A 45945-nucleotide genomic window follows, 5' to 3' on the forward strand; every position below is an offset into this window, starting at 1 on the left:
GCCGACCTCGGCCACGCGCTCCGCACCCTTGGTCACGACGACGAACTGGATGACGACGAGGATGAGGAACACGACGGCGCCGATGATGAGCGAGCCGCCGACCGCGATGGCGCCGAAGGCCTCGATCACCTGCCCCGCATACGCCTCGCCGAGCACCAGACGGGTGGAGGCCACGTTGAGCCCCAGGCGGAACAGCGTCGCCACGAGCAGCAGCGAGGGGAAGACCGAGAAGTCGAGCGGCTTCTTCACGAACATCGACGTCAGCAGGATCACGAGCGCGAACATGATGTTCAGGATGATGAGGATGTCGAGCAGGAACGGCGGCACCGGCACGACGAGGAGCATGATGATGCCCACGACGCCGATCGGCACTCCGAGCTTGGGAAGCAGCTGTCTCATGCGGTCCTCCGGTAGGGAAGGGAGTGGATGCCGCGGGCGGCCCCGCGTCGTCGCAGCGAGTCGACGAACACGAGCACACGAGCCACGGCGTTGTACAGGTCTTCGGGGATCTCGTGCCCGAGCTCGCAGGCGGCGTGCAGAGCCCTGGCGAGGGTGATCTCGCGCACCAGTGGGACACCGGCGCGCACGGCCTCGTCGCGGATGCGCTCCGAGATCACGCCGCTGCCCTTCGCGACCACCTTGGGCGCGGCCCTGCCGGGTTCGTACCGCAGTGCCACGGCGATGTGGGTGGGATTGACCACCACCACATCGGAGCCGGCGACGGCCGCGATCATGCGGTTGCGGCTGACAGCGAGCTGCCGTGAACGGCGCTGCTGGCGGATGAGCGGATCGCCTTCGGAGTTCTTGCTCTCGTCGCGGATCTCGCGCTTGGTCATGCGCGTGTGCTTGCGGTTGCGTCGCATCACCACGAACATGTCGATCGCGGCGAGGGCCAGCCCCACGCCGATCGCGGTCTGCAGCAGGGCGGTCGTGCCTTCGCTCGCGGTGCCGAGCAGTCGGGTGACGGAGTGCGCCCCGCTCGCGGTCAGCACGGGCATCAGGCTCGCGATCACGAACCAGAGGGCGATGCCGATGGCGGCGGTCTTCATGAGGGCCTTGGCGCCCTCCCAGAGAGCCTGCATGCCGAACACGCGGCGCACGCCGTTGACGAGGTTGAACTGCTCGAAGCGGCCCGTCAGAGGGCGCAGGTGCACACCCCCCTGGATGACCGCGCCGATCAGCGTGACGATCGCGACGGCCGTCAGCATCACGGTGAGCGTCGGGAGCACGGAGGCCAGGCCGCGGCCGAGCGCTGCGAGCGCGGCCTCCGGCGTCGGCGCCGCGACCAGGGAGTCGAGCGTGAGCAGCTGCTCCGTCCCCGCCGATGCACCGAGCGCGATCGCGGCGGGCATCGTGACGGCCGCCGCGCCGATACCGAGCCAGGCCGTGAGGTCCTGACTGCGTGACAGGCGTCCCTTCTTCCTCGCTTCGCTGAGGTGCTTGTCCGTCGCCTTCTCGCTGCGTTCGCCGGTATCGGTCCCGCTCATCGGTGCACCCCCTGCATCATCCGCAGGGCGTTGGCGGCGAGGGCGTCGACGATGCCGGGGAGCACGGCGTACACGGCTCCGGCGAGCAGCAGAGTCAGGAGGATCTTCACCGGGAAGCCCATCGCGAACGCGTTCAGGGCAGGGGCGACACGGGTGATGAGCCCGAGCCCGACATCGGCGAGGAACAGCACGAGCACGAGCGGTCCGGCGATCTGCACGGCCGCCAGCACGAGCTGCGTCACCCCGTCGACGAGCAGTTCGGCAGGACCGGCCACCTGGAAGATACCGTTGACGGGCACGGCCTCGAAGCTCCGCGCGAGCCCGGCCAAAATCAGCTGGTACCCGCCCGAGGCGAACAGCAGCGTGAGCGCGGTGATGTGGAACAGCCGGGTGAACTGCGCGCCGTTGACCATCGAGTGGGGATCGAACGCCTGCGCGAGCTGGAACCCGCCGAAGACGTCGATCAGGCTCCCCGCGGCCTGGAGCGCGGAGAAGCACAGCAGCACCAGGAACCCCAGCAGGGCACCCGTGACGAGCTGCAGGACGAGCGCGCCGAGGAAGGGACCGGTGTCGAGGTTCTCGTACCCGGGGGCGACGGCGGTGCCGACGGCGAGGGAGAGCCCGATCGCGAGCATCGCCTTCACGCGCACCGGGATCGCCCCGTAGGAGAACGGCGGAGCGATCATGATGAAGGCCGTGATGCGCACCGCGGTGAGCATCGTGGCCTCCAGCCACGCGAAATCGATGGGGATGTACACGCCGTCATCCACTCAACAGCGAGGGGATACGGGCGAACATCTCGTTGGTGAAGGCGATCATCTCGGCGATCATCCAGTTGCCGGCGATCAACAGTGCGATGCCGACGGCGACGATCTTCGGGACGAACGACAGCGTCACCTCCTGCACCTGGGTGATGGACTGCAACAGCGAGATCGCGAAGCCGACGACGAGCGCGGTGACCAGGACGGGGGCGGCGAGCTTCGCCGCGATGATCAGTCCCTGCGTGCCGATGTCGATGACCGCCTCGGGGCTCATCCGACCCCTCCGTAACTCTCCAGGAGGGCTCTGATGATGAGCCCCCAGCCGTCGACGAGGATGAACAGCAGGATCTTGAACGGCAGCGAGATCATGACGGGCGGGAGCATCATCATGCCCATCGACATCAGCGCCGCTGCCACGACGAGGTCGATCACCAGGAACGGGATGAAGATCACGAAGCCGATGATGAACGCCGCGCGCAGCTCGGAGATCATGAACGCGGGGATGAGCGTGTACATCGGGACGCTCGAGGGGTCCTCGGGGTTGGGCTGGCCGGCCATCCGCGTCATGAGCGCGAGGTCCTCTTCGCGGGTGAAGCGGAGCATCCACTCCTGCAGGGGCAGCTGGCCCACGTCGATGGCCTGTGTGAACGAGAGCGAGCCGTCGATGTAGGGCTGCACCGCGACCGTGTTGATCTCGGTGAGCACCGGCCACATGATGAACAGCGACAGGAAGAGGGACAGCCCCGCCAGAACCTGGTTCGGGGGGATGGTCGGCAACGAGAGGGCGTTCCTGGTCATCGCCAGCACGACGAAGATCTTCGTGAACGACGACATCATCAGCAGCAACGCGGGGGCGACCGAGAGCAGCGTGATGCCCAGCAGGGTCAGGATCGACCCCGACGGACCGCCGTCGACGCCGTTGATGTCGATCGTGACGCCCTCGCCCTGATCGTCCGGGGTCACCTGTGCGTGGGCGGCCGTGCCCGCGATGAGGGTGAGGACCACGACGAGTGCGAGTGCCGCGGCGAGGATCAGCGCGATTCGTCGCAGTGCGCGCCCGTCGACGACCCCACGGGTGACGTTCATCGGGTGCGCCGGATGGCCTCGGCGGTCTGCCGCCACGTCTCGGGGGAGAGGATGGAGCCGCGCAGCGGATCGTTGCGGTGCCGCACGCGGCGCTGCGGCGCCGATGACTCCGGAGGGATGTCCGTCGATTCCGTCAGGGCCGCCGCGGCCAGGATCCGGTCGAACTCCGCGGCGTCGGACGCCGCTTCCGTGGTCGCCGGCGACCATGCCGGGCGGGGTCTCTCCTCCGAGGTGTCGGTCCGCTTGACCGGCAGCCGATCGACGACGTTCACGCCGTGCTCCGTGACGCCGAGCACGTATCGGGCGTCCTCGGTCTGGATCACGACGATCTGCGCCTTCGGGCCGACTCCCTGGCGTCCGAGCACCGTGATCGCCTCACTGTCGCGACGACGGGCCTGCGTGCGCGCGACACGGCGCTGCAGGAACCACAGCACTCCGAGTACTGCGGCGAGCGAGAGCACGACCCGCAGGCCGAGCAGGAGGTCGTCCAGGGTCAGGCCTCGACGTTCTCGAGGATGCGGGTGATGCGCACCGCGTAGTCCTGATCGACCACGACGACCTCGCCATGGGCGATGACGCGTCCGTTGAGCTTGATGTCGGCGGGGGCGCCGGCGGAGCGGTCGAGCTCGACGATGCGTCCGGGTTCCAGGTCCAGCACGTCGCGCACCGCCATCCTGGTGCGGCCGATCTCGACGGTGAGCTCCATCTCGACGCCGGCGATGCGGTGCAGCCGGCGGGACGGGTTCGCGGCTCCTGCCGGCGCGCGGGTGACGACGACGGCCAGGCGTCCGACCGTGTGATCGGCGTCGTCCTGCAGATCGAACAGCTGCACAGCCGGGTCCGCGAAGAGGGCGGAGGCATCGCCCACGGCGGCCTCGCCGAGAGCGCCGGAGCCCAGTGCGCTGGTCGCGGTCTCGAGGGCATCGCGCAACCGATCGGTGAGCGGTGTGCCGCCGAGCCCGTCGACCAGGATCTCCGGCTCGAAGAGCTGCACGGCGAGCTGGGCGCTGGCCTCGCCGACGAACTGCACGATCACGGCGTCGCCGGTGTCGCCCGAGACCTGGGAGGCGCGTGCGATGAGCGGGGAGGGCGTCGGGAGCGATGCGGCGAAGGCGGCGGCGACGGCGGACTCGTAGGTGGTGGTGCTGCTCACGCGGACTCCTCGGCGGATGCGGGATCGGGGACGGTGGTGGTGACGACACAGGCCAGCCGCGCGCCCGCGCTGCCAACGGCAGCGGTCGCGATGGTCTGATCACCGACGGTGAGGACCATCGGACGGTCGGCGGAGTGCGGGAAGGCGATGATGTCGCCCACAGCGAGATCGAGCACCTCGCGCGGCAGAACCGTTCGGGGTGCGAGCCGCAAAGCCACCTCGACCGGTGCCACCTCGACCTGGCGGCGGATCCGGTCGGGTGCGGCAGTGCGCTCGAGGTCGGGGGGACGCACGGTGAATCCGGCGAGCACCGAGGCGGGCAGCATCACGCTCGTCGGCACCGTGCGACCAGCCAGACGCATCGAGAACCGCGCGACGATGACGGGCTCACCGGCAGCCGCGACCTGCGCGAACTGCGAGCTGTACTGGATGCCGCTGAACGAGACGCCGACGGGGAGCAGACCATCGAGCGCCCCGGTGAGGTGGTCGATCGCGTCGACGATCAACGAGCGGATCAGGGCCTGCTCGATCGGGGTGAAGGTGCGGTCCTCCGAGGCGGTCGATGCCCGGCCGCCGACCATCTGCACGATCCACGCCGTCGCGGCGGAGGTGGGCAGCTGCACGATGAGGCGCTCTTCGGATTCGGGGAGCGCGCACACGATCATGGTGGTCGTGGTGGGGAGGGACTGGGCGTACTCGCCGTAGGTCATCATCCCGACGTGCTCGACCGCGATCGTGGCCCGCACGTGGATCTTCGCCGACAGCTGCGCCGACCACTGCCGCGAGAACGTCTCGAAGGCGAGTTCCAGGGCGCGGGTGTGCTCGCGGGAGAGGGTCGCGGAACGGCCGAAGTCGTACACCTCGACTTCGGGGGCCTTCGCCGTCGTCCCCGCGCGCACTTCGGAGCGCACGCTGTTATCGATCACCACGAACCGGACTATCGGGCGGTGATCGGCGTGCGTTAGGAGGGAAGGGTGCTCAGGAGGCCGGCTTCCCCGCCTGGGCCTGGGGGATGAGGGCTCGCACCTCCTCGTTCGCATCGGACAGGACCACGATGTCGACCCTGCGATTCTGGGCCAGTGCGTCCGGTGCATCTCCGGCGGCGACAGGACGCGTGTCGCCGAAGCCGACCGACTTGAGATGGGCGGGGGGAAGACCCGAGGCCTCCACGAGGTGTCGCAGCACCTGCGTCGAGCGGCCGGCGGAGAGCTCCCAGTTCGTCGGGTACGGGGCGACCGACCCACGCACGTCGGCGTGGCCCTCGACCGAGATCTCGTTGGTGGTGGTGACCAGTACGGAGCCGAGCGCATCGAGGACCAGGAGCGCCTTGTCGCTGAGCGTCGTGCTGTTCGTGTCGAAGAACGTCTCCGCGCTCACCAGCCCGATCGTGAGGCCGCGCTCGTCGATCGTGAACGTGACATCCGCCTCGAGACCGTTGTCGGCGAGCACCTGGCGCAGACGCTCGCGAAGCGCCGAGAGCTCGTTGAACTCGGTCTGCGCGGCGGCCAGGTCGACGTCGGCGAAGTCCTCGCCCTTCTCGTCGACCAGCTCCGGGGGCACGACCACGCCCGTCGTGGCGTCGATCTCGTCGGACGGCTCCTGCCCGAAGCCCGTGGCGAGAGAAGCGCTCAGAGCCTCGAACTTCTCCTGGTCGACGGTCGACATGGCGAACAGCACGATGAACATGCACATCAGCACGGTCACCATGTCCATGTAGGACGCCATCCACCGCTCGTCCGGACCGCTGTGCTCCTCCTGCGGCACGCGGCGACGGGCACGGACGCTCATGACGCCTGCTCCGTCTCCTCGGCTGCTGAGGTGCGGGCCTTCCGGCCGGATCGGGCAGCGGGACGCTCGGACACCAGCGCTCGCAGACGCTCGTTCACGAACTGGGGCGGAGCGCCGGCCTGGACCGCGAGCATGCCCTCCATGAGCACCGTCATGCGCTCGACTTCGAGCTCGCCGAGCCGCTGCAGGCGACCGCCGATGGGCAGCCAGATGAAGTTTGCCGAGAGCAGACCCCACAGCGTCGCCACGAATGCTGTCGCGATCATCGGACCGAGGGTGTCCGGCTTGTCGAGCTTCTCGAGCACGTGCGTGAGGGAGACGACGGTGCCGATGATGCCGACCGTTGGCGCGAAGCCTCCGAGCGTCATGTAGAAGCGTGAGGCGGTGCGGTTGCGGGCGGCGGTCGAGGTGAGCTCGTCCTCCAGCAGCGTGCGCAGGTCTTCCGCGTCCGTGCCGTCGGCGATGCTCTGCAGTGCCTGGCGCAGGAACGGGTCCTTCTCGTCCTCGAGTCCCTGCTCGAGGGCGAGGAGCCCTTCGGCACGCGCCTTCTCGGCGTAGCCGACCACCGTGTCGATCATGCTCGACGCGGTGCGGCGCTCACCGCGGAACGCGCGGGGGAGCGATTTGACCGCATGCAGCGCATCGCGCATGGTGCCGCTCGCGATGCCGACGGCGATCGTGGCTCCGAAGACCAGCACCATCGGGGCGGGGATCAGCAGCGATCCGAGGGTCGCGCCCTCGAGGTTGATCATGGCGATCAGGGCGCCGAACGCGAGGATCAGTCCGAGGATGAGAGACGGATCCATCAGAGACCGACCTCAGAAGCGGGGGCCACGGAATCGGTTCCCGCTTCGGCGATCAGGGCGGCGGCGGTTGCCAGCACCCCGGCGCGGAACCGGGTGATCTGCGCGATCACGTCATCCATCGTCTCGGTGACGACGAAGGTCGCACCGTCGACCATGATGAGCGTCGTGTCCGGCGTTGCCTGGACACGTTCGATCAGGTCGGGATTCACCGCGAACCGCGAACGGTTCAGGCGCGTGAGGACGATCATGGGCTCCATCCTGGAAAGATCCGTCCGCGTTCCGAAGAGCACAGACCCGACGGCCCGTCCTGGGCTGTCGGGGGTGACTGTCGGCCGGACGGCGTTGCGCGTTAGGCGGGCTCGCCGTCGGTGATCGACGCCAGGATTCAGCGGACTCAGCGGTCGGCGAGCAGCTGGTCGCGCACTTGGCGCCGCAGCACCTTGCCGATGAGGGACCGGGGGAGGTCGTCGACGGCCGTGATCCGTCGCGGCACCTTGTAGGGCGTGAGCCGGGTGCGGCAGAAGTCGCGCAGCGCATCGACCTCGAGAGCAGCTCCGTCGCGGAGCACCACTGCCGCGACGACCTCTTCTCCACCGTGCGGCTTGGGGAGACCGACGACCGCTGCGGCCTCGACATCGGGGTGGGCGACGAGCGCATCCTCCACCTCGCTCGGCGACACGTTGAAGCCTCCCGTGATGATGAGTTCCTTGAGCCTGTCGACGATGGTCACGAAGCCGTCGGGAGAGACCTGGGCGATGTCGCCTGTGCGGAGCCACCCGTCGGGCAGCAGCGCGTCGGCCGTCTCACCCGGACGACGCCAGTACCCCTGGAACACCTGCGGGCCGCGCAGGAGCAGTTCCCCTGGATCACCGGCGGACAGGTCGACATCGGGGTCAGCGGGGTCCACGATCCGGATCTCCGTGCTCGGGAAGGGCACACCGACGGTGCCGGGGCGACGTGTCGGGCCCATCGGGTTGCCGAGCGCCACCGGCGAGCTCTCCGTCATGCCGTAGCCCTCGACGAGCAGGCCGCCGGTCGCCTCCTCCCAGCGTTTCACCGTCGCGACAGGGAGGCTCATCGCTCCGGAGATGGCGAAGCGCACGGTCGAGAGGTCGATGGTCCCTCGGGCGGCTGCGCGGGCGAGAGCGTCGTAGATCGGCGGCACGGCCGGAAGGAACGTGGGTGGCGTCGTCCGTGCCGCAGCCGTGACCAGGCCCAGGTCGAACGCGGGGAACAGGACCAGCCGCGCTCCGATGCTCATCGCGAAGGTCAGGCACAGAGTCATGCCGTACGCGTGGAACAGCGGCAGCACACCGTAGAAGGTCTCCTCGCCGTCGACGAGTCCGGGCACCCACGCCCGCCCCTGCATCGCATTGGCTCGGAGGTTGGAGTGGGTGAGGATCGCTCCCTTCGGGACGCCCGTCGTGCCGCTGGTGTACTGCAGGAGCGCGGTGTCGTCCAAGGTCGGCCCCGGCACTCGGCGTGAGATGCGTCGGTGCGCAGCGAGCTGCTTCCACTCGATCAGGTGCCGCGCTTTCGGGGTGCCGGTGAGCTTCGCGCGGGCCTCGCGGGCTTTGGGCAGAGGCAGACGGAGAGCGAGGCGCTTCGACAGCGGCATCGCCTCGGTGATGTCGACGCTCACGATGTGCTCGACCCTGACGTCGGCGGGGAATCCAGCGATCGTGTCGGCGGACTTGTCCCACACGACGGCGACCCGCGCCCCATGATCTTCGAACTGGTGGCGAAGCTCGCGTGCGGTGTACAGCGGGTTGTGCTCGACCACGATCGCCCCGAGCCGGAGGATCGCATAGAACGCCACGACGTGCTGCGGAGAGTTGGGCAGTGCCAGGGCCACCCTGTCGCCGGCGCCGACCCCGAGCCGACGCAATCCCTCGGCGGCCCGTTCGACCTGCTCGCCGAGGTCACGGTACGACGTGACGGCACCGAAGAAGTCCAGCGCCGGTCGCCGAGAGAACGCCTTGACACTCGCGGCGAGCATCTCGGGCAGCGTCTGCGATGGTTCCTCGATCTCGGCGGGAACGCCGTCCGCATAGGAGTCGAGCCAGGGACGTGCGGCGAGCGGCGATGCGGACATGTCTTCCATCCTGCCCGCGAACACTGTGCGCGGACTCCGTGCCTCAGCCGACGAACAGCAGGACGACGGAGAAGACGACCGCACAGCCTCCGACCGCGGCCAGAGTGATCCCGAGCACCTGGAAGGCATGGAGCAGCGGTCGTCGGGGCTCGAACCGCATCAGGCCGGGGTGACGCGCGCTGACGAACGCGTCGACTTCCTCACGTCCGCGCCAGTGGGCGGACTCGTCGGAGCGGAGCGGGCGTTCCCGGAAATCGCCGGCCGCGAACCAGCGGGCGCGCGCCCGGCCGTCCTGCTCCTCGACGATGACGACCTCCTGAGGCAGCCAGGAGCCGTCATGCATCTTCACCAGGAGCACGATGACGAGCAGGGGCAGGCCGATGCCGAGCCCGATCCAGGACAAGACCTCGGCGATGGTGCCGAATGCGTCGAGGGCGTTCATCTCCGGCTCCGTTCTTCCGGATACGACAGTACCGGGGGAGCGCGGGGTGTTCGGATCAGCTGGGACCGGGCGACGTGTTCGTCGTGCCGCAGGGCGTGGAGCACTGCCCGCGAGCCGACGAAGAAGTGCACGCCATCCTCTTCGAGCCGAAGGGGACCGTCAACACGGGGGACGCCGGCGGGGAGATGACCTCGGAGCTCCGCGAGCTCTGACGATCGAGGTGCTCAGACCGCGTGGAGAGCAGCGGCAGCCGCATCCATCGCGTCGACGTTCAGAGCGAAGTACGCCCACTTGCCGCGCTGTTCTCGCGTGACCAGTCCCGCTTCCGCGAGCAGTTTCATGTGGTGGGACACCGTGCCCTGCGAGAGTCCCACAGGCTCGGTCAGGTCGCAGATGCACGCTTCTCCGCCAGCTCCGGCGGCGATGAGCGACAACAGTCGGACGCGCGTGGGGTCGCCAAGCGCTTTGAAGACCCGGGCAACGCGTTCCGCATCCTCGACGGTCATCGAGGGTGCTATGGGCGGAACGCAGCAGGATGTCGCTTCGATTGTCGTTGACACGGTCACGGGTCTAGTCTGCCACGTATTGACAATCTTCGATAGGTGAGCGACAGTCTTCATATTGAACTTTGTCAATGTGAGGAGATGTCATGTCTGAGTTACCTGTCGTCATCGTCGGAGCGGGTCCGCAGGGCCTCGCCGCCGCGGCGCATCTCGTCGAACGCGACGAGAACGTGATGGTGATCGAGCGTGGTGAGGGGCCTGCTGCTGCGGTTTCCGAGTGGGGACACGTGCGCCTGTTCTCGGCCTGGCCGGAGCTCACTGACGCTGCAGCACGTCGTCTTCTTGAGGCGACCGGCTGGGCTGCACCGGTGTCGGGATATCCGACCGGCGCCGACTGGGTGGACGGCTACCTGGCGCCTCTGGCGAATGCCTTGGGTGAGCGGGTCCACTACGCGACGACCGTCACTGGAGTCGCTCGTCACGGCCGTGACAAAGTCGTCGAGGGCGGGCGCAGGGGCCAGCCCTTCGTTGTGCATACGGTCAGCGCGGACGGACAGGAGTCGCGAGTTCTCGCTCGCGCTGTCATCGACGCGAGCGGCACTTGGGCTCTTCCGAATCCGGCGGGAGCGGATGGATATCCCGCCCTCGGGGAGGCCGCAGCATCGGATCTGATCTCGTACCGCATCCCGGTCGATGTGTCAGAGCTCGCGGGGTCGCACGTCGTCGTCGTGGGAGCGGGGCACTCTGCCGCGCACGCCGTCCTGAGATTGAGCGAGCTGGCACGACGGGCCCCTGGCACCCGCGTCACCTGGATGCTCCGTAGGGGGGCGGCAACGAACGTCTTCGGAGGCGGCGCCGGAGATGAGCTTCCCGAACGGGCCGCGCTCGGCTCTCGCGCGCGCAAGATGGTCGACGCGGGTGTCGTGGAGCTGGTGACCGGATTCCGGGTCGCCGCGTTCCGGCAGACCGCTGACGGGCTGACCGTGGTCGCCGAAGACGGGCGCGAGGTGGAAGGCGTCGGTCGCGTGTTCGCACTCACGGGCTTTCGGCCGGACACTGAGATGCTGCGAGAGCTCCGGATCGATCTCGATCCCGCGCTCGAGGCGGTCGCTGGCATCGCGTCCGAGATCGACCCGAACATCCACTCCTGCGGATCCGTGGGGGCCACGGGAGCGCGAGAGCTCGCGCAGCCGGAGCAGGGGTTCTTCATCGTCGGCGCGAAGTCCTACGGCCGGGCGCCGACCTTCCTCGCGTTGACCGGCTTCGAGCAGGTGCGAAGTGTCGCCGCGCACCTGGTGGGAGATCATGAGGCCGCAGGGCGCAGCGAGCTCGTCCTCCCCGATACCGGCGTGTGTGGGGGATCCGGCGACTTCGACGACGACGCGGGCAGCTGCTGTGCGGCTCCCTCGGCTATCCGGATCGGCGCGCGGCCCGTCACTGTCGGCTGATTTCGGGTGGCGGAAGGGCGGGGCTCCTCAGAGGAGGCCCGCCCTTCCGTGTCCAATCGACGAGTCAGGTTGCCAGGGTGCCCGGCAGATGAACTCCCCGAGCAGCGATTGCGTTCTATATTTATGAATGTCAATATAGACGTATGTCGATACAAGAAGCTGAGCTCTTCGCATGAGCACCGCAACCGTGCCCACCACCGCCCCGGCCGCTCGGCGTCTGTCCACCTTGGATCGGTGGTTGCCGCTGTGGATCGGCCTGGCCATGGTCGGGGGTATCCTCGTCGGCCGCTTCATCCCGGGCGTCTCCGATCTCCTGGCCGGCCTCGAGCTCGGTGGGATCTCCGTTCCTATCGCGCTCGGCCTGCTCGTGATGATGTACCCGGTCCTCGCGAAGGTCCGCTACGACAAGGTCGCCGCCGTCACGGGTGACAAGAAGCTGCTCATCTCGTCGCTGGTGCTCAACTGGATCGTCGGCCCTGCGCTGATGTTCGTCCTCGCCTGGGCGTTCCTGCCCGATCTGCCCGAGTACCGCACAGGACTCATCATCGTCGGGCTCGCGCGCTGCATCGCCATGGTCGTCATCTGGAACGATCTCGCCTGCGGTGACCGCGAAGCGGCCGCAGTCCTCGTCGCCATCAACTCGGTCTTCCAGGTCGTCGCGTTCTCGCTGCTGGGCTGGTTCTACCTCACCGTGCTCCCCGGCTGGCTGGGGCTGGACTCGCAGGGGCTGGAGATCTCGGTCTGGCAGATCGCACTGAACGTGCTGATCTTCCTCGGCATCCCCCTCATCGCCGGCTTCGCCTCCCGCCTCATCGGAGAGCGTGCGAAGGGGCGCGACTGGTACGAAGACCGCTTCCTGCCGAAGATCGGTCCCTGGGCCCTCTACGGGCTGCTGTTCACCATCGTGCTGCTGTTCGCCCTCCAGGGGGAACAGGTCACCAGCCGCCCGTGGGACGTCGCCCGGATCGCGCTTCCTCTGTTGGCCTACTTCGCGGTCATGTGGTTCATCGGCCTGTTCACCGGGAAGACACTCGGACTCGGTTACGCCCGCTCCTCGACCCTGGCATTCACCGCGGCCGGCAACAACTTCGAGCTCGCCATCGCCGTCGCCATCGGCACGTTCGGAGCGACGTCCGGGCAGGCCCTCGCCGGCGTCGTCGGCCCGCTGATCGAGGTCCCGGTTCTCGTCGGGCTCGTGTACGTCTCCCTCTGGGCGGCCCGCCGCTGGTTCCACACCGACCCGTACACCGCTGAAAGGATGCCGTCATGAACGTCACCGTTGCGACCGACACTGACACCTGCAGTCCCGTCGCCACCCATGCCATCGGTCTGGAAGCAGCCTCCTCAGTGGCGGCCACCCTGAAGGCGCTGTCGGACCCGCTGCGCCTGCGGATGCTGTCGGCCATCGCCTCCGACCCGCGCGGCGAGTCCTGCGTGTGCGACCTCGCCGAGCTCGCCGATGTCTCGCAGCCGACGGTCTCCCATCACCTCAAGGTGCTCAAGGACGTCGATGTCCTCACCTCCGAACGACGCGGAACCTGGGTCTGGTACCGCATCAACCCGACCAGGCGCGGGGCCGTCACCGCATTGCTGGACTCCTTCGCCCCCGCCTCGGTCGCACCCGGAAGCATAGACGACGACGGTCCACTGCGACCGGACTTCGACGCACGGGTGACCCGTCTCGCCGAGGAGCTCGCAGCGGAAGTTCCCGAACTCGAAGCAGACGTCGTCCTCACGACCGTCCGCGAGTCCTACACCGCGCTCGCACGCACCGCACGCGTCACCTCAGCACTCGTTCCGCTGACTGAGCGCTTCGCCCGTCAACGGCTCGCGGACCTGACCCGCGACCGCGAGGCTGCAGCACCCCAGGTGCTCTTCGTCTGCGTCGCCAACGCGGGGCGCTCACAGCTCGCTGCCGCTCTCGTGAACCAGCTGGCTGCCGGAAAGGTCGTCGCACGCTCTGCGGGTTCCGCTCCCGCCGACGTCGTCCACCCGCACGTCCGCTCGCTTCTCGCAGAGATCGAAGGCGACCAGGCTGCAGAGCGCTTCCCGAAGCCGCTCACTGATGACGCCGTGCGTGCAGCCGACGTCGTCATCACCATGGGGTGTGGTGATGTCTGCCCCATCATCCCCGGCGTCCGCTATGACGACTGGGCGGTCGGAGATCCTGCCCTCGCGTCGCGCGAAGGCGTCGAAGCCATCCGCGACGACATCGCCGAACGCGTGCGTGCGCTCGTCGACGAACTCCTCAACTGACAAGACCTCTCACCTGGAGCAACCATGACTGACACGACCACCAAGCCCTCGGTCCTCTTCGTCTGCGTGCACAACGCCGGACGCTCCCAGATGGCGGCCGGTTTCCTCCGCGACATCGCAGGGGACCGCATCGACGTCCGCTCTGCCGGTTCCATGCCCGCCGACCAGATCAACCCGATCGCGGTCGAAGCTATGAGCGAGCTCGGCATAGACATCACCTCCGAGCAGCCCAAGGTGCTCACGACCGAAGCCGTGCAGGCATCCGACGTCGTCATCACGATGGGATGCGGCGACGCCTGCCCGTTCTTCCCGGGCAAGCGCTACGAGGACTGGAAGCTCGACGACCCGGCAGGCCAGGGCATCGACGCTGTCCGCCCCATCCGCGACGACATCCGCGCGCGCATCGAACAGTTGGTGAGCGAGCTCGTCTGACGTCGGGGGAGCCGCGGCGCGCTCGTGAGCATGCAGGCCGCCGCGGCTCCCCGACGGCTCAGCGCTTGAGGTTCGTCAGCTCCTGCAGCACCTCGTCGCTCGTGGTGATGATGCGGGCGTTGGCCTGGAAGCCGCGCTGCGCGACGATCAGGTTGGTGAACTCCTGCGACAGGTCGACGTTGGACATCTCGAGCGCGCCGCTGATGATGCCGCCGAGACCGTCGGAGCCCGCCTGACCGAGCGTCGGCTCTCCGGAGTTCCCGCTCGGCCGGTACTGCGAGGAGCCCGCCTTCTCGAGTCCGCCGGGGTTGACGAATCCGGCCAGCGCGACGCGGGCGAGTACCTCGGTGTCGCCGTTGCTGAACGTGCCGACCAGGCTGCCGTCGTTCATCAGCGCGTACGAGCTCAGGGTGCCGGCCGGCTTGCCGTTCTGCTCCTTGATCGCGACGTCGCTGACATCCGCGAAACCGGTGACCGCTGAGAGGTCCACCGTGACACCACCGGAGACGATGGACGAGGCTGCGCCCTGCTTGCCGTCCGTGAACGTGAGAGCGGTGTTCGTGCCGCCCGGTTCGGTGACGTTCCAGCCCGTGGCCGTGCGGGTGAAGGTGAGGCGCAGCGAGGTCGCCGTACCCTCGGCGTCGTAGGTCTTGATGTCGCGCACCAGCTGCTCGCCCACGGCGGCACCCGAGGGCAGGTTCCCCGTGACACGCGCCGTCGTGGTCGCCGCGGCGGGGCTGAGTGCGCCGACCGGAAGTCGGATGTCGCCGATGCCCTGACCGGGGACGATGACGCCGTTCTGCGCCGTCCAGCCCTGGACAAGGGCGCCGTCTGCCGAGACCAGCTTGCCGCTCGCGTCGAACGAGAATCCACCGTTGCGGGTGTAGAGGGTCTCGCCGCCCGAGCGCACGACGAAGAATCCGTCTCCGGCGATCATGAGGTTGGTCGGCACGCCCGTGGGCTGCGGTGCCCCGGAGGCGAAGTTGGTGCTGATGCCGGCCACCTGCACGCCGAGGCCGACCTGGGCGGGGTTCTGACCGCCGGCGGCCTGCTGCGGCATCATCGAGTTGCGCACGAGCTGGGAGAGCGAGTCCTGGAACTGCACGGCCGAGGCCTTGAAGCCGGTCGTGTTGACGTTGGCGATGTTGTTGCCCGTGACGTCGAGCATGGTCTGGTGAGAACGCAGACCCGAGATTCCGGCGAACAGAGAGCGGAGCATGGTGATGCCTTTCTGGATGGACTGGTCAGGACTGCGGACGGGGAGCGACGGAGACGCCGGAGACGGCGTCGAGGGGGATGGAGGCCTCGCCGATGGTGACCAGCGGCACGGCGCCGGCGTAGGACACCGATGTGACGATGCCCTTCTGGGTGACACCCTTCTCATCGACGTACTGCGCCTCGTGGCCGATCAATGCCGCAGCGGTCTGACGCATGCTGAGGGCGAAGCTCTCGGTCGAGGTCGCCGTGAGGGCGGTCAGCTGCTCCATGGAGGCCAACTGCGTGGTCTGCGAGATCATCTCGTTGGTGTTCATGGGCGAGCTGGGGTCCTGGTTGGTCAGCTGCGTCACCAGGAGCTTAAGGAAGACCTCGGAGTCGAGCGTCTTCTTGCGCTCGGACGCGGGTGTGGTGCTGCCGGTCTGCACTCCCGAGGGCGGGATGGTGCCGGAGATCGGTTCGACCATGGTCGTGGGTTCCTCTCGGATCAGGCGAAGATGTCGATGCCGCCGTGCGGCGAAGTCAGCGGGGAAGTCGGATCGACGGATAAAGGGTGATCCGCGGAAGGTGAGCCTCCCGGCACTGCGGTTCCGGTCGTCCCGTCACGGCCGTTCGGTGTTCCCGGTCCCGCCCGACCCTGGTCCGCACCCGCGGTGTGCGAAGACCCACCGGCTGCACCGCCGCCGCCGGAGCTCTGCGGGTTCGAAGCGGCGGGTCCGTCGTCCGAGGTCGACAGCAGGAGGGACGCATGGGGTGCCGCGGCGGCGAGGTCGCGACGGAGGTCGACGAGGATCGCGCGCAGCGCCTCCCTGCCGAGGTCGTTCGGCGCGTGCAGCTCGATGTGGATCGCGCCCCCGGAGATGTGGGCGCGCACCGTCACGGGACCGAGGTTCTCGGGCGACACGGTGAGCGTGAGGCTGTGGTCGCCGTCCGGTGCCTGCGCGAGCGAGACGATGGGGGTCGTGATCTGGGTGAACAGCGCGGGACGGGCCGTCGCGACGACGCTCGGAGCCGTCGCAGTGGACACGGGCGTCGCGGGGGTCGTGCCCCCGATCGCCGGAGTCGCGGTGGACGCGTCGCCGGTGGCATGGGGGACCGAATGCGCCGGGGTCGCCGACGGGCCGGTCGGCGCGACCGGGGCCGTGGACTCCGACACCGGATCCGACGGGACGATCGTCTGATCCTCTGCGCCCGCTGCTCCGCGGGCATCTGCTGCGGTGCTCCCGCCGGCGGGGAGGGCCGCGGTGGTCGAGAGCGCTGACGCGGCAGTGCCGGCGTTCCCCGCGCTGGAAGTCGATGTCGAAGCCGAGGTCGAGGTCGAGGTCGAGGTCGAGGTCGAGCTGAGCGCATCCGTCTCCGGAGCAGCCACCGTCGTCGCATCCGCCGACATCCTCATGGCCGCCGGTCCGCTGAGCGGCGGTGACGGCAATGCACCGCCGGTCGCGAGACCTGAGGCGGCGGCGACCGATCCCGCGGGGGACGGTGGCGACCCGATCTCGATCACGCCCGCTGCCCCTTCGCCCACGGCAGTGCCGCCGGACGCACCCGTCGAAGCGGCGCCTCCCGGGGCGTGAGCCGTCGGCGGTGTCCCCGTCGGAGCTCCGACGCCGAGCAGGGTCTCCTCCACGGGCGGAGCCGGGCTGGTCGGCACGGGGGTGGGCAGGGCGACGCTGGGCGGAATCGGACCGGATGGCACGGGTGAGGCCGTGGGGTCGGACGGCGCGGGGTGAACTGTCGCGAGATCGGGGGAAGAGTCGTCGGCGGGTGCGCTCGCCGACGTGTCAGCCGCCCGATCGTCGGTGGCACGCGAGGCATCGATGATGACATCGGCGAAGGCCACGGCTCCGGGGGTGGGCTGACGGGCGTCGGTGGGCGATCCCGCAGCACGGTTCATCCGCGGGGTGAGCATGTCGACGATGCCGAGAGACGTCATGCGTGGTCCTCCGTGGTCGTGCTGCTCGTGCGCGAACCGATCTCGTCGAGCTCCGTCTGCTCGGCGTGCAGCTCCGCGGTCCGCATCCGGAGGGCGTGCGCTTCGGCGAGCCGGTCGAGTCCGCGCATCGCCCTCCGCGCTTCGGCGTGCTCTGTCCTCGCCTCGTCCACCGTCCGCTTCTGCAGTTCGGACAGGGTCGTCAGGTCGACCAGCAGGGTCCGGCCGGCGACGCGAGCTGCCGCGAGCGCGGCGAGGGAGCGGACGTCGACGGCTTCGCTTCCGACCGCGGACAGGTGCGCGCGGAGGGATCGATCGCGCGCCTCCGTGTGCTGCGCGTCGATCACGGCGCGCGAGAGGCGCTGGGCCGCTGCGCGTTCCTGGATCTCCCTGACCCGCAGCAGACCGGCGAGCGAGAACGACCGCTTCATGACACTCCTCCGAACGATGCCACGAGGTCGTCCAGGCGACGCCAGGAATCCTCGATCTCACAGGTCTCGTCGAGGGGCTGCGTGAGGAACGCGCTGATCTCCTTCTCATGGGCGATCGCGGCGTCGATGCGGGCATCCGCTCCGGCTTGATATGCACCGATGTCGATGAGGTCGTTGGCGCGTCGGCGGGCGGCCAGCACGGCGCGGAGCGTCGCGGCGTGCGCCCGGCGCTCGGGGGTCGTGACCTTGCCGGCGACACGCGACACCGATCCGAGCACGTCGATCGCGGGGTGGTGGCCTGACAGTGCGAGCGCCCGGTCGAGCACGACATGGCCGTCGAGGATCGACCGCACCGTGTCGGCGATCGGCTCGTTGTGGTCGTCGCCGTCGACGAGCACCGTGTAGATGCCGGTGATGGAACCGCGCGTGTCCGTGCCTGCCCGCTCGAGCAGACCGGCGAGGAGGGAGAACGTGGAGGGCGGGTATCCGCGGGTGGCCGGAGGCTCCCCGGCCGAGAGCCCGATCTCGCGCTGCGCCATGGCGACGCGCGTGAGCGAGTCCATCATGAGGATGGCGTGTGCGCCGTCGTCGCGGAAGGCCTCGGCGATCCTGGTGGCGGTGTACGCGGCGCGGATGCGGGCCATGGCAGGTTGGTCCGAGGTCGAGACCACCACGACGGAGCGGGCGAGTCCTTCCGGCCCGAGGTCGTCTTCGATGAACTCGCGCACCTCGCGTCCGCGCTCGCCGACCAGCGCGATCACGGTGACCTCTGCTTCGGTGCCGCGCGCGATCATCGACAGCAGCGACGACTTCCCCACACCGGAACCCGCGAAGAGTCCGACGCGCTGACCGCGTCCGACGCTGACGAGTGTGTCGAGCGTCCGTACGCCGAGCGGAAGGGGCGAGTCGATCCGGTCGCGGCCCATGATGGAGGGCGGAGCATGGTCGAGGCTCACCGGCACAGCACCGGTCAGCGGACCCTTCCCGTCGATCGGGCGGCCCAGACCGTCGAGGACGCGTCCGAGGAGCGCTGCTCCTGTCGGCACCCGCAGTGCTCCTCCGCGAGCGCGCACAGGGGCTCCCACCGTGAGGCCGGCGACAGGGGCGAGTGGCATGCAGCGCAGTCCGCCCTCGCTGATCGCGACGACCTCGGCATCGACACCGTCCAGCGTCACGACGTCGCCGACGGCCCCGTCGAGGCCACGCACCTGCACGCTGAGGCCGCGCACCTGGGAGACCTCGCCGATGCGCTCGGGTCGAACCGCCTCGCGCACCGCGCCCCAGACGCTCACGGGGCGTGCTCCGCGAGGGCGCGACGGGCGCGCTCGAGCGCGCTTCCGATCCGGGCGTCGATGTGGCCGTGAGCCAGGGTGGCGACGGCATCTCCCCGGTGGAGCGCGTGGTCGGCGACGAGGGCGATGTCGCTCGGCTCCGCGGCGGACGTCTGCAGGGTCGCGAGGTCGTCCGGGTTCAGGCGCACCTCGCGGATCGCTTCGGGGCCCGCGCCGGTCATCGCGCGTCGGAGGGCGGCGGCCGCGGCCGCGCCCGGCCCGGAGAGCTCCGCGACCAGGATCAGTTCCGCGAGCTCGATCGCGCAGCGCAGCACCTGGTCCTCACCGGCGGCGGTGAGCTCCCGTTCCCGGTCTCCCAGGGACCGCGCTGCGGCGTGGAGCGCGGCGACCGCGGTCTCGATCCGCTGCGCCTCGGTCGCCTCGCTCGCTGCCCGCGCCTCGTCCGCCGCGCGCTGCTCCGACTCGGCCTCCGCGCGGCCGGCGCGGAACCCCTCCGCATGCCCGTCGGCGTAGCCGCGCGTGCGGGCGATCGCGTACTGCTCGCCGTTCTCGCGGCCGTCGAGACGCGGGAACAGCACCGGTGCGAAGGCCTCAGTAGACATACTCGTCCTCGTCGGCGCGCTGCACGGTGATGTCGCCGGCGGCCTCGAGTGCGCGGATCGTGCGCACGATCTCCGCTCTGGCCTCCTCGACCTGCGAGACGCGCACGGGGCCGAGCGTGCGGGCCTCCTCGTCGAGGTTCTCCCTGTTGCGCTCGGAGACGTTGCGACGGATGAGGTCGGCGATGGGCTGGTGCGCGCCCTTGAGAGCCAGGGCGAGCGAGCGGATGTCCATGCCTCGCAGCACGCGCTGGGTGTCGCGGTCGTCCAGCTTGACGATGTCGGCGAACGTGAACATGCGCGAGCGGATGTCCTCGGCCAACGCGCTGTCCCTGTCCTCGATGCTCGCCAGCAGCGCCTTCTCCACCGTGGCGCCGGAACGGGCGATGATCTCGACGAGGGGCTCGACGCCGCCGAGCACCTCAGGAGTGTCGCGCGCCGCGAAGGTGCCGGTCCGCGCCTTGAGGGCGTCCGCCACGATCGCGATCGCCTCCTGAGATGCGGTACCCATCGTCGCGATCGCGTGGGCGACGTCCGTGCGTGTGGGGTCGGGGAGCGTGGAGAGCACGGCGGCAGCACGGTCCGTGGGCAGATGGGCGAGCACCAGGGCGACGGTCTGAGGCAGTTCGCCGTCGAGCAGCGTCGCGAGTTGAGCCGGGTCTGCGGATCCGAGGAACTCGAAGGACGAGTTCATCGACGACGATCCGACTCTGCCCAGCACGGCGGCCGCGCGTTCGGCGCCGAACGTCGCCTCCAGGAGTCCCGCTGCGATGTCGCGCCCTCCGCGAGCGGGTGGCAGGTGGCCCGACGCGATGCGGTGGAACTGGCCGAGCGCCTGAGCGGTGGTCGCCGCGTCCAGGTTCTGCAGGTCGATGATCTCGGCTGCGACGGCCTCGGCCTCCGCTTCGGACAGATGCTTCATCACCTCGATCGCCTGGGCGCGATCGAGGTTCATCAGGACGACGGCCGCTGTCTGCCGATCGGTCAGTCCGGTCATACCTGCTGCCTGTCGTCGATGAGGGTCCGCAGCAGTTCGGCCGTGCGCTTCGGGTCCTGCCGCGTGAGGGAGTCGATCTCCGCGCGCCGGCGCTCGAGGCTCACCTGCGCGGGCTCGGGGTCGGGCTCCGGCTCGGGGTCCGGCGTCGTCTCGAGGAACGCCAACGGCGTGGTCGGCGCCTGATCGATCGCGGCGGTCGCGCCCGCGTCGAGGGCGGAGAGCGCGGGCGGACGGGCGCCGAAGAGCTCCTCGAACTCGGTGTCGGCCCCGCGGCGTCGGCGCGCACGCATGATGAGTGCGGCGAGACCGGCGAGCAGCGGGATGGCGATGGCGGCTGCGATGATGACGGTGTTCAGCAGCGCGGCCTGGCGCTCGGCGCCCTCGGCATCCTTCGCCGCCTGGAGTGCCGCCTGCGCCGCCTCGGAACTGGTCTGGTTGAAGGCGACGAGCTCGACGGCGATCGAGTCGCCACGGTCGGTGTCGATCCCTGCGGCGGTCTCGACGAGGTCGCTCAGCTGCGCGGTGCTCAGGTCGCCGCCCGCACCGGCGTCGACGGCCACGGACACCGACTGCCGCAGCAGCGAGCCGGCGGGTGTCGAGGTGCTCTGCGTGCTCTTGTTGACCGCGTTGGTCTTCGAGGTCTCCGTCGACTCGGAGGTACCGTCGCCCCCGGCCGAGGGGACCGCGATGTTGTCGGGGCCCAGCACGCCGGCGTTCGAGCTCGAGCCGTTCTGCGTGTCGGTCCTGGTCTGCTCTGTCAACGGGGGCGCGCCCTCGGCGGGCGTGTAGGTCTCCTCGACGCGCTCGTTCACGGAGTGGTCGATCTCGGCGACCACGGTCACCTTGGCGTTGCCGGGGCCGACGACCGTGTCGAGCATCTGCTGCACGTTCGCGGTCACCCGTGCTTCGTAGTCGCTGGCCTGCTGGTCGATGCCGCCGGTCGTGCCGACGCCGGCGGCCGAGAGGGTCTGGCCGCTCTGATCCACCACGGCCACGTTCTCCGGCTTCATGCCGCTGACCGCGGCCGAGGTCAGATGCACGATCGCCTCGACCTGCTTCGGGGAGAGCGTCGAGTTGCCCGAGGTCTCCACGAACACGGAAGCCGTGGGGTCGACGGTCTCGGAGACGAACACGCTCTCCTCGGGGATGGCGAGCTGCACCGACGCGGCCGTCACGCCCTTGATCGAGGAGATGGTGGCGGCGAGCTCGCCCTCGATCGCGCGCTTGAAGGTCACCGACTGCTGGAACTCGCTCGTCGTGACGCCCATCTTGTCCAACAGCGAGTACCCGCCGGAGCTCGCGCCGGGAAGACCGGCGGACGCTGCGGCCAGGCGCTGGTCGTACACGTCCTTCTCGGGCACGAGCACCGTCGCTCCGCCGTCCGCCAGTTCGTACGGCACCGACGACGAGCGCAGCTGCTCGACCACGGCGTTCGCATCGGAGGCGCTCATGCCCGAGAACAGCGGGGTGTAGGTGGGGCGGGTGAGCCAGCTGGAGAGCGCGACGATCCCGAGGGCGAGCACGGCGACGCCGATGATCGCGATCGTGCGCTGCGCGAGCGAGAAGCCTGCGATCACGCGCCCGATCCGCTGGAACACGTTGGTGACGGCCTGGGGCATCAGGCTTGCATCCGCATGATCTCGTTGAACGCGTCGACGCCCTTGTTGCGCACGGCGGCTACGAGCTCGAGGGTGACGGCGGCCCTCGACGACGCGATCATCGCCGAGTGGATGTCATCGAGGTCTCCGGTCACCGCGGCGACCTTGAGCTTGTCCGACTCCGACTGCAGCGTGCGCAGCTCGTCGATGGCGCCGGTGACACTGTTCGCGAACGCCGTGTCGTCGGTGGCCTTCGCGGGCGCGACGGCGGGAGGGGCGAGCGTGAAACTCGAGGAGATGGCTTCGATGCCGGGGAGTGCGGCCATCAGCTGCGTCCGATCTGCAGGGCGGATTCGTAGGAGTTGCGGGCGCGGTCGACGATGGCGGCGCTTGCCTGGTAGCCGCGCTGCGCGAGGATCAGCTGGCTCATCTGGTCGCCGAGGTCGATGTCCGGATAGCGCACGTAGCCGTCTGCGTCTGCGAGCGGGTGGTCGGGCTGGTGCACCAGACGTCCCTGTGCACTGCCCTGGGCGGTGCCGGCGACGTACACGCCGGGGGACTGGTCGCTCGTCTGGGCGAGGATGTACCGTGCGCGGAATGCCGCACCGTTGCTGGGAGCGGCGGTGTTGATGTTGGCGATGTTGTCGCTGATGGCGTCGAGCCACTTGCGGTGCACGGTCAGGCCGGTGCCGGCGATGCCGATCGCGTCGAAGGTCATGAGGTCCTCATCGCGGTGCGCATCGATGTGAACGAGCCGTTCACGGCCTGCGTGGCGAACTGGTAGCGCAGCATCGTGTCGATGCTGGAAAGGGTCTCGGTATCGAGGTTGACGTTGTTGCCGTTGAGGCGCGTGGGCTCGAGCGAGGTGCCGACCGTCGCCCCGACCCGTCCATCACCCGCATCGATCGACCGGGCGAGAGCCTGCTCGAACTGCACGCGCTTGGCGTGATAGTTCGGGGTGTTGATGTTGGCGATGTTGTCGGAGATCGCGCGCTGGCGCTGCGCGAGGCCGTCGAGCGCGCTCGTCAGCGCGTTCATGGTCACAGAATCGAACACGAAACCGGCTCCCCGTGTGTGGGTGGTATGGCCGATCCATGGCCGAGAATTGCGAGCCATCCGTGCTCTCCCTGCTCTATCGGCAGGGTTCGGCGCGACGTTAGGAAGCGAGCTCACCCATCGACGTCGAGGTAGGCAGGCTCCTCCGGGCGACGGGTGCTGGGGATGCGGCTCACGGCGCCGAGATGCCGACGCATGCCGTCGAGATCGGAGCGGGCACGGTCCATCGCTGAGCGCTGGAGGTCGATCACCCACCGGGCGCGGTCAGCGAGCTCGGCGGGAAGCGGCGTGCTCGGCGGCGTCCACGGGGCGAGGTCGGCGTCGGCGGCGGCACCGGGGGCGGCGTCGAGGATCTGCTCGGCCTCCTGTTCGAGCCGGTCGAGCAGCGCGGTCCACTCCTCCCCGCTCACGCCCGCGCCTCGGCGACGGTGCGAGCGGCCTCGTGCCAGGCGTCACGCAGCGGCGCGACGATCTCGTGGCACGCGTGCGTGCGCTCCGGGTCGCGGCCGATGTTGGCGCCGATGAGCGTCTGCGACAGGAAGACGTACAGCGAACGCAGGCCGGCGCTGCCGTTCCAGTCGTCGGTCAGCGAGGACGACAGCTCGGAGACGATCGCCTGGGCGTGCTGCAGCTGGGCGTTCGCCTCGGTCCAGTCCTCTGCGCGCTGAGCGATCTCCCCGCGCTCGATGTCGAGCAGGAGACGGTCGTAGAGCATGGTCACCAGACGCTCGGGCGGCGCCGACAGCACGGCGTCGTCACGGTAGCGCTGCTGGGCGCGGAGCGCGGCGTTCATGCTCACTTCCCCGAGTTGGAGCTCGAGCCCGGAAGGGCGGCGATCTGCGAGGTCAGGTACGAGGATTGCGACTGCAGTTGCGAGAGCATCACCTCGAGGCGTGCGTAGGTGCGCTCGAGAGTGGTCTTGCGCTGCGCGAGGCGGACATCCCAGCGCTCCATCTGCTCGCCGAGTCCCTTGACCTCGCTCTCCTGGCCCGTGATCCGCGTGGTGAGAAGCCCCTCGTACTTGTCCGAGTACACCTTCGCGGTGTCCTGCACCCGCGAGGCGATGTCGGAGAACAGTCCTGCGACGGCATCCGGGTCCTTCGCGAGGGCTTCGGCGAACTTCTCCTCGTCGAAGCTCATCACGCCGTACATGTCGCTCGAGATGCCGATGGACGAAGGGGAGACGCCGTTCACGGGGTGCTGCACCGCATCGGCGAGGGCCGTGCGCAGTCCCCGGACCGCGCTGTCGCCGGTGAAGACGCCCAGAGTGGTCTTGTCGCCCTGCTTGGCGGCGATGGTCGCTTTCGAGCCGTTGTCGATGCGGGTCAGGATGTCCTTGACGGCGGCGATGAACTCGGCGGAGGCCTTGGTGCGAGCAGCGGTGTCGACGGCGACGCCGATGGTCACGGGCGCCGCCGAGGCCGCGGAGACGGTCACGTCCACCCCGTCGAACAGGTCGGTGAAGGTGTTGCTCGACGAGGTCAGCACCTGCTCCGCGCTGGTGCCGGCCCACAGGCGCACCTGGGCGTCGGCACCGACGTCGATGACGGCCGCTCCTGCTTCGGTGGAGATGTCGGAGGCGGTGCCGGCCGCTACCGCAGCGGTGTCTCCGCGGTAGGCGCGGAACTGGCCGGCCTCTCCCGAGTCCGCGGCCCGCAACTGCAGGCGGTGCATCGGGTTGCCGTCGGCGTCACGTCCGGCGGGGACGGCCGCGGCGACGATGCCGAAGCCTGCTTCGTTCACCGCGCGGGCGACGTCCTGCATCGACGTGGAGTCTGCGGTGACCTGCACGCGTTCGCCCTTGGCGTTCTCGAGGGTGATCACCGGTGGGTCGACGGGCCACCCGGCGGAGGCTGCGGAGACGATCGTGTGGTTCTTGGCGACCTTGTCGACGACGATGTCGGCCGAGAGCGGCGCGGCACCATCGCGGGTGGCGACGGTGACCGTCGGCGAGGAGGACGAGGTGGTGAAGCGGGCGAGTCCGTCGCGGGTCGCGGCCTTCTCGGCTGCCGTGGCGAGGTTCTGCACCGCCGTGTTCAGGGTGCGCAGCTGGGTGACGATGCCGTTCTTGTCATCCATCTTCGCCTTGAGCAGTGAACGGGGGATGGAGGCGACATCCATCAGCGCCTTGATGACCTCGGTGGTCTTCAGGCCGGAGACGAGGCCGTCGAGCGAGAGGGACATGGTCGCCTTTCCTGTTGAGGAGCGGACAGGGTCCGGACGCCGGTGGGCGTCCGGACCCTATGACGTGGTTCAGCGCAGGAGCTGGAGCACGCCCTGGTTGGCCTGGTTGGCCTGTGCCAGCATCGCCGTACCTGCCTGGGACAGGATGTTCTTCGACGTGAACTTGACCATCTCGGACGCCATGTCGGTGTCGCGGATCCGGCTCTCGGCGGCGGAGAGGTTCTCCGCCGACACGTTGAGGCTGTTGATGGTCGACTCGAAGCGGTTCTGCAGCGCACCGTAGCCGGCGCGTGCGGTCGAGACCGCCTGGATCTGCGTGTCGATACCCGCCAGCGCGGCACCGTACGTCGCGGCGTCCGTCATGGTCGCCGCGAGCGTCTTGATGTCGGCACCGAGGGTGGCGAAGTCGGTCAGGGCGACCGAGATCTGGTCCTCGGCGGCGACGGAGCCCGCACCGACCTGGAACGTCAGCGTGTCGCCGCCCGAGAGCAGCTTGATGCCGTTGAAGTTCGTGCTGCCGGCGATCCGGGTGAGCTCATCACCGAGGGTGTTGATCTCCTTCTGGATCGCGTCGCGCGACTTCGTGTTGTTCGAGTCGTTCGCACCCTGAGCGGTCAGGTCGCGAACGCGCTGCAGGATCGAGTGGACCTCGGTCAGGGCGCCTTCAGCGGTCTGGATGACCGAGATGCCGTCCTGGGCGTTGCGTGCCGCGACGTTCAGGCCGTTGACCTGCGAACGCAGGCCCTCGGAGATCGCGAGGCCTGCAGCGTCGTCGGCCGCGCGGTTGATGCGGAAGCCGCTGGACAGCTTCTCGAGCGACTTCGACAGGTCGTTCTGCGTGTTGGACAGGTTGCGGTAGGCGTTGAGTGCCGACACGTTCGTGCTGATCTGCATACCCATAAGGGTTCTCCTCCGTGAATGGTGTTGTGCGGGAGACCATCCGTGGTCTCCCGGTCACACCTATCGGCGGAGGGTCCCGGCGCGTTAGCCGGGCCGGCGGGGAATCGGCTCAGGCAGTCGCCGATTCGCGGAAGACCCCGGCGATCCGGGAGCCGGCGGCGTCCGCGATCCTGGTGAAGTAGGCATCGCGGGCCGCGGGGGAGACCCGCGTCGTCGCTGCCGGCGTCGACCCCTCTGCGTAGTAGCGGTCCAGGGCGTCGCGCAGAAGCCGGATCGCTTCCGAGCGCTGCTGCGACACCGCGGAGTGCGTCACCCCGAGCTCCTCGGCGATCTCCTTGACGGGGCGTTCGTCGAAGTAGACCGCCTGCACGATCCGCCGCATGCGCTCCGGCAGGGCGATGACCGCCTGCTCGAGCACCTCGCGCCGTTCTCCCACCAGCGCCGATTCCTCGGGGAGGGGGATGTCGGCGGTGACGTCACGGGCGGCGGGGTCGTCGAGAGTGGTCAGCATCCTGGCGGCGTCGCCGAGTGCTTCGATCACGACGTCCTTTGCGACGCCCATCGCGGTGGCGACTTCGGCGACCGTCGCGGTGCGGCCGAGCCCGGCGGTCAGCGCCTCGCGGACGGCGACGGTCTCCTTGATGCGTTTGCGTATGCCGCGGGAGGCCCAGTCCATCGAGCGCATCTCGTCGGCGAAAGCGCCGAGGATGCGTCGGCGGGCGTAGGCCCCGAAGGGTACGCCGAGCTCCGGATCGAATGCTTCGGCGGCTGTCACGAGCGCGAGTGCTCCGACGGCCGCGAGCTCGTCGCGGGGGATGTGGGTGGCGCGGGCATGGGTCTCGGCGGCGAGGTATCCGACCAGGGGGAGGTTGCTCTCTATGAGCAGATTGCGCTCAGCGCGCGACGACATGGGGGATGATCCACCTCTCTGGATGCACTCCGAAAGATCCAAGGAGATGAACAGATGCACATATCACACGTTTTGTGATTTGTACATGGGGAGAACTATCCATCGCCGTTCCACATAGTAACGTTAGGCAGACGCTGGCCGATAGTGACCTTTGGCCGCGTTGTCAGGCGGGGCGATCACTGGGGAAAAGGGGATCATGGGAGCCAACGAACTATCGATACAGCTGTGGCGAGAGCGCGAGCTGCTCGAGATGCTGCTGTTCAAGCTCGATGAGCAGCAGCTGCTCCTCGCCGCCGGGCGATCCCAGTGGATCCAGTTTGCCGCACGGGAGATCGATCAGGTGCTCGATCGACTGCGCGGCGCAGGCCTCGCCCGCACCGTCGAGGTCGCCACCGTCGCCGAGGAGTGGGGAGCTCCCGAGGCGTCGACGATCCGCGAGCTGATCGAGCACGCGCCGGAAGGGGCATGGCAGGAGGTGTTCGCCGACCATCTGCGAGCGCTGTCGAAGCTCGCCGCCGAGGTCGAGCAGCTGCGCGACGCCAACGCCGAGCAGCTCAGCGGAGTGCTCCGCGCGACGCAGGAGACGATCGCCGCGCTCGGGCACGACACGGGCGAGTACACGACCAAGGGTGACCGCGCGCGCGACGACGCCGCGCGGATCATCGACACCGAGATGTGACCGAGAGGGGATCATGTCGACCTTCAGCGGATTGAACACGGCGGCCAGCGGACTGGCGGCTGCCCGACGCGGCATGGACGTGGTCGGGCAGAACATCGCCAATCAGAAGACGGAGGGGTACACGCGGCAGCGCGTGACCACCTCGGCCGTCGCGGCCATCGCGCAGACCGGACGGTTCAGCGTGGGCGCCCTCCCGGGGCACGGCGTCTCGATCGACGGCGTCGCACGCCTGGGTGACGCCCTTCTCGACGCCAGGGTGCGCGACGCCCTCGGCGCTTCGGGGTACTGGTCGACCAGGGCGGTGGCCGCGACCACGGTCGAGGCATCGCTGGCCGAGCCCACGGCGAACGGACTCGCCGCCCGGCTGTCCAAGTTCTGGTCCGGCTGGCAGGACCTCGCGAACACGCCGGACTCGGGGGCAGCGGCCTCGAGCATCCTGGAATCGGCGAAGGAGCTCGCCTCGCACATCGCCGGCGGGTACCGGAACGTCGCCACCCAGTGGAGCAATGCGCGCGACTCCGCCGACCGCACGGTCTCCCAGGTGAACGCCACCGCCGACCAGATCGCGGTCCTCAACGGAGAGATCCGCGATGCACTCGCTTCCGGCCGCTCGGCGAACGAGCTCATGGATCAGCGCAGCGTCCTCGCGCAGAACGTGGCCAGGATGTCCGGCGCGGCGGCGACCATCGAGAGCGACGGCACGATGACCGTGCGGCTGGGCGGTAACGCGCTGGTATCGGGTTCCGATTCACGCCACCTGGTGCTGACCGGGCCTGCCTCGATCGATTCGGGGCAGCGGTTCAGCCTCTCGTGGGCGTCTGCGCCCGATCTGCCCGTGTCGATCGACGGCGGCGAGCTCGGTGCCTCGCTGTCGGTGCTGGCCCCGGCCTCCGAAGGCGGCATGCTCGCCGGGCTCGCGGCGACGTACGACAAGGTCGCAACGACGCTGGCCGACGCCATGAACGCCCAGCACAGGGCAGGGGTGACCTCCACCGGCCAGGCCGGGGGAGACTTCTTCACCGTGCCGACGACGGGCTCCGCCGCACTGGGCCTGACCGTCGCCGTCGGCTCGGCCTCCGAGCTCGCGCTCGCGGCGCCCGGTGCCGGTGCCCTGGACGCGACCAACGCCGACCTGATCTCGCAGATCGGTCGGAGCGCTGGCTCCCCTGACGCCGTCTGGTCCGATCAGGTCACCCGGTTCGGGGTCGCGACCGCGGCCGACGTGCAGCGCGCGAAGCTCTCCGACTCCGCAGCGGTCGCCGCCGTCGGAGCCCAGCAGTCGGTCGCCGCTGTCGACGGCGACGAGGAGACCATCAGCCTGCTCACCTACCAGACCGCCTATCAGGCCGCCGCCCGTGTGATGACAGCGGTGGATGAGGCGCTCGACGTCCTGATCAACCGCACCGGCCTCGTCGGACGCTGAGCGAAGGAGCACCGTGATCTCTCGAGTGACGTCATCCGCCATGACGCAGACGGCCATGCGCCAGCTGCAGTCCAACCTCTCCGAGCTGGCGCGTCTGCAGGAGCAGGCGACATCCCAGCGTGCCTTCGCCGCACCGTCCGACGACCCGGCGGCCGCGGCCACGGCACTGGCGCTTCACGCCGAGCAGCGTCGCACCGAGCAGTATGCGCGCAACATCGACGACGGCCTCGCCTGGGTCACCGCTGCCGACACGGCCATCACGGCGAGCACCGCCCTGCTCGCGCGCGTGCGTGATCTGACGGCCCAGGGCGCGAACGACGGGGCGCTGGACGCGACGGCCAAGGAGGCGTTGGCGGTCGAGCTCGAAGGCATCCGCAAGGAGATGCTGTCCCAGGCGAACACGCGGCTGCTCGGCCGTTCCGTGTTCGCGGGCACGTCCGACACGGCCGCCTTCGCCGCCGACTACAGTCACAGCGGGGTGCCGGGAGCGGAAGTCACCCGTCGGGTCTCCGACGCCGCCTCGGTGCGCGTCGACACCGACGGCGCCGCGGTCTTCGGCACGGGAGACGACTCCGTCTTCGCGCTCGTGGACAAGATCGTGGCGGACCTCCGCTCCGGCACGAACGTCGGGCCCCGGCTCGGCGAGATCGACAGTCGACGCACCGCCATGCTCGGGGTGCAGGGCTCGGTGGGAACCAGGCAGTCCCAGATCGAACGCGCCAAGGAGGCGGCAGTGCAGAATTCCGTGTCCCTCGAGTCCCGCAGGACGGCGGTGGAGGACGTCGATTCGATCGAGGTGCTCGTGCGTCTGCAGGCGCAGGAGCTCGTGTACCGTTCGGCGCTCGCCGTCAACGCGCGTGTGCTGCAGCCGGCGCTCATGGACTTCCTGCGATGAGCGCCGTACTGACGTTCATCGCCCCGCCTCCGGGACTGGCTCCCCATGTGGACTTCGCACTCGCCCCCGTCGACGGGTCAGACGGGTTGTTCTCCCTGCGGGCGGTCGACGATGCGGAACTGCGCCTGTTCCTGGTCGATCCTCGGACGGTGCTGAGCGACTACGCGCCGACCCTCAGCGATGAGCAGGCGGACGGCCTCGCTCTCGGCTCTCCCGACGACGCGCTGGTGCTGGTGGTCGCCCACCCCTCGTCCGAGGGCGTGAGCGTGAACCTCCTCGCCCCCGTGATCGTGAACCAGACCACAGGAGCCGCCGCGCAGGTGATCCTGGAAGACCAGGACTACCCCCTGCGCGCGCCGCTCGGCTGACCCGGGGTGCGCGGCTCGGGTCGGCAGCCCTCCGCAGGGGACGGCGGCTAATCTGGAGTCGTGATCCTTGCCGTCGATACCTCCCTGGGCACTGCCGTCGCCCTCATCGATGCCGACGGGGAACGACGTGCCGAAGCGGCTGCCGTCGACCCGCTCGGCCATGCCGAGGTCATCGGAGACCTGCTCGTGCAAGTTCTCAGCGAGGCGGGCGATGCTTCCGGCGGGGCGGGCGACACGGAGATCACGCACGTGGTCACCGGCATGGGGCCGGGGCCGTTCACTGGCCTGCGCATCGGCATCGCCGCCGCGCGCGCCTTCGCCCTCGGCCGCGACCTCCCCGTCGTCCCCGTCCCCAGCCACGTCGCGGCAGCCCTCACCGCTCTCGACACCGAGACCGCACCCTTCGCGATCGTGACCGACGCGCGCCGACGCGAGGTCGCCATCACCGTGTTCGATGGTCTCGACGACGACGGCATCCCCGCTGTGGTCGCCGACACCGTGCTCGTCCGAGCGGCAGACGCGGATGCCCACCTCGACGGCATCCGCCGCATCGATGTGTCGACGCTGTCCGCGACGGACCTCGCACGGGTCGGCGCGCGGGCTCTCGCGGCCGGCCGCACGCTCGCCGGGGAGGAGCCCCTGTACATGCGGCACCCTGATGTGACGCTCCCCGGTGCCCCGAAGAAGGTGGGCACATGACCCTTCGAGACGCCACAGCAGATGACCTCGAGGCGATCATGGCGATCGAGAACAGGTCCTTCCCGACCGATGCCTGGAGCTCGGAGACCATGGTCGCCGAACTCGTCAGCCCGCACGGCCGGTATCTGGTCGACGAGCACGACGGCGAGGTCATCGGCTACGGCGGGGTACGGGCACTGCTCGGCAGCGCCGACGCCGACATCCAGACCATCGCACTGCTCGCCGAACATCGGGGACACGGGAGAGGACGCGCCCTGTTGCGCGCTCTGCTCGCCGCGGCGGCGGAGCGTGGTGCGCGAGAGGTCTTCCTGGAGGTCAGGGCCGACAACCCCTCCGCGGAGGGGTTGTACCGTGCCGAGGGCTTCGAGGAGATCGCCCGCCGCCCGCACTACTATCAGCCGGATGGCGTCGACGCGATCGTGATGCAAATGCACCTGCGGCACCATGCGACGCCCTCCGTGGCGGACGAGGAGGCGAAGGCATGAGCGAACCGCTGGTTCTGGGCATCGAGACGAGTTGCGACGAGACGGGCATCGGCATCGTGCGTGGGCGCACCCTGCTGTCCAACACCATCGCCTCGAGCATGGACGAGCACGCGCGCTACGGCGGCGTCGTTCCCGAGGTCGCCGCGCGGGCGCACCTCGAGGCGCTGCAGCCCTCGATCGACGCCGCGCTCGCCGAAGCGGGGGTGGGACTCGCCGACCTCGATGCCGTCGCGGTCACCAGCGGGCCAGGGCTCGCCGGCGCGCTGATGGTCGGTGTCGGCGCCGCGAAGGGCCTCGCCGTCTCGATCGACAAGCCCCTGTACGCGGTGAACCACCTGGTCGGGCACATCGCGGCCGACATCCTCACGGCCGACTCCGCGCCGCTCGAATACCCCACGATCGCCCTGCTCGTCTCGGGCGGGCACACCTCACTGCTGCACGTGCGAGACCTCACCACAGACGTCGAGCTGCTCGGGGAGACGATGGACGACGCCGCGGGCGAGGCCTTCGACAAGGTCGCCCGGCTGCTGTCGCTCCCGTACCCCGGAGGGCCGGAGATCGATCGGGCGGCGGCGACCGGCGACCCGCACGCGATCCGGTTCCCCCGCGGACTGTCGCGGGCCTCCGACCTGGCGAAGCACCGGTACGACTTCTCGTTCTCTGGGCTCAAGACGGCGGTCGCCCGCTGGGTCGAGCGCTGCGAGGCCGAGGGGATCGACGTGCCCGTCGCCGACGTAGCCGCGAGCTTCCGCGAGGCCGTCGTCGACGTGCTGGTCACGAAGGCCCTCGCCGCGTGCTCCGATCTCGGCGTCCCCCGCCTGCTGCTCGGGGGAGGGGTCGTCGCGAACCGACGGCTGCGCGATGTCGCGCTCGAGCGCGCGGACGCCGCTGGCGTCACCGTGCGCATCCCCCCGCTCTCGCTCTGCACCGACAACGGGGCGATGATCGCCGCACTCGCCGCCGAGCTCATCTCTTCCGGGCGTCCGCCGTCGACGCTCGCCTTCGGGGCGGATTCGACGCTTCCCGTGACGGAGATCCAGGTCGCGGAGGCGGTGCCCGCATGAGCGCCGCCCCCGGCGCTCCCGACGCGGAGCCGGCCCCGCCCCCGACGCCGGCGGCTCGCATCGAGCGCCCCAGCGACGAGGTGGAGCACCCCGCGGGAACCGCCCGCCTTCCCGGCGCGCGGCGCGACGGCTACACCCGCCTGCCCACGGGCCCGGTGGGCATCGAACCGGTCGTCGTGACGGGACCGGACATCGACGCCCCCGAGGAGACGGAGTGGGAGCCGTCCACCGGGACCGTGTCGATCGACGACACCCGACTGGCGCCGTGGGCGCTGGTGGCCGCGATCGTGGCGCTCGGAGCGTCGTTCTTCGTGGGGTGGGGGATTCCGGTCGCAGTGGTGGCGGTCATCGCGGCGATCATGTCATTGCGTCGCCCGGTCGAGAACCGTGCGATCGCGCGCTGGGCGCTCGTGCTCGGGCTCTGCGCGACCGTCTACAGCCTGGGCTGGCTGGTCTGGGCCGGCATGCAGTTCGAGCGGCTCGGCTGAACCGATGTCGGACGCGGCCGAGCTCGCCGAGCTGCGCTCACTGCAGGCGCGGGCGTACGGTCGCGATGCATCGCTCACCGCGGCCGAAGCGCTCAGACTGCGCGAACTGGAGCGGCGCCGTGCCGAGCCGACGCCCGCGGTCGCGGATCCGCCCGTCGGAGCTCCTGTCGCAGCCTCGACGCCGGAGACAGGGAACGAGGAGCCTCAGACAGAGGACCTGCCGGGTTCGACCGACGGCGATGTGACGACGACCGGCATGGACCCGGGAGACTCGGGCGGCTCCGGTCGGCCACCGCAGAGATCATGGCTGCGTACGCGCTGGCTTCCGCTCGCCGCTGCCGTCGCGACGCTGGTGCTGGTCGGCGTCGGGCTCGGATGGGTGCTGTCCGGCGGGTCCGGGTCCGCCACCGTCGCCCTGAGTCCGGAGCAGCAGGAGTGGCAGAGCTCCCTGCTCGCCAGCGGGAACTACGACCGGGGCTCGCTGCGCGCCCTCGCCGTCGAGGAAGGTGCGGTCATCTGGGTGGCGACGAAGAATGCCGCCGCGATCACCTGCCTGCTCGTGGCGACCTCGCCGTCTGCACTGCCCAGCTGCGAGCGCACCGAGACGGTGGGCAGGACGGGACTGTTCGGCGCGGTCACGCTCGAGTCGAAGGCGGACACCCGCCGCGAGCTCAACGTGCAGATGGTGTTCACGGCCTCCGGCGAGCCTGCCGTCGCCGCGAACGTGGCGGAGTTCGGACCGGGCACCACCAATGGGATGACGTGGGCGAATGCCGACGAGGCGGAGAAGGCCAAGCGCATCGCGGATCAGGGGTTCCAGATCAACTCGCTATGGGTGGTCGGCTATGACGGCGATGTGCCGGTGTGGACCGGAATGGAGCTCGACGGCTTCCAGACCTGCTTGATCTACGACGGCTCGGACGCGGCGTTCCCCCGGGTGTGCGCCGATGCGCTCACGATGCAGGAGCAGAGCGCCACCCTCGTGCTGAACGTGGTGGACGAGCCCAGCGGTGAGGTCGTCCGCCTGGAGCTTCCGACCGCCAGCAACGGGCACTCCGCTCTGATGATCACGCGCGAAGGAGGTGCTGACGGTGCTGCCGGAGAATGACGCCGACGAACTGCGACAGCTCCAGCGCCGCGCGTACGGCCGCGACGGCGCCGCGACCGAGGGGGAGCTGCGGCGGTTGCGTGAGCTGGAGGATGCACGGCGAGCGTCACCCGCCCCCTCGTCACCCGCCCCCTCGGCTCCCGCACCGGATGACGATTCCCGGCCAGCGTCGCCCGAACCCGCGGCTGACGTCGCCTCAGCGGCAGCGCCGGTCGTCGGTGAAGGGACCGAGCCGCCCCCCGATAGCGACGTGCCGCGCCGGCGGGAGATCCTCGCCCGGACGCTGCGTCGGCTCCCCGTGCTGGTGCCCGTCGTCTCCGTCCTGCTGCTGGCGGCCGGAGTGGGCATCGGCTGGGCGGTGTTCGCGCCGCCATCGCCGGAGGTCACGCTGACGGCGGTGCAGCAGGACCGCCGTGACGCGCTCGCCGCAGCCGACTTCGATCCCGGCTCGGTCGTGCCCCTCGCGCGAGAGGGGGATGCGCTGGCCTGGTACGCGACCCGTGAGGAGGCCGGCATCCGGTGCCTGATCCTCGACGTCGGCGCGCAGTCGCAGTCGACCTGCCTCCCGGTCGACAGCATCGGGCGCGGCCTGAGCGCGACGATCCCGGTCCCCATGGAGGACAGCGGTGACTCTCCTCGCGGAGTGGAGGCGGTGAGCGCCTCGATGCTCCTCTCGACGACGGGGGAGCCGATCGTCACCCTGGAACGCTGGCCGATGACGTCTTCTTCACCGTCGCAGTTCGCGGGTGCGGAGCGGTCACGCGCGGAGGAGCTGGCCGGCGAGGGGTTCGTCTCGTCCCTCGAGATCGTCGGTTCCTTCCGCACCTTGCCGGTGTGGACCGGGGACCGCGTGTCGGATCTGGGCACCGTCGAGAAGTGCCTCATCGTCGATGCGGTCGATGCGATGACCTGCGCCGCCTCCACCGCCGCCGTCGAGTCCGGTCTCGAAACGCGGATCGACCGCGTCGACGGCGGAGACGGTGCGCTCATCGGCACCTCGACTCTCGCGGCGAGGTTCACGAGGTGGCAGACGCCCTACCTCGTCATCACCGAGGCATCGCCGGGGAGGGGAGGCCCGGGCGAGATCGTCCGGGTCGAGGCCCCACCCGGTGACCCCATCGTGGTCGAACCGCCGGGCCGCGATCCGGACGGCTGAGCGGACGTCAGCTCGCCGCGGGCACCCGGTCGGCGAGGATCGCGCGGCGCTGGTCGCCGATACGGACGAGGATCAGCGTCGCCTCCTGGTCTCCGCGCAGCGTGAGCTTCTTCCGGAAGGCGGCGGGATCGACATCCACTCCGCGTTTCTTGATCTCCAGGCGTCCGACATCGTTCGCCTTGAGCGCGGCGTTGATCGCCTTGGGGCTCGCCGGAAGCGTCTCCCTGACGCGGAAGGACTGCACGAACGGACTGGTCAGGGCTGCGTCGGATGTCAGATAGGCGATGTGTTCGTCGAGCATGCCGGCGTCGAGACTGCGGGCGACCTCTCCGATCAGCCGCGCGCGGATCACCGCCCCGTCCGGCTCGTGCAGGAAGGCGCCGAGCTCGCGCACGGGCTCATCGGCGGTGTCGGCCGCAGCCATGAGCTCGTGCGAGCGCTCGCCGCGGATCACCAGTGCCGCGCGGCGCACTCCTTCTCGGGCGAGGGATCCGCTCCACACGACGAGTTCGACCACGCTGCCGTCGGCGCTCACCCACTGCGCCTCGGCATCGGCGGGCAGTGCGTCGCGGTCGTGGGCCGGTCCGAGCTTGATGCCGGTCGGGCGACGTGCGGCCACATCGAACGCCCAGTCCAGGGAGGGGGAGTAGTCGTCGGCGGAGACACGCCTGGTCTCGCTGTGCCCGGAGGTGCGTCTGGCCGGGTCCATCCAGACCGCGTCCCCGTCGTCCAGTCTGGAGAGGGCTTCCTCCGCCGTCTCGTGCCGCACCGCGGCGTCGTCGCCGAACGGCGCCAGGTTGTATGCCGCGATGGCGGAGGTGACCTCGTCGGCGTCGACGGCGTGCACTTGGAGTCCGGCTCCGGCGAAGGCGAGCGCATCGCCGCCGATACCGCAGCCGAGGTCGGCTACACGGGTGAAGCCCGACTGACGGATGCGCTGGGCGTGCCGTGCCGCGACACCGAGCCGCGTCGCCTGCTCGAGGCCGGCCTTGGTGAAGAGCATGCGGGCGGCGAAGGGGCCGAACTTCGTCGCTGCCCTCGACCGCAGGTGCGCCTGCCCGACGACGGCGGACACGAGGTCGGGGGAGTGGCCGGCCGCACGCAGCCGCGACACCGCTCGCGCGACCTCGGTGGTCGACTCGATGGGACCGGTCGTGTCGAGAAGCTCGAGACCTTCGGGGGTGAGCAGGGCGCGCAGCTCGGACATCTCCACGGTCTCAGCCTAATCGGCCGCGCCTCGAGTCGAACCGCGTCGCTCACTGGCACTCGCATTGCGTGAGTGCCAGCCGAGCGCCTAGACTGGATTAGCACTCTCGGGTTGAGAGTGCGAACAAGTCTTTCGTGTCAGCGTCAAGAAAGAAGAGGTAGACCGTGTCGGTTTCCATCAAGCCGCTCGAGGACCGCATCGTCATCAAGCAGGTCGAGGCCGAGCAGACCACCGCGAGTGGCCTGGTCATCCCCGACACCGCCAAGGAGAAGCCCCAGGAGGGCGAGGTCGTGGCGGTCGGCCCCGGCCGCATCGACGACAACGGCAACCGTGTTCCGCTCGACGTCGCCGTCGGCGACCGCGTGCTCTACAGCAAGTACGGTGGCACCGAGGTGAAGTTCGGCGCAGACGAGTTCCTCGTCCTGTCGGCTCGCGACGTCCTGGCGGTCGTCGTCCGCTGATCTGCTGAACCTGTTCCCCGCCTCTCATGAGGGGCAGGGTGAGGTCCTCGAAGGGGGCCCGGATGCGTCTCGCATCCGGGCCCCCTTCTGCGTCCGCCAGCGGGCATCCCTTTCCTGCCAAACTCCGCCGGGAGGCTCAGCCGTCGCGGTCCGTATCCTCGCCGCGGGCATAGGGTTGTGCGGTGACCCCACAGACGACCCGCGCCACGCAGACCGCCGGAGTCGCCTACGCCGGAGGGGCGTACCTCCTCTGGGGCGTGCTTCCCCTCTACTTCCTCCTCCTCGTTCCGACGGGTCCGTGGGAGGTCGTGGCCTGGCGGGTGCTGCTCTCCTTCGTCTTCTGCGTCCTGCTGCTCACCGTCACGCGCGGTTGGGTGGCCTTCGGCGTCATCATCCGCCAGCCGAAGCTGCTGGGGTTGACCGCGCTGGCGGGCCTGCTGATCTATGTGAACTGGCAGGTGTTCCTGATCGGAACGCTCAGCGGCAACGTCGTCGAGACGAGCCTGGGGTACTTCATCAACCCGATCACGACGGTGCTGCTGGGTGTCTTCGTGCTGAAGGAGCGCATCCGCCGATTGCAGTGGGCAGCCATCGCCATCGCGGCTATCGCCGTCATCGTGATCGTCGTCGCCTACCGGCAGTTCCCGTGGATCGCGCTGTCGCTGACCGCGTCCTTCGGCGTGTACGGGCTCATCAAGAAGAAGATCGGCCCTGCGGTCGATGCGATCAGCGGCCTGACTCTGGAGTCGTTCTGGCTGATCCCCATCGCGGTGGCGCAGCTGATCATCGTCGCGCTCACGTCGGGCATCACGATGGGCGCGAACGGGTGGGCGCACGCGTTGCTGCTGGCCTTCGCCGGTGTCGCCACGGCGGTTCCGCTGCTGCTCTTCGCCGCGGGAACCCGACGCATCAACCTCACGGTGATCGGCATGATCCAGTTCATCACCCCCGTCATGCAGTTCCTCATCGGGGTCCTGGTGCTGCACGAGCCGATGCCGGCCGAGCGCTGGGCCGGCTTCATCATCGTGTGGATCGCGATCGGCGTCTTCGTGGTCGACCTCCTGCTCGCCGCGCGACGAGGGCGCAGGATTCCACGGGTCGAAGCCGCCTGATCCCGAGGACCACGGGTCAGGGAACCCGGTCCCGGATCGTTAACGCACCGAGACACTTGCACCCCCTGCGCGCGATACTCACGCCCTAGTGTTAGAGCACCCGATTGTGGTCACATTCCACGTTCAGTTACGCAAGGGAGCATCATGAACGCATTGAAGGGCTCGCGAACCGCGAAGGTCTTCGCCGGGATCGCACTGGTCAGTGCATCCGCCATCGTCATCGCTGGTTGCAGCAGCACTCCGAGCGGGGAGAGCGGCGGCAGTGACAAGCCCGCAGCCGATCTGACGCTCAAGCTCGGCTCGCTGCTTCCGCAGACCGGCTCGCTGGCGTTCCTCGGCCCGCCCATGGAGTCGGGCGTCGGGCTGGCCGTCCAGGAGGTCAACGACGCGGCTGCCGGCATCACGATCGACCTGACGGCCGAAGACGAGGGCGACACCGACACCAAGGCCTACGAGACCTCGATCACCAAGCTGCAGGGCGCCGGCGTCTCCGCCATCGTCGGAGCTGCCGCATCCGGCGTCTCCAAGCTCATCCTCGACGGCAACGTCAGCGCCGGGATCCTCCAGATCTCCGCGTCGAACACCTCGCCCGACTTCACCACGTGGGATGACAACGGTCTGTACTTCCGCACCGCCCCCAGCGACCTGCTGCAGGGCGAGGTGCTCGGCAACCTCATCGCCGAGGACGGCGCGAAGACGCTCGGCATCATCTACCAGAACGACGCGTACGGCACGGGCCTCGACGCGGCGATCAAGGAGACCTTCGAGGGCACCGGCGGCGAGGTCGTCGCCGAGGCGTCGTTCAACGTCGGCGACGCGCAGTTCGACGCCCAGGTCGAGACGATCAAGGCGCAGAACCCCGACGCGGTCGCGATCGTGTCGTTCGACCAGTTCAAGACCATTGCGCCGCTGCTGGTGAACGCCGGCATCTCGGCCGACAAGTTCTACATGGTCGACGGCAACCTGTCCGACTACGGCTCGGAGATCCCGGTCTCGCTCGAGGGCGCGCAGGGAACCAAGGCCGGCCCCGCACTCGCCGACGACTTCACCTCGCGTCTGCAGGACTTCTGGACGGGCGAGGGCAACGCCGAGGTCAAGGACTTCACCTACGCGGCTGAGGCGTACGACGCCGTCATCCTCGTGGCGCTGGCCTCCCTGGCCGCTGGCTCGACGGACGGCGCGGACATCGCGGCCAAGATGCAGGAGGTGTCGGGCGGCTCCGGTGACGGCAAGAAGTGCACCAGCTTCGCCGACTGCGCCAAGATCATCAACGACGGCGGCACGGCCGACTACGACGGCTACTCCGGTGACGTCACGTTCGATGAGGCCGGCGACCCGCAGGGTGCGTCGATCGGCATCTACAAGTACGGTGCCGACAACATGATCACCCGCACCAACTGATCAGACGATCACACGACGAAGGCCCCGGATCCGATCCGGGGCCTTCGTCGTGGTGTCGGCGGCTTTCTCGCTCGCGGCTTCTCGCTCGCCGCTCAGGCGGCGTCGGTGCCGAGCGTGCCGAGATAGAGACCGATGACCTTGGGGTCGTTCAGCAGGTCCCTGCCACTTCCCTCGTGCGCGTCCTTGCCCTGATCGAGGACGTACCCTCGGTCGCAGATCTGCAGGCAGCGTCGAGCATTCTGCTCCACCATGATCGTCGTGACACCGGCCTTGTTGATGTCGGAGACCCGGATGAACGCGTCGTCCTGTCGCACGGGGGAGAGGCCGGCCGACGGCTCGTCGAGCAGCAGCACCGACGGGTCCATCATGAGGGCACGGGACATGGCGACCATCTGCCGCTCACCACCGGAGAGCGAACCGGCGCGCTGCTTGAGGCGCTTGCCCAGCTCAGCGAAGATGCCGGTGACGAACTCGAGTCGCTCGTCGTAGATCTTGGGGTTCTGGTACAGCCCCATCTGCAGGTTCTCCTCGATCGACAGCGAGGGGAAGACGTTGTTGGTCTGCGGCACGAAGGCCACTCCGCGCCGGACGAGCTTGTCGGCCTTCAGACCCACGATGCTCTCACCCTTCACCGTGATGTCGCCGCTTCGCACGTTCACGAGCCCGAAGATGGCCTTCAGGAGAGTGGACTTCCCCGCCCCGTTCGGACCGATGATCCCGATCAGCTCTCCCTGCCGCGCCACGAGGTTGGCACCGTTGAGGATGTTCACACCGGGAAGATAGCCGGCATGGACGTCGGTCAGCTTCACGACGACATCGTCCTGAGCCGCGCTCGTCGCTGCATCGGTCGGCGTTTCCCCGCTCATGCGGTGCCCCTTCCCTCGGTATCGGTATCGGTATCGGTAGCGGTGCCGGGAACCGGATCGGTCGCCTCGAGCTCGGCCTCCGCCTCCGCTTCGATCTCCTCGCGGAGCCTGCTGGCGGCGGCATCGGGGAGCACCGGGATACGTCCGGTGACGGCGCCGAGGTCCACGTCCTGGTGTGCACCGAGGTACGCGTCAACGACAGCCGGGTTCTCCATGACCTCGTCGGGAGGGCCCTCCGCGACGACCCGCCCCTCGGCCATCACGATCACCCAGTCGGCGATGTGACGCACCATGTGCATGTCGTGCTCGACGAAGAGCACGGTCATGCCCTCCTCCTTCAGGTCGAGGATGTGGTCGAGGAGCGACTGCGTGAGCGCGGGGTTGACGCCGGCCATGGGCTCGTCGAGCATCACCAGCGTCGGGTCGCTCATCAGCGCCCTGGCCATCTCGAGGAGCTTGCGCTGGCCGCCCGAGAGGGCCGCGGCGAAGTCCTTCTCCTTCGCGTCGAGCTTGAAGCGCGTCAGCAGTTCGCGCGCCTTGGCCTCGATCTCGTCGTCCTGTGCCCTCCACAGGAAGGGGAACAGGCTGGACCAGAATCCCTCACCGCGCTGATGCGGAGCGCCCAGCTTCATGTTCTCGAGCACCGTGAGCAGCGAGAGCGACTTGGTGAGCTGGAACGTGCGTACCTGGCCCATCCTGGCCACCTTGAACGACGGCACCCCGGAGAGGCTCGTGCCGTCGAACGACCACGTGCCGCTGTTGGGCTTGTCGAATCCGCAGAGCAGGTTGAAGAGCGTCGTCTTGCCTGCTCCGTTCGGGCCGATCAGCGCGGTGATGGCTCCTCGGGGGACTTCGAGGTGATCGACGTCGACGGCGGTCAGGCCTCCGAAGCGACGCTGGACGGCGTCGACGACGAGGATCGGATCGACCTTCGCGACTCCGGGCTTCACCTCACCCTTGGTCAGGCCGGTGGTCTTCGGGCGTCGGATGCTCCCCGTGGAGGGAGCCGCGGTCACCGCGGCGTCCGCCGAGCCGGGGACCTGTTCCGGGGTCAGTTCATTTGACAAAGGTCATCTCCCTCTTGTCTCCGAGGATGCCCTGCGGGCGGAAGATCACGAGCAGCATCAGGGCGATGCCGACGAAGACGAAGACGAGGGTCGACGCCTGGCTGTCGGTCATCGGCAGCAGCCCGGCCTTCGCCATCGACGGGAGCAGGTTGGCCATGAAGGCGAACACCACCCAGAAGAGCACCGCACCGAGCGTGGGTCCGAACACCGTGGCCGCGCCTCCCAGGAGGAGGATCGTCCACAGGAAGAACGTCAGCGACGTCGAGTAGCTGCCGGGGACGACCGCGGAGGGGAGGACGAAGACGATCCCACCCGCGGCGCCGATCACACCACCCACGACGAGCGCCTGCATCTTGTAGGCGAAGACGTTCTTGCCCAGCGAGCGCACGGCGTCCTCGTCTTCGCGGATGCCCTTGAGCACGCGGCCCCACGGGCTGCGCATCAGCGCCCACACCAGCAGGATGGCGACGACCAGGACGATCACGCCGAACACGCGGTTCCAGAGGTCGTTCGCGCTGTACGTCCAGGGTCCGAACCCGTAGGTCCCCGGCGGGATGGGGTTCGCGTCGCGGAATCCGCCGTTGTACTGGGCGAGGCCGTCGGCGCTGTTGGTCCATTCGTCGAACACCTGCGTGGTGAAGAGGAGACGGACGATCTCGCCCGCGGCGATCGTGGCGATCGCGAGATAGTCGGCGCGGAGCCGCAGCGTCGGTATGCCCAGGAGCACGGCGAAGAGGGCGCCGCCGACCAGGCCGATCAGCATGCCGATCCACCACGGCAGGCCGAAGCTGAGCACCGAGATGGCGTAGCCGTAGCCGCCGATCGCCATGAACGCCGCCATGCCGAAGTTGAGCAGTCCGGCGTATCCGAAGTGCACGGCGAGGCCGGTCGCCGCGAGCGCGTAGGCGATGGTGACCGGGCTGAACAGGTAGACGGCCGTGTTCGAGAAGATGCTTCCGAAGTCCATGGCGATCAGCCCAACCTTTCCCTGCGTCCGAGCAGCCCTTGAGGTCTCACGAGGAGGATGAGGATGAGGATCACGAGAGCACTCGCATACTTGAGGTCGGACGGGATCCACAGCGTCGACACCTCGACAGCCATGCCGACGATGAGCGATCCGACCAGAGCGCCGAACGCCGTGCCGAGGCCGCCGAGGGTGATCGCGGCGAAGATCAGCAGGAGCATCTGCATCCCCATGTCCCACTTCACACCGGGGCGGAAGTACGCCCACAGGATGCCGGAGATGGCGGCGAGCGTTCCCGCGAGGATCCAGACGTAACGGATCACACGGTCGACGTCGATCCCGGACGCGGCAGCGAGCTGCGGGTTGTCGGAGATCGCGCGGGTGGCCTTGCCGATGCGGGTGCGCGTCAGGAAGAAGGCCACGGCCAGGATCACGACGATGCTCACACCCATCGCGATCATGTCGATGTAGGACAGGGAGATCGGCCCGAACTGGATCGGGGTGGGGCTGGCACCGGGGAGCTGATAGGTCCCTCCGCCGATCATGAACTGGAACGCGTATCGCAGCGCGAGCGAGAGCCCGATGCTGACGATCATCAGCTGGACGACACCGAGACCGCGCCGGCGGAGCGGACGCCAGATCCCGGCATCCAGCGCCCAGCCGAACAGGCCGCCGCCGATGACGGCCGCGACGATGCCGAGCCAGAGAGGAAGGTGCCAGAACGTGGTCGTGACGAGGGCGACGAGGCCGCCCCACGTGACCATCTCGGCGTGCGCGAAGTTGGAGAGGCGCGTGGTGCCGTAGATGAGGGCAGCGCCCATCGAGGCGAGAGCCAGCAGGAGTCCGAAGTTCAGTCCGCCGACGAGGCGTGAGAGCAGCTGGTCGACGAAGGAGACGGTGACCCGTTGCCCCTCGCCGAGGAAGAGGTTCATGATCTTCGTCCCGGTGAGGCCGAACTCGACTTCGAAGGAGGCCGTGGTCCCGGCGATCGGCTGGGTGCCCTCCGGGAGCTGGGTCGCATCGACGATCACGCCGTCCGGCAGCGTCGACTCATCGACCGTGAGGGTGTACTTCTCCTTCTCGGGCACGTACAGGCGCCATTTGCCGTCGGCATCGGTCTCGGTCTCGCCGTCGAAGCCCTTGCCCTCGATGGTCATGACCACGCCTTCGACCGGCTGGTCGTCGAAGGTCACGACGCCGGCGAAGTAGAAGTCGGTGACCTCCTGCCCGTCGTCCGTCGTCTCGGCCGAGGCCGCTGACGGGGGCAGGAACAGGAACGCTGTGAGCGCCATGAGGATACTGAGGAAGGCGACCACCCAGGGTCGCTTTCGCTGCACGGCGAGTGTTGTGGGTCCCACGCAACCTCCACTTTGAGTGCTGTGTCTCTGCGATCTCGGGTTTGTCCGCAGAGATGGACGACGCACTTGAGCGTAATGCGCCATCGCCGAATCACCTACGGTCGGTGCCAACGGTCCGGTAACGACGCGGCTCCGGGAATGTTCTCGGGCGTGTCTCGCTTAGAATCTTCATACGGGCCGCGGCCCCGCACCGGCCGACGTCGACCACCCCCTCGCACTCGGACATGCGCGACTCGCGCAGAAGGAGAATCCATGGAACAGCACGATCCCTTCGGCTTCGTCGGACTGACGTACGATGACGTGCTGTTGCTCCCCGGGCACACCGATGTCATCCCCAGCGAGGCCGACACCTCGTCGCGCATCACCCGGCGCATCTCGGTCGCGACGCCGCTCCTCTCGAGCGCCATGGACACGGTCACCGAGTCGCGGATGGCGATCGCGATGGCGCGTGAAGGCGGCATCGGCATCCTGCACCGCAACCTCTCCATCGCCGACCAGGCAGCGCACGTCGACCGCGTCAAGCGCAGCGAGTCCGGCATGATCACCGACCCCATCACCACGACGCAGGATGCGACGGTCGAAGAGGTCGACAACCTCTGCGCGAAGTACCGCATCTCCGGCCTTCCCGTCGTCGACGACGACGGCCGGCTCGTCGGCATCATCACCAACCGCGACATGCGCTTCGTCTCCGGCTTCGAGCGGCAGACCACCTTCGTCAAGGACGTCATGACGCGGGAGAACCTCGTCACCGCTCCGGTGGGCGTGGCCGCAGGCGAGGTCATCGCCCTGTTCGCGAAGCACCGTGTCGAGAAGCTGCCGCTCATCGACGACGACGGCAAGCTCGCCGGTCTCATCACCATCAAGGACTTCGACAAGAGCGAGAAGTACCCGCTCGCCACCAAGGACGACCAGGGGCGTCTGCGCGTCGGCGCGGCGATCGGCTTCTTCGGCGACGCGTGGGAGCGTGCCGAGGCGCTGCGCGATGCCGGGGTCGACGTCCTCGTGGTCGACACGGCCAACGGGCAGTCGCAGGGTGTCATCGACCTCGTCCGCCGGCTCAAGGCCGACGAGTCCTTCGCACACATCGACGTCATCGGCGGCAACGTCGCCACCCGTGAAGGCGCTCAGGCTCTCATCGATGCCGGAGTCGACGCGGTCAAGGTCGGCGTCGGCCCCGGGTCCATCTGCACCACCCGCGTCGTCGCCGGCGTGGGCGTGCCGCAGGTGACCGCGGTCTACGAGGCTTCGCTCGCCGCTGGTCCCGCAGGCGTTCCGGTCATCGCCGACGGTGGTCTGCAGTACTCGGGCGACATCGCCAAGGCGCTCGTCGCCGGTGCCGACGCCGTGATGCTCGGCTCGCTCCTCGCGGGAACCGACGAGTCGCCGGGCGAGATCGTCTTCCAGTCGGGCAAGCAGTTCAAGCAGTACCGCGGCATGGGCTCGCTCGGCGCGATGCAGACGCGCGGCAAGCAGACCTCGTACTCGAAGGACCGCTACTTCCAGGCCGATGTCCCGAGCGACGACAAGCTGATCCCCGAGGGCATCGAGGGCCAGGTCCCGTACCGCGGACCGCTCGCCGCGGTCGCCTATCAGCTGGTGGGCGGGCTGCGTCAGTCGATGTTCTACGTCGGAGCGCGCACTATCGAGGAGCTCAAGACGCGCGGCAAGTTCGTGCGCATCACCTCGGCGGGGCTCAAGGAGTCGCACCCGCACGACGTGCAGATCGTGGTCGAGGCGCCGAACTACAAGAAGTAGGCGTGACACGAAGAGGGGCC

The 45945-nt window shown here is 69.0% G+C and carries 54 protein-coding genes (1 of these 54 running past the window's edge); 19 read left to right on the forward strand and 35 right to left on the reverse strand.

Annotation, left to right across the window (positions count from 1 at the left end):
• The 13 genes from AAY78_RS05805 to AAY78_RS05865 all read right to left on the reverse strand — a co-directional run.
• Window positions 1-399, reverse strand: partial view of a flagellar biosynthesis protein FlhA gene (locus AAY78_RS05805; protein WP_046747375.1) — the beginning only. It extends 1662 nt beyond the left edge of the window; only the first 399 of its 2061 coding nucleotides appear in the window; the start codon lies at window positions 397-399; its stop codon lies off the left edge, out of view.
• Window positions 396-1487, reverse strand: a complete 1092-nt coding sequence (locus AAY78_RS05810) for an EscU/YscU/HrcU family type III secretion system export apparatus switch protein (RefSeq protein ID WP_046747376.1) — start codon at window positions 1485-1487, stop codon at window positions 396-398. The genes AAY78_RS05805 and AAY78_RS05810 overlap by 4 nt, the downstream gene beginning before the upstream one ends.
• Entirely contained in the window at window positions 1484-2245 is a 762-nt protein-coding gene (locus AAY78_RS05815) for a flagellar biosynthetic protein FliR (RefSeq protein WP_046747445.1), read from the reverse strand. The genes AAY78_RS05810 and AAY78_RS05815 overlap by 4 nt, the downstream gene beginning before the upstream one ends.
• Window positions 2246-2249: 4 nt before the next feature.
• Window positions 2250-2522 (reverse strand): flagellar biosynthesis protein FliQ, encoded by a 273-nt coding sequence (fliQ, locus tag AAY78_RS05820; protein ID WP_017828226.1) that lies wholly within the window; start codon window positions 2520-2522, stop codon window positions 2250-2252.
• Window positions 2519-3334, reverse strand: coding sequence for a flagellar type III secretion system pore protein FliP (fliP, locus tag AAY78_RS05825; RefSeq protein WP_046747377.1), 816 nt, complete (start codon window positions 3332-3334; stop codon window positions 2519-2521). Before fliP ends, fliQ begins: the two co-directional genes overlap by 4 nt.
• Complete coding sequence (locus AAY78_RS05830; RefSeq protein WP_231589666.1) at window positions 3331-3795, reverse strand: FliO/MopB family protein; 465 nt, start codon at window positions 3793-3795, stop codon at window positions 3331-3333. The genes fliP and AAY78_RS05830 overlap by 4 nt, the downstream gene beginning before the upstream one ends.
• A 32-nt stretch (window positions 3796-3827) precedes the next feature.
• Window positions 3828-4487: a flagellar motor switch protein FliN gene (fliN, locus tag AAY78_RS05835; protein ID WP_046747378.1), complete on the reverse strand. Its 660-nt coding sequence runs from the start codon at window positions 4485-4487 to the stop codon at window positions 3828-3830.
• A complete protein-coding gene (locus AAY78_RS05840) occupies window positions 4484-5416 on the reverse strand; it encodes a flagellar motor switch protein FliM (RefSeq protein WP_052748665.1) in 933 nt (310 codons plus the stop codon). The genes fliN and AAY78_RS05840 overlap by 4 nt, the downstream gene beginning before the upstream one ends.
• Window positions 5417-5465: 49 nt before the next feature.
• The gene (locus tag AAY78_RS05845; protein WP_046747379.1) at window positions 5466-6275 is read right to left on the reverse strand and encodes an OmpA/MotB family protein; all 810 of its coding nucleotides are present in this window, start codon (window positions 6273-6275) and stop codon (window positions 5466-5468) included.
• A complete protein-coding gene (locus tag AAY78_RS05850; RefSeq protein ID WP_046747380.1) occupies window positions 6272-7081 on the reverse strand; it encodes a motility protein A in 810 nt (269 codons plus the stop codon). The genes AAY78_RS05845 and AAY78_RS05850 overlap by 4 nt, the downstream gene beginning before the upstream one ends.
• On the reverse strand, window positions 7081-7329 hold the full coding sequence (locus tag AAY78_RS05855; RefSeq protein ID WP_046747381.1) for a flagellar FlbD family protein: 249 nt from the start codon (window positions 7327-7329) through the stop codon (window positions 7081-7083). The genes AAY78_RS05850 and AAY78_RS05855 overlap by 1 nt, the downstream gene beginning before the upstream one ends.
• Window positions 7330-7475: 146 nt before the next feature.
• Window positions 7476-9176 (reverse strand): long-chain-fatty-acid--CoA ligase, encoded by a 1701-nt coding sequence (locus AAY78_RS05860; RefSeq protein ID WP_046747382.1) that lies wholly within the window; start codon window positions 9174-9176, stop codon window positions 7476-7478.
• Window positions 9177-9219: 43 nt separating this feature from the next.
• On the reverse strand, window positions 9220-9618 hold the full coding sequence (locus AAY78_RS05865; RefSeq protein ID WP_156172617.1) for a hypothetical protein: 399 nt from the start codon (window positions 9616-9618) through the stop codon (window positions 9220-9222).
• A gap of 74 nt (window positions 9619-9692) precedes the next feature.
• On the opposite strand from AAY78_RS05865, the gene AAY78_RS05870 reads away from it, so the two are divergent.
• Window positions 9693-9830 (forward strand): hypothetical protein, encoded by a 138-nt coding sequence (locus AAY78_RS05870; protein ID WP_231589667.1) that lies wholly within the window; start codon window positions 9693-9695, stop codon window positions 9828-9830.
• Window positions 9831-9842: 12 nt separating this feature from the next.
• On the opposite strand, the gene AAY78_RS05875 is transcribed toward AAY78_RS05870, so the two are convergent.
• Window positions 9843-10124: an ArsR/SmtB family transcription factor gene (locus tag AAY78_RS05875; RefSeq protein WP_046747384.1), complete on the reverse strand. Its 282-nt coding sequence runs from the start codon at window positions 10122-10124 to the stop codon at window positions 9843-9845.
• Between the two features lie 143 nt (window positions 10125-10267).
• On the opposite strand from AAY78_RS05875, the gene AAY78_RS05880 reads away from it, so the two are divergent.
• The 4 genes from AAY78_RS05880 to AAY78_RS05895 all read left to right on the forward strand — a co-directional run bounded on the left by AAY78_RS05880 (window position 10268) and on the right by AAY78_RS05895 (window position 14257).
• Window positions 10268-11569 carry an NAD(P)-binding domain-containing protein gene (locus tag AAY78_RS05880; RefSeq protein ID WP_046747385.1) on the forward strand — a complete coding sequence of 434 codons (1302 nt, stop codon included), beginning with the start codon at window positions 10268-10270 and terminating at the stop codon, window positions 11567-11569.
• 172 nt (window positions 11570-11741) lie between these two features.
• Window positions 11742-12839 carry an ACR3 family arsenite efflux transporter gene (gene arsB, locus AAY78_RS05885; RefSeq protein ID WP_046747386.1) on the forward strand — a complete coding sequence of 366 codons (1098 nt, stop codon included), beginning with the start codon at window positions 11742-11744 and terminating at the stop codon, window positions 12837-12839.
• Window positions 12836-13825, forward strand: a complete 990-nt coding sequence (locus AAY78_RS05890; RefSeq protein WP_046747387.1) for a metalloregulator ArsR/SmtB family transcription factor — start codon at window positions 12836-12838, stop codon at window positions 13823-13825. Before arsB ends, AAY78_RS05890 begins: the two co-directional genes overlap by 4 nt.
• Window positions 13826-13849: 24 nt before the next feature.
• Window positions 13850-14257, forward strand: coding sequence for an arsenate reductase ArsC (locus AAY78_RS05895; RefSeq protein ID WP_046747388.1), 408 nt, complete (start codon window positions 13850-13852; stop codon window positions 14255-14257).
• Window positions 14258-14315: 58 nt separating this feature from the next.
• On the opposite strand, the gene AAY78_RS05900 is transcribed toward AAY78_RS05895, so the two are convergent.
• The 16 genes from AAY78_RS05900 to AAY78_RS05975 form a co-directional block, all read right to left on the reverse strand.
• Window positions 14316-15476 carry a flagellar hook protein FlgE gene (locus AAY78_RS05900; protein WP_046747389.1) on the reverse strand — a complete coding sequence of 387 codons (1161 nt, stop codon included), beginning with the start codon at window positions 15474-15476 and terminating at the stop codon, window positions 14316-14318.
• A gap of 25 nt (window positions 15477-15501) precedes the next feature.
• Window positions 15502-15939, reverse strand: coding sequence for a flagellar hook assembly protein FlgD (locus tag AAY78_RS05905; protein ID WP_046747390.1), 438 nt, complete (start codon window positions 15937-15939; stop codon window positions 15502-15504).
• A gap of 20 nt (window positions 15940-15959) precedes the next feature.
• Window positions 15960-17405, reverse strand: a complete 1446-nt coding sequence (locus tag AAY78_RS05910; RefSeq protein ID WP_046747391.1) for a flagellar hook-length control protein FliK — start codon at window positions 17403-17405, stop codon at window positions 15960-15962.
• Window positions 17402-17833 carry a hypothetical protein gene (locus AAY78_RS05915; protein ID WP_046747392.1) on the reverse strand — a complete coding sequence of 144 codons (432 nt, stop codon included), beginning with the start codon at window positions 17831-17833 and terminating at the stop codon, window positions 17402-17404. The genes AAY78_RS05910 and AAY78_RS05915 overlap by 4 nt, the downstream gene beginning before the upstream one ends.
• Complete coding sequence (locus AAY78_RS05920; RefSeq protein ID WP_046747393.1) at window positions 17830-19125, reverse strand: FliI/YscN family ATPase; 1296 nt, start codon at window positions 19123-19125, stop codon at window positions 17830-17832. The genes AAY78_RS05915 and AAY78_RS05920 overlap by 4 nt, the downstream gene beginning before the upstream one ends.
• Window positions 19122-19727 carry a FliH/SctL family protein gene (locus AAY78_RS05925; RefSeq protein WP_082108585.1) on the reverse strand — a complete coding sequence of 202 codons (606 nt, stop codon included), beginning with the start codon at window positions 19725-19727 and terminating at the stop codon, window positions 19122-19124. Before AAY78_RS05925 ends, AAY78_RS05920 begins: the two co-directional genes overlap by 4 nt.
• Window positions 19717-20721 (reverse strand): flagellar motor switch protein FliG, encoded by a 1005-nt coding sequence (gene fliG, locus AAY78_RS05930; RefSeq protein WP_046747395.1) that lies wholly within the window; start codon window positions 20719-20721, stop codon window positions 19717-19719. The genes AAY78_RS05925 and fliG overlap by 11 nt, the downstream gene beginning before the upstream one ends.
• Entirely contained in the window at window positions 20718-22340 is a 1623-nt protein-coding gene (gene fliF, locus AAY78_RS05935) for a flagellar basal-body MS-ring/collar protein FliF (RefSeq protein ID WP_046747396.1), read from the reverse strand. Before fliF ends, fliG begins: the two co-directional genes overlap by 4 nt.
• Window positions 22340-22645: a flagellar hook-basal body complex protein FliE gene (gene fliE / locus AAY78_RS05940; protein WP_046747397.1), complete on the reverse strand. Its 306-nt coding sequence runs from the start codon at window positions 22643-22645 to the stop codon at window positions 22340-22342. Before fliE ends, fliF begins: the two co-directional genes overlap by 1 nt.
• Complete coding sequence (locus tag AAY78_RS05945; protein WP_021198933.1) at window positions 22645-23037, reverse strand: flagellar basal body rod protein FlgC; 393 nt, start codon at window positions 23035-23037, stop codon at window positions 22645-22647. The genes fliE and AAY78_RS05945 overlap by 1 nt, the downstream gene beginning before the upstream one ends.
• Window positions 23034-23375, reverse strand: coding sequence for a flagellar basal body rod protein FlgB (locus AAY78_RS05950; protein WP_046747398.1), 342 nt, complete (start codon window positions 23373-23375; stop codon window positions 23034-23036). Before AAY78_RS05950 ends, AAY78_RS05945 begins: the two co-directional genes overlap by 4 nt.
• A 113-nt stretch (window positions 23376-23488) precedes the next feature.
• Window positions 23489-23785 (reverse strand): hypothetical protein, encoded by a 297-nt coding sequence (locus tag AAY78_RS05955; protein ID WP_046747399.1) that lies wholly within the window; start codon window positions 23783-23785, stop codon window positions 23489-23491.
• Window positions 23782-24168 (reverse strand): flagellar export chaperone FliS, encoded by a 387-nt coding sequence (gene fliS / locus AAY78_RS05960; protein WP_046747400.1) that lies wholly within the window; start codon window positions 24166-24168, stop codon window positions 23782-23784. Before fliS ends, AAY78_RS05955 begins: the two co-directional genes overlap by 4 nt.
• A 2-nt stretch (window positions 24169-24170) precedes the next feature.
• On the reverse strand, window positions 24171-25559 hold the full coding sequence (gene fliD / locus AAY78_RS05965; RefSeq protein WP_046747401.1) for a flagellar filament capping protein FliD: 1389 nt from the start codon (window positions 25557-25559) through the stop codon (window positions 24171-24173).
• Between the two features lie 69 nt (window positions 25560-25628).
• Window positions 25629-26459, reverse strand: a complete 831-nt coding sequence (locus AAY78_RS05970; protein WP_046747402.1) for a flagellin N-terminal helical domain-containing protein — start codon at window positions 26457-26459, stop codon at window positions 25629-25631.
• Between the two features lie 109 nt (window positions 26460-26568).
• Window positions 26569-27369 (reverse strand): sigma-70 family RNA polymerase sigma factor, encoded by an 801-nt coding sequence (locus AAY78_RS05975; protein WP_046747403.1) that lies wholly within the window; start codon window positions 27367-27369, stop codon window positions 26569-26571.
• Window positions 27370-27565: 196 nt separating this feature from the next.
• Between AAY78_RS05975 and flgN the strand changes: the two genes are divergently transcribed.
• From flgN to AAY78_RS19875, 10 genes are read left to right on the forward strand one after another with little or no spacing between them, the layout of a single operon-like run.
• Window positions 27566-28048 (forward strand): flagellar export chaperone FlgN, encoded by a 483-nt coding sequence (gene flgN / locus AAY78_RS05980; RefSeq protein WP_046747404.1) that lies wholly within the window; start codon window positions 27566-27568, stop codon window positions 28046-28048.
• Between the two features lie 13 nt (window positions 28049-28061).
• Window positions 28062-29471, forward strand: coding sequence for a flagellar hook-associated protein FlgK (flgK, locus tag AAY78_RS05985; protein ID WP_046747405.1), 1410 nt, complete (start codon window positions 28062-28064; stop codon window positions 29469-29471).
• A 13-nt stretch (window positions 29472-29484) separates the two neighbouring features.
• Window positions 29485-30366, forward strand: a complete 882-nt coding sequence (gene flgL / locus AAY78_RS05990) for a flagellar hook-associated protein FlgL (RefSeq protein ID WP_046747406.1) — start codon at window positions 29485-29487, stop codon at window positions 30364-30366.
• Window positions 30363-30734 (forward strand): flagellar assembly protein FliW, encoded by a 372-nt coding sequence (locus AAY78_RS05995; protein ID WP_046747407.1) that lies wholly within the window; start codon window positions 30363-30365, stop codon window positions 30732-30734. The genes flgL and AAY78_RS05995 overlap by 4 nt, the downstream gene beginning before the upstream one ends.
• A gap of 60 nt (window positions 30735-30794) precedes the next feature.
• Complete coding sequence (gene tsaB, locus AAY78_RS06000; protein ID WP_046747408.1) at window positions 30795-31433, forward strand: tRNA (adenosine(37)-N6)-threonylcarbamoyltransferase complex dimerization subunit type 1 TsaB; 639 nt, start codon at window positions 30795-30797, stop codon at window positions 31431-31433.
• Window positions 31430-31918 carry a ribosomal protein S18-alanine N-acetyltransferase gene (gene rimI, locus AAY78_RS06005; RefSeq protein WP_046747409.1) on the forward strand — a complete coding sequence of 163 codons (489 nt, stop codon included), beginning with the start codon at window positions 31430-31432 and terminating at the stop codon, window positions 31916-31918. The genes tsaB and rimI overlap by 4 nt, the downstream gene beginning before the upstream one ends.
• Complete coding sequence (tsaD, locus tag AAY78_RS06010; protein WP_046747410.1) at window positions 31915-32982, forward strand: tRNA (adenosine(37)-N6)-threonylcarbamoyltransferase complex transferase subunit TsaD; 1068 nt, start codon at window positions 31915-31917, stop codon at window positions 32980-32982. Before rimI ends, tsaD begins: the two co-directional genes overlap by 4 nt.
• Window positions 32979-33470, forward strand: a complete 492-nt coding sequence (locus AAY78_RS06015; RefSeq protein ID WP_046747411.1) for a hypothetical protein — start codon at window positions 32979-32981, stop codon at window positions 33468-33470. Before tsaD ends, AAY78_RS06015 begins: the two co-directional genes overlap by 4 nt.
• Window positions 33471-33474: 4 nt before the next feature.
• A complete protein-coding gene (locus tag AAY78_RS06020; RefSeq protein ID WP_046747412.1) occupies window positions 33475-34578 on the forward strand; it encodes a hypothetical protein in 1104 nt (367 codons plus the stop codon).
• Window positions 34562-35734, forward strand: coding sequence for a hypothetical protein (locus tag AAY78_RS19875; protein WP_046747413.1), 1173 nt, complete (start codon window positions 34562-34564; stop codon window positions 35732-35734). The genes AAY78_RS06020 and AAY78_RS19875 overlap by 17 nt, the downstream gene beginning before the upstream one ends.
• A gap of 7 nt (window positions 35735-35741) precedes the next feature.
• On the opposite strand, the gene AAY78_RS06030 is transcribed toward AAY78_RS19875, so the two are convergent.
• Complete coding sequence (locus AAY78_RS06030) at window positions 35742-36947, reverse strand: class I SAM-dependent methyltransferase (protein WP_046747414.1); 1206 nt, start codon at window positions 36945-36947, stop codon at window positions 35742-35744.
• Between the two features lie 158 nt (window positions 36948-37105).
• Here AAY78_RS06030 and groES point away from each other — a divergent pair, with 158 nt between their 5' ends.
• The 3 genes from groES to AAY78_RS06045 all read left to right on the forward strand — a co-directional run bounded on the left by groES (window position 37106) and on the right by AAY78_RS06045 (window position 39915).
• Window positions 37106-37402 (forward strand): co-chaperone GroES, encoded by a 297-nt coding sequence (groES, locus tag AAY78_RS06035; protein ID WP_017203655.1) that lies wholly within the window; start codon window positions 37106-37108, stop codon window positions 37400-37402.
• Window positions 37403-37584: 182 nt separating this feature from the next.
• On the forward strand, window positions 37585-38514 hold the full coding sequence (rarD, locus tag AAY78_RS06040; RefSeq protein WP_046747415.1) for an EamA family transporter RarD: 930 nt from the start codon (window positions 37585-37587) through the stop codon (window positions 38512-38514).
• 144 nt (window positions 38515-38658) lie between these two features.
• A complete protein-coding gene (locus AAY78_RS06045; RefSeq protein ID WP_046747416.1) occupies window positions 38659-39915 on the forward strand; it encodes an ABC transporter substrate-binding protein in 1257 nt (418 codons plus the stop codon).
• 92 nt (window positions 39916-40007) lie between these two features.
• On the opposite strand, the gene AAY78_RS06050 is transcribed toward AAY78_RS06045, so the two are convergent.
• The 4 genes from AAY78_RS06050 to AAY78_RS06065 are packed head-to-tail and all read right to left on the reverse strand — an operon-like array spanning window position 40008 to window position 44170.
• Complete coding sequence (locus AAY78_RS06050; protein WP_046747417.1) at window positions 40008-40781, reverse strand: ABC transporter ATP-binding protein; 774 nt, start codon at window positions 40779-40781, stop codon at window positions 40008-40010.
• Complete coding sequence (locus tag AAY78_RS06055; RefSeq protein ID WP_378802257.1) at window positions 40778-41797, reverse strand: ABC transporter ATP-binding protein; 1020 nt, start codon at window positions 41795-41797, stop codon at window positions 40778-40780. The genes AAY78_RS06050 and AAY78_RS06055 overlap by 4 nt, the downstream gene beginning before the upstream one ends.
• A gap of 40 nt (window positions 41798-41837) precedes the next feature.
• On the reverse strand, window positions 41838-42815 hold the full coding sequence (locus AAY78_RS06060; RefSeq protein WP_046747418.1) for a branched-chain amino acid ABC transporter permease: 978 nt from the start codon (window positions 42813-42815) through the stop codon (window positions 41838-41840).
• Between the two features lie 5 nt (window positions 42816-42820).
• The gene (locus AAY78_RS06065; RefSeq protein ID WP_046747419.1) at window positions 42821-44170 is read right to left on the reverse strand and encodes a branched-chain amino acid ABC transporter permease; all 1350 of its coding nucleotides are present in this window, start codon (window positions 44168-44170) and stop codon (window positions 42821-42823) included.
• A gap of 252 nt (window positions 44171-44422) precedes the next feature.
• Between AAY78_RS06065 and guaB the strand changes: the two genes are divergently transcribed.
• A complete protein-coding gene (gene guaB, locus AAY78_RS06070) occupies window positions 44423-45925 on the forward strand; it encodes an IMP dehydrogenase (RefSeq protein WP_046747420.1) in 1503 nt (500 codons plus the stop codon).
• Window positions 45926-45945 lie beyond the last annotated feature (20 nt).

Origin of the sequence: Microbacterium sp. Ag1 (assembly GCF_001005635.1) — a bacterium.
Taxonomy (GTDB): Bacteria; Actinomycetota; Actinomycetes; order Actinomycetales; family Microbacteriaceae; genus Microbacterium; species Microbacterium oxydans.

Bases quoted from the DNA above. Each gene is read 5' to 3' on its own strand.
- guaB (WP_046747420.1), top strand. From the start codon at position 44,423: ATGGAACAGCACGATCCCTTCGGCTTCGTCGGACTGACGTACGATGAC.
- fliD (WP_046747401.1), bottom strand. From the start codon at position 25,559: ATGTCCCTCTCGCTCGACGGCCTCGTCTCCGGCCTGAAGACCACCGAG.
- AAY78_RS05810 (WP_046747376.1), bottom strand. From the start codon at position 1,487: ATGAGCGGGACCGATACCGGCGAACGCAGCGAGAAGGCGACGGACAAG.
- arsB (WP_046747386.1), top strand. From the start codon at position 11,742: ATGAGCACCGCAACCGTGCCCACCACCGCCCCGGCCGCTCGGCGTCTG.
- AAY78_RS05875 (WP_046747384.1), bottom strand. From the start codon at position 10,124: ATGACCGTCGAGGATGCGGAACGCGTTGCCCGGGTCTTCAAAGCGCTT.
- AAY78_RS05915 (WP_046747392.1), bottom strand. From the start codon at position 17,833: ATGAAGCGGTCGTTCTCGCTCGCCGGTCTGCTGCGGGTCAGGGAGATC.
- AAY78_RS05925 (WP_082108585.1), bottom strand. From the start codon at position 19,727: ATGTCTACTGAGGCCTTCGCACCGGTGCTGTTCCCGCGTCTCGACGGC.
- AAY78_RS06060 (WP_046747418.1), bottom strand. From the start codon at position 42,815: ATGGACTTCGGAAGCATCTTCTCGAACACGGCCGTCTACCTGTTCAGC.
- AAY78_RS06045 (WP_046747416.1), top strand. From the start codon at position 38,659: ATGAACGCATTGAAGGGCTCGCGAACCGCGAAGGTCTTCGCCGGGATC.
- flgN (WP_046747404.1), top strand. From the start codon at position 27,566: ATGGGAGCCAACGAACTATCGATACAGCTGTGGCGAGAGCGCGAGCTG.
- fliP (WP_046747377.1), bottom strand. From the start codon at position 3,334: ATGAACGTCACCCGTGGGGTCGTCGACGGGCGCGCACTGCGACGAATC.
- AAY78_RS05995 (WP_046747407.1), top strand. From the start codon at position 30,363: ATGAGCGCCGTACTGACGTTCATCGCCCCGCCTCCGGGACTGGCTCCC.
- AAY78_RS06020 (WP_046747412.1), top strand. From the start codon at position 33,475: ATGTCGGACGCGGCCGAGCTCGCCGAGCTGCGCTCACTGCAGGCGCGG.
- AAY78_RS05905 (WP_046747390.1), bottom strand. From the start codon at position 15,939: ATGGTCGAACCGATCTCCGGCACCATCCCGCCCTCGGGAGTGCAGACC.
- AAY78_RS05970 (WP_046747402.1), bottom strand. From the start codon at position 26,459: ATGGGTATGCAGATCAGCACGAACGTGTCGGCACTCAACGCCTACCGC.
- fliE (WP_046747397.1), bottom strand. From the start codon at position 22,645: ATGGCCGCACTCCCCGGCATCGAAGCCATCTCCTCGAGTTTCACGCTC.
- rimI (WP_046747409.1), top strand. From the start codon at position 31,430: ATGACCCTTCGAGACGCCACAGCAGATGACCTCGAGGCGATCATGGCG.
- AAY78_RS05850 (WP_046747380.1), bottom strand. From the start codon at position 7,081: ATGGATCCGTCTCTCATCCTCGGACTGATCCTCGCGTTCGGCGCCCTG.
- AAY78_RS05975 (WP_046747403.1), bottom strand. From the start codon at position 27,369: ATGTCGTCGCGCGCTGAGCGCAATCTGCTCATAGAGAGCAACCTCCCC.
- AAY78_RS05845 (WP_046747379.1), bottom strand. From the start codon at position 6,275: ATGAGCGTCCGTGCCCGTCGCCGCGTGCCGCAGGAGGAGCACAGCGGT.
- AAY78_RS05860 (WP_046747382.1), bottom strand. From the start codon at position 9,176: ATGTCCGCATCGCCGCTCGCCGCACGTCCCTGGCTCGACTCCTATGCG.
- AAY78_RS05900 (WP_046747389.1), bottom strand. From the start codon at position 15,476: ATGCTCCGCTCTCTGTTCGCCGGAATCTCGGGTCTGCGTTCTCACCAG.
- tsaD (WP_046747410.1), top strand. From the start codon at position 31,915: ATGAGCGAACCGCTGGTTCTGGGCATCGAGACGAGTTGCGACGAGACG.
- AAY78_RS05880 (WP_046747385.1), top strand. From the start codon at position 10,268: ATGTCTGAGTTACCTGTCGTCATCGTCGGAGCGGGTCCGCAGGGCCTC.
- flgK (WP_046747405.1), top strand. From the start codon at position 28,062: ATGTCGACCTTCAGCGGATTGAACACGGCGGCCAGCGGACTGGCGGCT.
- fliG (WP_046747395.1), bottom strand. From the start codon at position 20,721: ATGACCGGACTGACCGATCGGCAGACAGCGGCCGTCGTCCTGATGAAC.
- AAY78_RS05890 (WP_046747387.1), top strand. From the start codon at position 12,836: ATGAACGTCACCGTTGCGACCGACACTGACACCTGCAGTCCCGTCGCC.
- AAY78_RS05855 (WP_046747381.1), bottom strand. From the start codon at position 7,329: ATGATCGTCCTCACGCGCCTGAACCGTTCGCGGTTCGCGGTGAATCCC.
- fliS (WP_046747400.1), bottom strand. From the start codon at position 24,168: ATGAACGCCGCGCTCCGCGCCCAGCAGCGCTACCGTGACGACGCCGTG.
- AAY78_RS05895 (WP_046747388.1), top strand. From the start codon at position 13,850: ATGACTGACACGACCACCAAGCCCTCGGTCCTCTTCGTCTGCGTGCAC.
- AAY78_RS05865 (WP_156172617.1), bottom strand. From the start codon at position 9,618: ATGAACGCCCTCGACGCATTCGGCACCATCGCCGAGGTCTTGTCCTGG.
- AAY78_RS06050 (WP_046747417.1), bottom strand. From the start codon at position 40,781: ATGAGCGGGGAAACGCCGACCGATGCAGCGACGAGCGCGGCTCAGGAC.
- AAY78_RS05945 (WP_021198933.1), bottom strand. From the start codon at position 23,037: ATGACCTTCGACGCGATCGGCATCGCCGGCACCGGCCTGACCGTGCAC.
- fliQ (WP_017828226.1), bottom strand. From the start codon at position 2,522: ATGAGCCCCGAGGCGGTCATCGACATCGGCACGCAGGGACTGATCATC.
- AAY78_RS06015 (WP_046747411.1), top strand. From the start codon at position 32,979: ATGAGCGCCGCCCCCGGCGCTCCCGACGCGGAGCCGGCCCCGCCCCCG.
- fliF (WP_046747396.1), bottom strand. From the start codon at position 22,340: ATGCCCCAGGCCGTCACCAACGTGTTCCAGCGGATCGGGCGCGTGATC.
- AAY78_RS05910 (WP_046747391.1), bottom strand. From the start codon at position 17,405: ATGACGTCTCTCGGCATCGTCGACATGCTCACCCCGCGGATGAACCGT.